Annotated in this window: 58 protein-coding genes and 1 other RNA gene (1 of these 59 running past the window's edge); 30 read left to right on the forward strand and 29 right to left on the reverse strand. The window is 40.5% G+C overall.

The features are described from left to right. Window positions 1–9 precede the first annotated feature (9 nt). Window positions 10–381, reverse strand: an RNA gene (rnpB, locus tag QQK05_RS18140) — RNase P RNA component class A. 132 nt (window positions 382–513) lie between these two features. On the opposite strand from rnpB, the gene QQK05_RS18145 reads away from it, so the two are divergent. From QQK05_RS18145 to QQK05_RS18170, 6 genes are all read left to right on the forward strand, one after another. After that, complete coding sequence (locus QQK05_RS18145) at window positions 514–1,383, forward strand: TolB family protein (protein WP_284301327.1); 870 nt, start codon at window positions 514–516, stop codon at window positions 1,381–1,383. A 180-nt stretch (window positions 1,384–1,563) separates the two neighbouring features. Continuing rightward, complete coding sequence (locus tag QQK05_RS18150) at window positions 1,564–2,244, forward strand: tetratricopeptide repeat protein (RefSeq protein WP_284301329.1); 681 nt, start codon at window positions 1,564–1,566, stop codon at window positions 2,242–2,244. Window positions 2,245–2,298: 54 nt separating this feature from the next. Further along, a complete protein-coding gene (locus tag QQK05_RS18155) occupies window positions 2,299–2,871 on the forward strand; it encodes a DUF7010 family protein (protein ID WP_284301331.1) in 573 nt (190 codons plus the stop codon). Window positions 2,872–2,888: 17 nt separating this feature from the next. Then, window positions 2,889–3,218, forward strand: a complete 330-nt coding sequence (locus tag QQK05_RS18160) for a DMT family transporter (protein ID WP_284301332.1) — start codon at window positions 2,889–2,891, stop codon at window positions 3,216–3,218. A gap of 62 nt (window positions 3,219–3,280) precedes the next feature. After that, window positions 3,281–4,375 carry a sensor histidine kinase gene (locus tag QQK05_RS18165; protein WP_284301335.1) on the forward strand — a complete coding sequence of 365 codons (1,095 nt, stop codon included), beginning with the start codon at window positions 3,281–3,283 and terminating at the stop codon, window positions 4,373–4,375. Continuing rightward, on the forward strand, window positions 4,368–4,970 hold the full coding sequence (locus tag QQK05_RS18170; protein ID WP_284301337.1) for a response regulator transcription factor: 603 nt from the start codon (window positions 4,368–4,370) through the stop codon (window positions 4,968–4,970). Before QQK05_RS18165 ends, QQK05_RS18170 begins: the two co-directional genes overlap by 8 nt. A 23-nt stretch (window positions 4,971–4,993) precedes the next feature. On the opposite strand, the gene rsmI is transcribed toward QQK05_RS18170, so the two are convergent. Further along, a complete protein-coding gene (rsmI, locus tag QQK05_RS18175) occupies window positions 4,994–5,845 on the reverse strand; it encodes a 16S rRNA (cytidine(1402)-2'-O)-methyltransferase (protein WP_284301339.1) in 852 nt (283 codons plus the stop codon). Window positions 5,846–6,001: 156 nt separating this feature from the next. Here rsmI and QQK05_RS18180 point away from each other — a divergent pair, with 156 nt between their 5' ends. From QQK05_RS18180 to dolP, 4 genes are read left to right on the forward strand one after another with little or no spacing between them, the layout of a single operon-like run. Continuing rightward, a complete protein-coding gene (locus tag QQK05_RS18180; RefSeq protein WP_284301341.1) occupies window positions 6,002–7,822 on the forward strand; it encodes a penicillin-binding protein activator in 1,821 nt (606 codons plus the stop codon). Window positions 7,823–7,825: 3 nt separating this feature from the next. Then, entirely contained in the window at window positions 7,826–8,248 is a 423-nt protein-coding gene (locus QQK05_RS18185; protein WP_284301345.1) for a YraN family protein, read from the forward strand. A gap of 11 nt (window positions 8,249–8,259) precedes the next feature. Next, window positions 8,260–8,850, forward strand: coding sequence for a phosphoheptose isomerase (locus tag QQK05_RS18190; protein WP_284301347.1), 591 nt, complete (start codon window positions 8,260–8,262; stop codon window positions 8,848–8,850). After that, window positions 8,851–9,423 carry a division/outer membrane stress-associated lipid-binding lipoprotein gene (gene dolP, locus QQK05_RS18195; RefSeq protein ID WP_284301349.1) on the forward strand — a complete coding sequence of 191 codons (573 nt, stop codon included), beginning with the start codon at window positions 8,851–8,853 and terminating at the stop codon, window positions 9,421–9,423. Between the two features lie 50 nt (window positions 9,424–9,473). Here the strand turns inward: dolP and QQK05_RS18200 are convergent, their stop codons facing one another. Then, complete coding sequence (locus QQK05_RS18200) at window positions 9,474–11,699, reverse strand: bifunctional diguanylate cyclase/phosphodiesterase (protein ID WP_284301351.1); 2,226 nt, start codon at window positions 11,697–11,699, stop codon at window positions 9,474–9,476. Between the two features lie 210 nt (window positions 11,700–11,909). Between QQK05_RS18200 and QQK05_RS18205 the strand changes: the two genes are divergently transcribed. Further along, entirely contained in the window at window positions 11,910–12,809 is a 900-nt protein-coding gene (locus QQK05_RS18205) for a TIGR03899 family protein (protein ID WP_284301353.1), read from the forward strand. A gap of 10 nt (window positions 12,810–12,819) precedes the next feature. Here QQK05_RS18205 and cysH read toward each other — a convergent pair whose 3' ends face one another. Genes cysH through QQK05_RS18220 form a run of 3 tightly spaced genes read right to left on the reverse strand, consistent with a single transcriptional unit; the run spans window position 12,820 to window position 17,094 of the window. Further along, window positions 12,820–13,560 (reverse strand): phosphoadenosine phosphosulfate reductase, encoded by a 741-nt coding sequence (cysH, locus tag QQK05_RS18210; protein ID WP_284301355.1) that lies wholly within the window; start codon window positions 13,558–13,560, stop codon window positions 12,820–12,822. Beyond that, window positions 13,553–15,286 (reverse strand): assimilatory sulfite reductase (NADPH) hemoprotein subunit, encoded by a 1,734-nt coding sequence (gene cysI / locus QQK05_RS18215; RefSeq protein ID WP_284301357.1) that lies wholly within the window; start codon window positions 15,284–15,286, stop codon window positions 13,553–13,555. Before cysI ends, cysH begins: the two co-directional genes overlap by 8 nt. Then, a complete protein-coding gene (locus QQK05_RS18220) occupies window positions 15,286–17,094 on the reverse strand; it encodes an assimilatory sulfite reductase (NADPH) flavoprotein subunit (protein WP_284301441.1) in 1,809 nt (602 codons plus the stop codon). The genes cysI and QQK05_RS18220 overlap by 1 nt, the downstream gene beginning before the upstream one ends. A gap of 164 nt (window positions 17,095–17,258) precedes the next feature. On the opposite strand from QQK05_RS18220, the gene QQK05_RS18225 reads away from it, so the two are divergent. After that, the gene (locus QQK05_RS18225; RefSeq protein WP_284301359.1) at window positions 17,259–17,684 is read left to right on the forward strand and encodes a hypothetical protein; all 426 of its coding nucleotides are present in this window, start codon (window positions 17,259–17,261) and stop codon (window positions 17,682–17,684) included. Window positions 17,685–17,726: 42 nt separating this feature from the next. Here QQK05_RS18225 and QQK05_RS18230 read toward each other — a convergent pair whose 3' ends face one another. The 3 genes from QQK05_RS18230 to QQK05_RS18240 are packed head-to-tail and all read right to left on the reverse strand — an operon-like array spanning window position 17,727 to window position 20,611. After that, window positions 17,727–18,098, reverse strand: a complete 372-nt coding sequence (locus QQK05_RS18230; protein WP_284301361.1) for a SpoIIAA family protein — start codon at window positions 18,096–18,098, stop codon at window positions 17,727–17,729. 15 nt (window positions 18,099–18,113) lie between these two features. Then, window positions 18,114–20,033 carry an alkaline phosphatase D family protein gene (locus QQK05_RS18235; protein ID WP_284301363.1) on the reverse strand — a complete coding sequence of 640 codons (1,920 nt, stop codon included), beginning with the start codon at window positions 20,031–20,033 and terminating at the stop codon, window positions 18,114–18,116. 5 nt (window positions 20,034–20,038) lie between these two features. Beyond that, the gene (locus QQK05_RS18240) at window positions 20,039–20,611 is read right to left on the reverse strand and encodes a glutathione S-transferase family protein (RefSeq protein WP_284301365.1); all 573 of its coding nucleotides are present in this window, start codon (window positions 20,609–20,611) and stop codon (window positions 20,039–20,041) included. Window positions 20,612–20,785: 174 nt separating this feature from the next. Here QQK05_RS18240 and QQK05_RS18245 point away from each other — a divergent pair, with 174 nt between their 5' ends. Beyond that, the gene (locus QQK05_RS18245; protein WP_284301367.1) at window positions 20,786–22,354 is read left to right on the forward strand and encodes an arylsulfatase; all 1,569 of its coding nucleotides are present in this window, start codon (window positions 20,786–20,788) and stop codon (window positions 22,352–22,354) included. A gap of 70 nt (window positions 22,355–22,424) precedes the next feature. Here QQK05_RS18245 and alr read toward each other — a convergent pair whose 3' ends face one another. The 6 genes from alr to rpmE all read right to left on the reverse strand — a co-directional run bounded on the left by alr (window position 22,425) and on the right by rpmE (window position 27,530). Beyond that, on the reverse strand, window positions 22,425–23,492 hold the full coding sequence (alr, locus tag QQK05_RS18250; protein WP_407704908.1) for an alanine racemase: 1,068 nt from the start codon (window positions 23,490–23,492) through the stop codon (window positions 22,425–22,427). Window positions 23,493–23,506: 14 nt separating this feature from the next. Continuing rightward, window positions 23,507–24,925: a replicative DNA helicase gene (gene dnaB / locus QQK05_RS18255; RefSeq protein ID WP_284301371.1), complete on the reverse strand. Its 1,419-nt coding sequence runs from the start codon at window positions 24,923–24,925 to the stop codon at window positions 23,507–23,509. A gap of 163 nt (window positions 24,926–25,088) precedes the next feature. Further along, window positions 25,089–26,033, reverse strand: coding sequence for a DUF4097 family beta strand repeat-containing protein (locus QQK05_RS18260; RefSeq protein WP_284301373.1), 945 nt, complete (start codon window positions 26,031–26,033; stop codon window positions 25,089–25,091). An 11-nt stretch (window positions 26,034–26,044) separates the two neighbouring features. Beyond that, window positions 26,045–26,554, reverse strand: a complete 510-nt coding sequence (locus QQK05_RS18265; RefSeq protein WP_284301375.1) for a hypothetical protein — start codon at window positions 26,552–26,554, stop codon at window positions 26,045–26,047. Then, window positions 26,547–27,104 carry an RNA polymerase sigma factor gene (locus QQK05_RS18270; RefSeq protein ID WP_284301377.1) on the reverse strand — a complete coding sequence of 186 codons (558 nt, stop codon included), beginning with the start codon at window positions 27,102–27,104 and terminating at the stop codon, window positions 26,547–26,549. Before QQK05_RS18270 ends, QQK05_RS18265 begins: the two co-directional genes overlap by 8 nt. 213 nt (window positions 27,105–27,317) lie before the next feature. Further along, on the reverse strand, window positions 27,318–27,530 hold the full coding sequence (rpmE, locus tag QQK05_RS18275) for a 50S ribosomal protein L31 (protein WP_193022322.1): 213 nt from the start codon (window positions 27,528–27,530) through the stop codon (window positions 27,318–27,320). Between the two features lie 325 nt (window positions 27,531–27,855). Here rpmE and priA point away from each other — a divergent pair, with 325 nt between their 5' ends. The 4 genes from priA (at window position 27,856) to hslU (ending at window position 32,738) form a co-directional block, all read left to right on the forward strand. After that, window positions 27,856–30,048 (forward strand): primosomal protein N', encoded by a 2,193-nt coding sequence (gene priA, locus QQK05_RS18280; protein ID WP_284301380.1) that lies wholly within the window; start codon window positions 27,856–27,858, stop codon window positions 30,046–30,048. Between the two features lie 153 nt (window positions 30,049–30,201). After that, the gene (locus tag QQK05_RS18285) at window positions 30,202–30,759 is read left to right on the forward strand and encodes an SPOR domain-containing protein (protein ID WP_284301381.1); all 558 of its coding nucleotides are present in this window, start codon (window positions 30,202–30,204) and stop codon (window positions 30,757–30,759) included. A 100-nt stretch (window positions 30,760–30,859) separates the two neighbouring features. Then, window positions 30,860–31,378: an ATP-dependent protease subunit HslV gene (hslV, locus tag QQK05_RS18290; protein WP_284301382.1), complete on the forward strand. Its 519-nt coding sequence runs from the start codon at window positions 30,860–30,862 to the stop codon at window positions 31,376–31,378. Window positions 31,379–31,409: 31 nt separating this feature from the next. Then, a complete protein-coding gene (hslU, locus tag QQK05_RS18295) occupies window positions 31,410–32,738 on the forward strand; it encodes an HslU--HslV peptidase ATPase subunit (protein ID WP_284301383.1) in 1,329 nt (442 codons plus the stop codon). 69 nt (window positions 32,739–32,807) lie between these two features. Here the strand turns inward: hslU and QQK05_RS18300 are convergent, their stop codons facing one another. After that, the gene (locus QQK05_RS18300; protein WP_284301384.1) at window positions 32,808–34,667 is read right to left on the reverse strand and encodes a methyl-accepting chemotaxis protein; all 1,860 of its coding nucleotides are present in this window, start codon (window positions 34,665–34,667) and stop codon (window positions 32,808–32,810) included. An 85-nt stretch (window positions 34,668–34,752) separates the two neighbouring features. After that, window positions 34,753–36,750, reverse strand: coding sequence for a putative bifunctional diguanylate cyclase/phosphodiesterase (locus QQK05_RS18305; protein ID WP_284301385.1), 1,998 nt, complete (start codon window positions 36,748–36,750; stop codon window positions 34,753–34,755). A gap of 148 nt (window positions 36,751–36,898) precedes the next feature. Here QQK05_RS18305 and rraA point away from each other — a divergent pair, with 148 nt between their 5' ends. Beyond that, window positions 36,899–37,384 (forward strand): ribonuclease E activity regulator RraA, encoded by a 486-nt coding sequence (gene rraA / locus QQK05_RS18310; RefSeq protein WP_284301387.1) that lies wholly within the window; start codon window positions 36,899–36,901, stop codon window positions 37,382–37,384. Between the two features lie 4 nt (window positions 37,385–37,388). Here rraA and QQK05_RS18315 read toward each other — a convergent pair whose 3' ends face one another. Together QQK05_RS18315 and hutI are read right to left on the reverse strand one after the other, a co-directional pair. Further along, a complete protein-coding gene (locus QQK05_RS18315; RefSeq protein WP_284301389.1) occupies window positions 37,389–39,470 on the reverse strand; it encodes an EAL domain-containing protein in 2,082 nt (693 codons plus the stop codon). Between the two features lie 94 nt (window positions 39,471–39,564). Continuing rightward, a complete protein-coding gene (gene hutI, locus QQK05_RS18320; protein WP_284301391.1) occupies window positions 39,565–40,809 on the reverse strand; it encodes an imidazolonepropionase in 1,245 nt (414 codons plus the stop codon). 225 nt (window positions 40,810–41,034) lie between these two features. On the opposite strand from hutI, the gene QQK05_RS18325 reads away from it, so the two are divergent. The 4 genes from QQK05_RS18325 to QQK05_RS18340 are packed head-to-tail and all read left to right on the forward strand — an operon-like array spanning window position 41,035 to window position 43,597. Beyond that, window positions 41,035–41,241: a hypothetical protein gene (locus tag QQK05_RS18325; protein ID WP_284301393.1), complete on the forward strand. Its 207-nt coding sequence runs from the start codon at window positions 41,035–41,037 to the stop codon at window positions 41,239–41,241. A 12-nt stretch (window positions 41,242–41,253) separates the two neighbouring features. Then, complete coding sequence (locus tag QQK05_RS18330; protein WP_284301395.1) at window positions 41,254–41,709, forward strand: NfeD family protein; 456 nt, start codon at window positions 41,254–41,256, stop codon at window positions 41,707–41,709. A gap of 29 nt (window positions 41,710–41,738) precedes the next feature. Further along, a complete protein-coding gene (locus QQK05_RS18335) occupies window positions 41,739–42,659 on the forward strand; it encodes an SPFH domain-containing protein (protein WP_284301397.1) in 921 nt (306 codons plus the stop codon). Next, the gene (locus QQK05_RS18340; RefSeq protein WP_284301399.1) at window positions 42,659–43,597 is read left to right on the forward strand and encodes an SPFH domain-containing protein; all 939 of its coding nucleotides are present in this window, start codon (window positions 42,659–42,661) and stop codon (window positions 43,595–43,597) included. The genes QQK05_RS18335 and QQK05_RS18340 overlap by 1 nt, the downstream gene beginning before the upstream one ends. A gap of 56 nt (window positions 43,598–43,653) precedes the next feature. Here QQK05_RS18340 and QQK05_RS18345 read toward each other — a convergent pair whose 3' ends face one another. Further along, window positions 43,654–43,887, reverse strand: a complete 234-nt coding sequence (locus QQK05_RS18345; protein WP_284301401.1) for a hypothetical protein — start codon at window positions 43,885–43,887, stop codon at window positions 43,654–43,656. A 243-nt stretch (window positions 43,888–44,130) separates the two neighbouring features. Between QQK05_RS18345 and QQK05_RS18350 the strand changes: the two genes are divergently transcribed. Beyond that, a complete protein-coding gene (locus tag QQK05_RS18350) occupies window positions 44,131–44,892 on the forward strand; it encodes a type 2 periplasmic-binding domain-containing protein (RefSeq protein WP_284301403.1) in 762 nt (253 codons plus the stop codon). A 24-nt stretch (window positions 44,893–44,916) separates the two neighbouring features. Here QQK05_RS18350 and QQK05_RS18355 read toward each other — a convergent pair whose 3' ends face one another. From QQK05_RS18355 to QQK05_RS18365, 3 genes are read right to left on the reverse strand one after another with little or no spacing between them, the layout of a single operon-like run. Next, the gene (locus QQK05_RS18355) at window positions 44,917–45,747 is read right to left on the reverse strand and encodes a Rossmann-fold NAD(P)-binding domain-containing protein (protein WP_284301405.1); all 831 of its coding nucleotides are present in this window, start codon (window positions 45,745–45,747) and stop codon (window positions 44,917–44,919) included. A gap of 1 nt (window position 45,748) precedes the next feature. Continuing rightward, a complete protein-coding gene (locus tag QQK05_RS18360) occupies window positions 45,749–46,225 on the reverse strand; it encodes a nuclear transport factor 2 family protein (protein WP_284301407.1) in 477 nt (158 codons plus the stop codon). Beyond that, window positions 46,225–47,118, reverse strand: a complete 894-nt coding sequence (locus QQK05_RS18365; protein ID WP_284301409.1) for a bifunctional GNAT family N-acetyltransferase/hotdog fold thioesterase — start codon at window positions 47,116–47,118, stop codon at window positions 46,225–46,227. Before QQK05_RS18365 ends, QQK05_RS18360 begins: the two co-directional genes overlap by 1 nt. 37 nt (window positions 47,119–47,155) lie before the next feature. On the opposite strand from QQK05_RS18365, the gene QQK05_RS18370 reads away from it, so the two are divergent. Further along, window positions 47,156–47,932, forward strand: a complete 777-nt coding sequence (locus QQK05_RS18370) for a spermidine synthase (RefSeq protein ID WP_284301411.1) — start codon at window positions 47,156–47,158, stop codon at window positions 47,930–47,932. On the opposite strand, the gene dtd is transcribed toward QQK05_RS18370, so the two are convergent. The 3 genes from dtd to QQK05_RS18385 are packed head-to-tail and all read right to left on the reverse strand — an operon-like array spanning window position 47,913 to window position 50,208. Beyond that, window positions 47,913–48,350, reverse strand: a complete 438-nt coding sequence (gene dtd, locus QQK05_RS18375) for a D-aminoacyl-tRNA deacylase (protein ID WP_284301413.1) — start codon at window positions 48,348–48,350, stop codon at window positions 47,913–47,915. The genes QQK05_RS18370 and dtd overlap by 20 nt on opposite strands. A gap of 9 nt (window positions 48,351–48,359) precedes the next feature. Next, complete coding sequence (gene pip / locus QQK05_RS18380; protein ID WP_284301415.1) at window positions 48,360–49,319, reverse strand: prolyl aminopeptidase; 960 nt, start codon at window positions 49,317–49,319, stop codon at window positions 48,360–48,362. A gap of 40 nt (window positions 49,320–49,359) precedes the next feature. After that, window positions 49,360–50,208: a virulence factor BrkB family protein gene (locus QQK05_RS18385; RefSeq protein ID WP_284301417.1), complete on the reverse strand. Its 849-nt coding sequence runs from the start codon at window positions 50,206–50,208 to the stop codon at window positions 49,360–49,362. 86 nt (window positions 50,209–50,294) lie between these two features. Here QQK05_RS18385 and QQK05_RS18390 point away from each other — a divergent pair, with 86 nt between their 5' ends. Both QQK05_RS18390 and QQK05_RS18395 read left to right on the forward strand, forming a co-directional pair. Beyond that, on the forward strand, window positions 50,295–50,525 hold the full coding sequence (locus QQK05_RS18390; protein WP_284301419.1) for a hypothetical protein: 231 nt from the start codon (window positions 50,295–50,297) through the stop codon (window positions 50,523–50,525). 6 nt (window positions 50,526–50,531) lie between these two features. Then, the gene (locus QQK05_RS18395; protein ID WP_284301421.1) at window positions 50,532–51,182 is read left to right on the forward strand and encodes a DUF2959 domain-containing protein; all 651 of its coding nucleotides are present in this window, start codon (window positions 50,532–50,534) and stop codon (window positions 51,180–51,182) included. Window positions 51,183–51,206: 24 nt separating this feature from the next. Here the strand turns inward: QQK05_RS18395 and QQK05_RS18400 are convergent, their stop codons facing one another. From QQK05_RS18400 to typA, 3 genes are all read right to left on the reverse strand, one after another. After that, window positions 51,207–51,362: a hypothetical protein gene (locus QQK05_RS18400; protein ID WP_284301423.1), complete on the reverse strand. Its 156-nt coding sequence runs from the start codon at window positions 51,360–51,362 to the stop codon at window positions 51,207–51,209. Window positions 51,363–51,382: 20 nt separating this feature from the next. Further along, window positions 51,383–51,565, reverse strand: a complete 183-nt coding sequence (locus tag QQK05_RS18405) for a hypothetical protein (RefSeq protein ID WP_284301425.1) — start codon at window positions 51,563–51,565, stop codon at window positions 51,383–51,385. Window positions 51,566–51,922: 357 nt separating this feature from the next. After that, entirely contained in the window at window positions 51,923–53,743 is a 1,821-nt protein-coding gene (gene typA, locus QQK05_RS18410; protein WP_284301427.1) for a translational GTPase TypA, read from the reverse strand. 293 nt (window positions 53,744–54,036) lie between these two features. Between typA and glnA the strand changes: the two genes are divergently transcribed. The 4 genes from glnA to glnG form a co-directional block, all read left to right on the forward strand. Next, window positions 54,037–55,443, forward strand: a complete 1,407-nt coding sequence (glnA, locus tag QQK05_RS18415) for a glutamate--ammonia ligase (RefSeq protein ID WP_284301429.1) — start codon at window positions 54,037–54,039, stop codon at window positions 55,441–55,443. A 115-nt stretch (window positions 55,444–55,558) separates the two neighbouring features. Next, entirely contained in the window at window positions 55,559–56,089 is a 531-nt protein-coding gene (locus QQK05_RS18420) for a DUF4124 domain-containing protein (protein WP_284301431.1), read from the forward strand. A gap of 77 nt (window positions 56,090–56,166) precedes the next feature. Beyond that, complete coding sequence (gene glnL, locus QQK05_RS18425) at window positions 56,167–57,249, forward strand: nitrogen regulation protein NR(II) (RefSeq protein ID WP_284301433.1); 1,083 nt, start codon at window positions 56,167–56,169, stop codon at window positions 57,247–57,249. Window position 57,250: 1 nt separating this feature from the next. Beyond that, a protein-coding gene (glnG, locus tag QQK05_RS18430) for a nitrogen regulation protein NR(I) (RefSeq protein WP_284301436.1) crosses the window boundary here: on the forward strand, window positions 57,251–57,671 show its 5' portion. It continues 980 nt past the right edge of the window; only the first 421 of its 1,401 coding nucleotides appear in the window; it begins with the start codon at window positions 57,251–57,253; its stop codon lies beyond the right edge, outside the window.

Raw genomic sequence — 57,671 nt, forward strand, 5'->3', positions numbered from 1 at the left:
TTTATAGAATAAGTGAGTTGGTCGATAAGCCGGGTTCTGTCTAGGACAATCATTCGTCTAGGCCTTAAATCGCTCTAAGGCTCAAGCAACCTACCCGGTTTCAACGCGAGCCACGCCATACGAAACCCTATTTGGTCTTGCTCCGAGTGGAGTTTACCTTGCAACCAACTGTTACCAGTGGCCCGGTGCGCTCTTACCGCACCCTTTCACCCTTACCAATAAAAATACTGGCGGTCTTCTCTCTGCTGCACTTGTCGTAGGCTTTCGCCCCCCAGACGTTATCTGGCACTCTGCTCTTTGGAGCCCGGACTTTCCTCCCCTTTATCTGTCTACTTGATGAATCAAATACAACGATAAAGCAGCGATTGTCTAACCAACTCGGCGCGTATTCTACACTAATTATGAGTCTGTTCAAAAATAACTTATTATATTTGCGAATCAAGATTCGCTTTAGTTTGTATTTTGAACAATGTAGAATGAGCACTTATTCATTACGATAAAAGTACGCAAAAAATGAAAACCTTAATTTTATGTTTAACCTCAGTCGTGAGCTTTATCACTCACGCAACTTCTGTTTCATATCACAACAGCGCCGCAAATCATGAGGCAGTTCAATTTGCTCCGGGCATAATCTCAACAAATGCCTTTGAAATTAATGCAGTTTTTAACAAAGCTGGAGATAAAGTCTTATTCGCACGTTGTAGTAATGACTTTAAAAAATGCACAATGATGTCTTCAGAATATAAAAGTGGGAAGTGGCAGGAACCTATCGCTTTTCCATTTTCTGGTGATTACCTAGAAGCTGATCCTTACTATGATGAAAACGAAGAATTTGTATATTTTGTATCAAAACGACCAATCACTGAGGGCAGTGAAGCCGCTAAGAGTGTTAACCTTTGGCGAACAAAATATACTAAGAATGGCTGGCAAGCTCCTGAATATTTGCCTGAATTGAGCTCTGATGCAGACGATCTTTATCCTTCAATTACCAATAATGGCGATTTATACTTTCCGTCGTTTAGAAATCAGCAACGTAAACTCTACGTCGCTAAGAAAACTTCAAATGGCTTCAAACCACCAGTTGCGTTGCCAGCAGAAATGTTTGGCAAAGATGGGAAAATTGGTGACTCGGTTGTCTTACCTGATGGCAACACGATTATCTTTAGTATGCGAAGAGCTGACAGCGTTGGCCGTGGAGATTTATACATTTCGCAATTGATCGATAATCAATGGACAGTTGCCAGGTCACTTGGTGAAAAAGTAAATACACCAAATCATGAGTTCACACCTATTGTGACGCCTGATGGTAAATACCTCTTTTTTACTCGCGTAGAAAATGGCGTTGGCAATATCTATCAAATTGCCCTTTCATCATTAATATAACCACATTTACCTTAGCGTCGTTTGATCAATAATTGCAAACGGCGCATATAACCCTCTATTTTATATAAGAAAGTTTACTTTATGACATTTGTCATATGACATTGATGACTTTCGTCTCTAATTAAAATTTGCATCATGAGTAACAATTAATTCCGTAATCAACACAACAAGGAATTACGTATGAAAAAGTTACTACTAGCAAGTTTCATCATTACATCAACATCAGCCATCGCTGACCAGTCGCAAATCAATGCTATTGAAAACGCTTCAATGCAGCTGAACACTCAACAGCTTATTGCCTTAACAGAACAAAATGAAAGCTATGATCAAGGTTTAGCACTTTATCGATTAGCTATTGCACAAAACCTTACAGTGGATGCCGATAGCGCAATTGACTCTCTCAATAAAGCGATGAAAGTTATGGAAGCACATGTTGAGACAACACCAAATGATGGTGAAGCCTGGGCACTACTTGCACAAATATACGGTTTAAAGATTGGTTACGAGCCAATGAAGGGTGCCTTTTACGGCCCAAAATCAGGTAAAGCATTGAACCATGCATTCAAATACGCTCCACAAAGCCCTAGAACACACCTCGTCAAAGCGGTTAGTGAATACAACACACCTGCCATGTTTGGCGGTAGCAAAGCTGCAGCACTCAAGTCATTAGATCAAGCGATTGGACTATTCAAATCAGACACGAGCAACAACCAATGGGGTGAGCCAGAAGCTTATGTATGGCGCGGATTAACACACTTATCACAAAACAATTTAGAAAAAGCGATGCAAGATTGGCAGCACGCGCTTGATATTGCACCCGATTATGGTTGGGCAAAGATGTTAATCAATCAAAACAAATAAAAAACAAATGAATAAAGCCGCGAGCTTTCGCGGCTTTCCATGGAGGATATAACAATGACAAAATCACTTGAACAATACCGCGAAGAATACAAACAGAAATCACTTATAACCATGCCAATTGCTGGCACAATAGTTTGGTTTTTATTAGGCATAACTGCCCTTTTTATCCCAGCAAACCAAATGGTACTCCCTGTCTATATTGGCACAGGATCAATTTTCTACTTGGCTTTATTTATATCGCGTTTTACTGGTGAAAAGTTGTTAGTCAAGAAGGAAGAGCGCAACCCATTCGACTCACTATTTCTCTATACCTTAGTCATGAGTTGGTGTGCTTTTGCTATTGCCATTCCTTTTGGCATTGAAGACCATACTGCTGTGCCAATGGCAGTGGGTATTGTTGCTGGCTTAATGTGGGTGCCAATTTCATGGACACTTGAGCACAATGTGGGAGTAGTGCACACATTAATGAGAACAGCGCTAATTTTATTAGCTTGGATCACCTTTCCTGAGCATAGTTATGTGTTAATACCCTTTATCATTGTATTCGTTTATATCATTAGCCTGTATCAATTAATTACTCGCCACAAGCGTGTTGTTAGAGATACGCAACAACCGCAAGTTGCCTAGCCATTGAGGAGATTATCATGGCTTATTTATGTTTAATTTTGGCAATCATTAGTGAGGTTATCGCCACTTTATGCTTGAAAGCATCTAATGGCTGGCAACACACAGGATATGGAATGGCATCGGTAGCACTTTACACCGTCGCGGGCATCTTTCTATCTTACACACTCAAGTCGATGAGTGTCGGTATCACTTATGCTATTTGGTCTGGTGTTGGAATAGCCCTAGTGTGCATTGCATCAGTGTATTTATGGCAACAAAAATTTGATTCCTTCGCCTATGCCGGTATTGCAATGATTGGTTTGGGCACATTGCTAATAACAGCTAAATCGAGTGTTGTCATTCAGTAGTCAGGTTATTGCTTGCAAATCGAAAAAACCAAGGTAACGTATTAAATATTAAGGAGAAAGTAATGAGCAACACATTTGACATAGCACTCGCTGATAACCGCAAGCCATATTGGATATGGGGGCCGTTAGCATTTTCTATCTTTTACTTTCTTCCATTAATTTTCAGTTTCGAAAAATTTACGGCCGTACGGTTATTAGGTATGGCGGGTATTTTTGCCATTTTTATCCTGCTTTATATAAAAGCAACATTTGCTCATGGTCGTAAAACTCTCATTGCTATAGTCGCTATCGTATTGCTCTCAACATTCGGCACGTATGTAACGCCTGGCACTCAAGCCCTATTTGGCTATGCTGCGTTTTTTACAGGCTTCTATTACACCATGAATCGAGGTATTTGGGGCCTAGCCTTGATCGTTCTTTCAATCTTGTTGGCTGCAAAGCTTTTTGGCTTTACCGATGCGTATTTTCTTGCTCCTGCATTAATTGTGTCGATTGGGATGTTCTTTTTTGGTCATGCCGAACGCAGAGATCGTATACATTCCAAAAAAGAAGAGAAAAGCCAGGCACAAATTGAGCAACTCGCAACAATCGCTGAGCGTGAGAGAATTGCTCGAGACTTACATGACCTTGTAGGTCACTCTTTATCTTCAATTGCATTAAAGGCTGAATTAGCGCAAAAGCTAATGGACAAAGAATACACTGAGCAAGCTAGAGTACAAATTAACGAAGTCGCAGATCTTTCTCGTCGTACCTTAGCTGAAATACGACATGCCGTTTCAGGTTTGAAACAAGTCAATTTAACAGGTCAAATTGCCAAATTAACAAAAGAGCTATCTGCTCAGGGCTTTAACGTTGAAGAACAAGTAAGTATAAAGCAACTTTCGCCTCAAATTGAGTCCCAATTAATGTTAATAATTACTGAGTTGGTGACGAATATCTTACGGCACAGTAATGGTAACCAAGTGGAGCTGTCTTTGGTTCAAAAAGATGGAATATCATTGCGTGTATTTGATAATGGAACCGGTTCAATCAGTGACAAAGGGAATGGGCTGACAGGCATCAAAGAGCGATGTCAGCAACTGGGCACTATGCCCAATATAAGTTACGGCAATGGATTTAGTGTTTCGATATTTATTCAGGAAGAAACAAATGATTAATGTTTTAGTTGTTGAAGATCAAGCGATGGTGCGTGGTGCAATCTGCGCATTGTTATCGTTGGAAGACAATATTCATGTGGCTGCAGAAGCAGAGAATGGCGAGCAAGCAAAAAAACTTCTACAAGCGCATCAAGTCGATATCGTCTTAACGGATATAGAAATGCCACAAACAACTGGTATTGAATTAGCCGAGTACATTGCCGAAACGCAACCAGATATAAAAACCATCATTATGACAACCTTTAGCAAAGTTGGCTACATCAAACGCTCAATGCAAGCGGGAGTTAAGGGATTCATATTAAAAGAAGCGCCATCTGATGATTTAGTCGATGCCGTTAATCAAGTATACAATGGGCGTAAGATTATCGATCCAGAGCTCGCAATTAGTGCTCTTGACGACAACGATCCGTTAACCGACAAAGAACGCAAAGCCCTCAGGCTGGCGAGTGAAGGTTTAAAAACAGGAGAAATAGCAGAAAAGCTGTTTCTCTCAGAGGGCACCGTCAGAAATTATTTATCGGAGTGCATTGCCAAACTCAATGCTAGCAACCGTGTTGAGGCTGCACGTATAGCAAAACAAAAAGGTTGGCTCTAAAGCCAACCTTCCTCAGCGTGACATTATTGCTTTAATGTAAGCGCAAAGTCATACAACGTGTTTTTCTTCACACCATAAATTTTTGCGGCAACAGCACACGCTTTTTTAGGCGGTAACTCTTCTAATAGAATCTCAAGCGTTTTAGCTATTTCAGGCGAAATTCCAGTATTATCTTTGGGTTTACCAGCAATAATTAAGACCATCTCGCCTTTGAGCTGATTCGGGTCTTCATTTAACCAATCGAGTAAGTTTTGTGCACTATCACTGTAAACCGTTTCAAACGTTTTTGTCAGCTCTCTTGCCATGACAACTCGCCGCTCTCCACCAAGCACCTCCACGATATCAGCGACGGTATCAATCGCTCTTCTAGGTGCATCATAAAAAACCATCGTTCGTTCTTCATTTGCCAGTGCTGCCAGCGTTTTTTGCCGAGCACCTGATTTAGAAGGTAAGAAGCCTTCAAAGGTAAACCTATCGGTTGGTAGACCCGCAACACTTAATGCGCTGATCGCGGCACAGGCACCAGGAACAGGTACAATACGTATATCGTGTTCTCTTAAGAAGCTAACAATATGGAAGCCTGGATCGCTAATCAAAGGAGTACCAGCATCAGACACCAACGCTATTGATTTTCCTTCTTGCAGTAACTGTAAAAAATAGTCTTGTCGCTGGCGTTCGTTATGATCATGCAACGAAATAGTCTTGTTAGAAATTGCAAAATGATTCAGTAATCGTTGCGTATGTCTTGTATCCTCACAAGCTATGATATCGACTTGGGCAAGAACGCCAATTGCACGTTCGGTCATATCGGCAAGATTACCAATTGGCGTTGAAACAACATACAACTGACCAGCTTCAACAAAAATTTGTGACATAATACCTTCTTCCTCGTCACAAATGTTGTGACTACTTGCTTTGGCGTTTATTATAAACCGACTACTGTAAATACGGATATATAACTCGTGCTTTTCAATCGCTTTTTTTCAAAAAAACACCAACTCGCGCTGTTTTCTGTCGTGAGCCTTACGCTAATGAGCTGTTCTTCTAGTCCCAAAAAGACGCAGCCTAGCGTTAACCAAACACCCGTTGAAGTAGAAAAAAGTACGACTGTCGAAAACAATGCACAATCTATTCTTGAACAAGCGGAGCTTTCCCTTGCTTCAGCTCCGGATCAAGCGAGTCATTTATTGATCCAAGCAGCGCAAGCATATATCCAAGAAGGTAAGCCGAATAATGCCTTATGGTTAGCGAAACAATTAGCGAAGACCCCAGAGTTGCAAACGAACCAACAACAATATCAAGTTGTAGTTATTACAGCTCAGGCATACCAACAATTAGCGCCAGAAAAAGATTTATCAGAATTATTATTTCAGGCAGATGAGTTAGCTGAACAATCCAACATTGCTCATACGATCGAATATTATCAGCTTAAAGCGCTTCAGGCTAAACAAAGCAATCAACTTGTCAGTGAACTTGACGCCCTATTACGTGTTTTCTCGCTAGATTCAGATATTACTAACGGCGATATTGAGTATTTGTGGGTTAAATTTAGTGAATTAACTCAATGGCAGCAGCAACAGTTGAATCAACTAAGTGCTCCACTAGTAACGCCGTGGCTAACACTAACGAGTATAGCCAATAATTACGGCCACGAAGCAAGTGAGTTCTCTCGTCACTTAACTCAGTGGCAGACGAGAAATGGCACCCACCCTGCTAGTGTCATTGCCCAACAGTTGTTACAAGAACAAAGCATAGCTGAAAACAACCTCAATGAAGGCTCTCCTGCAGAGCCCGAAGTTATTGCCGTTATTCTCCCATTATCGGGTAAACAAGTTAAAGCGGGACAAGTAGCTCAAGAGGGAATTCTAGCTGCTTACCAAAATAATCAAGCGTTGACGCTAAAGTTTATCGATGCCAATCAACTCGACTTCACTACCTTAGCTGACGACTTGTCTCAAATGAAGGCAACACGTGTTATCGGGCCACTGTTAAAACAAAATGTTGAGCAGTTCCTTGCGCAAAGTATTCAATTACCAACCTTGTTACTCAACATACCTAATCAAACCCAACTGCAAGAATACCAAATCGCTATTTCAATGCGCCCTGAGGATGAAGCAATCCAAGCTGCTGCTCAGCTAAGTGACAAGCGATACAAGAAGCCACTTATCCTGAGTCACAAAGATGGCGTAAGCCAGCGCATCGCACAAACGTTTGCAAGCCAATGGCAATCAATCACAGGTGAGACAATTGAAAGCATGACTTACAGTCAGGGTAAAGACATGCAAACACAATTGAAAGCGAGCCTTGGTGTTGATGCAAGCCAAAAGCGAATTGCCGATTTACGTTTGCGTTTAGACCAAATAATCAAAATCGAAGAGCGAAATCGCCGAGATATAGACATGATTTATATTGTCGGCAACAATTCACAAACACGTTTGATTAAACCTTATATCGATGTAAATATCGCCACATTTGCCAATATTATTCCTGTTTATGCTAGCTCCAGAAGTCACAGCTTGATTCATGATGACAGTGCACTTGTGGATTTAAACGGTATGACTTTTACTGAGATGCCTTGGATGTTGAGCTCTGAGCAACAAAACACGCCATTGGCCAAACAAGCTAAAAGTTTATGGCCAAACCGCAGCGACTCACTTCAACGAATTTTTGCAATGGGTTATGACGCAATTTCGTTAGTCAACAAGATCGATGCATTTCAAACGAAGCCCTATGTCCGCCACTTTGGTCAAACAGGGGTATTAAAATTAAATGACCAAAATGTGCTCACTCGCTCTTTGTTATGGGGGCAGTACAATCGAAACAACGTTAAGCAACTTGCTCAAATAAACTAAACGATGTCATGGAAAAAAGCGCTAATGGACTTGCGTGATAAAATGAAGCCAAATGATATTCGTGGAGCACTGACGACAAAAGAAGTTGGTCAATCAATGGAACTTGTCGCTGCAGAATACCTCAAACAACAGGGGCTAACACTAATTGCAACTAACTTTAGTTGTAAGTTTGGCGAAATTGATTTGATTTTGCAGGAGCAACAAAGCTTAGTTTTTGTCGAGGTCAAATACCGCCAATCAGCGGCCTTTGGCGGTGCTATTAATGCAATTTCACCGACAAAGCGGGAAAAAATTATTAAAACCGCACAAATTTACATGCAACAAGCAAAGTTAAATGAATATAATACTTGCTGCAGATTTGATGTAGTGGCGATCCAAGGTACAGCCTCACATCCTGATATTTCATGGCTAAAAAATGCCTTTTAACGGAGTCTTACATGCTAGACCTTATCAACAGTAACTTTACCGAAAGCATCCAAACCAAAATTGCCGCCAGCGAAGCAATTGCTGGTTCAATAGAACAAGCAGGTATGATTCTTGTGCAAAGCCTTCTGGCAGGAAATAAAATTTTATCTTGTGGTAATGGCGGCAGTGCTGGTGATGCACAACACTTTTCGTCAGAGCTTTTAAACCGTTTTGAGATTGACCGTCCGAGTCTTCCTGCTATCGCTTTAACAACAGACAGTTCAACGTTAACGTCGATTGCAAATGACTACAGTTATGATGAAATCTTCTCAAAACAAGTACGTGCACTTGGCGCAAAAGGTGATGTACTACTGGCAATATCAACAAGCGGTAACTCACGCAATGTTATCAAAGCAATTGAAGCTGCTGTAGCTCGTGATATGCCAATTATTGCACTTACAGGTAAAGATGGCGGTGATATCGCAGGGTTATTAGGTGAGAATGATGTTGAGATTCGCGTTCCTTCATCTCGTACAGCGCGTATTCAAGAAGTGCACCTATTAGTCATTCACTGTCTATGTGAAATTATCGATACTACACTATTTCCTCAAGGCGATAACTAGATGAAAAATTCAAGCAAACTACTGATTATCGCTGCAACGTTAACAATGCTCCAAGGCTGTGTTACTGCAGCGGTAGTAGGTGTTGTCGGAGGTGCAGTTGTTGCCAATGACAATCGAAGTGTTGGTCAACAAATTGATGATCAAAATATCGAAATTAAAGCAATGGCTGAAATTGCAAAGCAAGATGCCTTAACAGAAGGTAGTCGTATTAAAGTTGTTAGCCTAAACGGCAGAATATTAGTCGTTGGCCAAGCAAAAAATGAATACGTTCGAGACCTTGCTATCAAAACCGTTAACAATATTGAAGGTGTCAGCCAGGTTTATAATCAATTACGTATCGGTAATGAAACCTCTGTTACAACGCAGTCAAATGATGTTTGGCTAACCTCAAAGGTTAAAACAGCACTATTTGCCGATGAAAATATTGACGCGACAAATATTAAAGTCGTTACGGAGAACGGCGAAGTTTTCTTAATGGGGCTTGTTGCACAAACTCAAGCAAACGCAGCGGTAGACGTCGCACGAAATATAAGCGGTGTAAATCGCGTATTTAAAGCGTTTGAGTATTTATAAAAACGTTTGAATAATAAAAAAGCCGCTATTTAGCGGCTTTTTTGTTTAGATTACTTTTGATTTTTCAAGTATTCGATAAACTCTTCACTTGGCATCGGCTTCGCGTAATAAAAGCCTTGAACTTCATCACAGCCATGCTTGATTAAATGTTCTTGCTGCTCAAGTTCCTCAATACCCTCAGCAATTACTTTCAAATCGAGTTGCTTACCAAGATTAATAATCGTTTCTGCAATAAATGAATGTTCTTTGTCAGCAATACTTTTAACAAATGAACGATCAACCTTTAAACGGTCCAATGGCAGTTTTTGAAGGTAACTCATTGACGAGTAGCCAGTACCAAAGTCATCGAGGGCAATGCTAATTTGCTCTTGCTTTAATCGAATTAAAGAGTCGACGACTACTTGAGGATCGTCCATTAAGATATTTTCAGTGATCTCAAGCTCTAACTTACTCGTTTTTACTTGGTGTGCTTTGGTTGCATCAATGATCGAATCAACAAAATCACTGCGCTTGAATTGCGGTATTGAAACATTGACAGAAATACCAACATCATCAAAACCATGCTTCTCAAGCTCTTTGATTTGCAAGCATGCTTGGTTAATAACCCAATCACCAATATCTAAAATAAGTCCTGAATATTCTGCTAGTGGTACAAAAACAGCAGGAGAAATAAATTGACCATCTTCTGTTTGCCAACGCAATAACGCTTCTGCGCCAATGACACGACCTGATGTAAGCTCTAGTTGTGGTTGATACCACAAGGCAAGTCGATTTGCTTTAAAATCATGACGTAATTGACGAATCATGCCGAAGCGCCATAAGGTCTGCTCTTCCATCTCCTTGGCATAATACATGTAATGCACGTTGCGGTCTTTCTTCGCCAGATTAAGCGCAATGTTTATTTGGTTTAACACTTCAACGCCACGGCCGCCTGCATCTCCTTGACCACAAAAGCCAAAGCATGCACTAACAGGCAAGAATTGATCGCCTGCTGAGAATGGATCAACAAATGTCTGCGTTAGCTTCTCAGGTGTCAATACCGCACTAGGGCCAATCAAGCCAAACACGTCGGCACCGACACGTGCTATTTTACAGTTGTTACCATACCCCGATAAACGGGCAGCAACAGCTTTCAATAGCTGATTACCAATATCTTGACCTAAGCCATCATTAATATCACTAAAGTGGCTAATATCAATAAGTACGGCTACTGAATCTTCTTGGTCATGACGACTAAAATGCTCAAGTTCATTAACAAAAGCCAATCGATTCGGTAAATCTGTCAACCAATCTTTATATGCCGCATTATTTAGCTTTTGGAACAAGTGAACATTTTCGTAACCCGTTACAACGTTTGTTAAGAAGACTTCAAGTAACGGCTTAACTTGCTCAGAAAGAGGTTCGTCAATGGCCAAATACACGACGGTTCTGAAATCTCCACGTGCTAGATAAAGCACGACAAATTGGTCATCAAAAAAGTGTTTCTTTTGAGTAAAGCAGCGATTAAGCGCTTCAGTCACGTCATTATCAAGGACTTGGCTACATTTTTGATTAACAAGACTTGCTTCCAAATTATTCTGTGCCAGCACATATAAACTCAAATCATCTGCGTCATCGATAACGCCCTGACCTCGAGCACAAAAAACGCTTGAGGTAACGTTACCAAGCATATTATGGAATTGCTCGAGCACACCATGGGCATAATCGGTAATATTGTGTAATTCAAGCAACTCAGATGTCGCACCAATGACTTTCTCTAGTCCTTGTTGACTCTGATTAATGGTGTGAATTTGCTGGTAAGAACGAATCGCAGCATAAACCGTTGTTACAAGTTTACGTCGGGTTAATTCGGTTTTCGTTTTATAATCGTTAATATCATAATCTTTGATGACACTCTCTTCTGGCGCATAGCCAGGTTGACCTATTCTCAAGACAATTCGAATATCTTGACGGTCTAATTCATCACGAATGTATTTAACAACATTTAGGCCCGCATCATCGGTTTCCATCACGACATCAAGAAGTACGAGAACAATATCGTCTCTTGACTCGATCAACTGACATGCATCTTGTCCGGAATAGGCGTGTAAATATTCTAAAGAACGACCTAACACAATGACGTCAGACAGGGCGAGTTGAGTCACTGAATGGATTTCAGGATCATCGTCTACTATCAATACTTTCCATGTATCTTCGCTTTTTTCATCTACGACATCATCTTCGTAGAAGTCATCAGAAAATAAGAATTCTTCTTCGGCTCGCTCAGTTACTTGCATATGCCCCTCAAAAAGCTGAATATGGAACCCAGCTTAGATACTACAATAAAAAATATATCTAGTTCCCTTCTTTACATTCTAGTACATAATAAAAGTCGGGATCATATTATTCAACAAATTATAGATCGAATAATTTAACTTATAACAATTGTAAACGTCTAATTAACAATACCAACTTTGTGCTTACAAACCTAATTTGCAGAGTAAAACATGACAAAAAAAACACACGCTAAAGAAGGTACTTTAATCGTTAATGAATCTAACGGTAATGTTACGCAGTCTACTACAGAAGAAAAAGTAACAGAAACTAAGTCGGCAAGTGGTCAGTCATCTGCAAAACAATTGCTTACATTAGCAAAAGCCTTTGCTATTGATGGTAGTTTGCTACCGCCAGAAAAACAAATGCCGTTACAAGAAAGAGTTGATCGCAGAGCGCTAAGCCAAAAGCAAAGACAACAATTGAATTTGGAGTCTATCATAGTAAAAGCAGTAAGTTATTGTTCTACGACAACAATTGCGGAGCAGGTTGATGCGGACTGGTTTTCTCAGTTCATGAAGTTGTCGAAAGATGTCAGTAATAAAACAATGCAAGAGTTGTGGGCGAAAATACTGTCAAAAGAAATTAACCACCCAGGCGCATTCGCGATAAAAACACTGAAGATATTTAAGGATTTAAGCATTCATGATGCGAAGCTTTTCGCCAAGGCAACCGCGATAGCGATGAGAGATAAAACCAGTAAACAATATCGAATTTTATCAGGTTGTTATCAGGTGCCAAGTTTATGGAATAGTTTTGATAAACAAAGAGAGGTTAGCATTGACTTAACTAAGTTTGGGTTGAGTTATAGTGACCTACTAACATTAGCCAATAACGCCTTACTCTTTATTCAAGAAACTGAAACCGCCAGTTTTGCAAAACAACAAGAACTAGCACTGATATTTCAAGGCCAATCTGTTGTCTTCAAAAGTAAGAAGAAAAATAACGTGATCAAGTACTATAAATTCAGTGAAGCCGGATGTGAGTTGGCGCGACTCATTGCAGAAAAACCTGATAACGCAGCTAAACAATCGTTAACTGCGCAACTCAGTCATCATTTTAGTTGCAAGTAACACTTACAAGCTAGATGCCGTCACCATCAGTGTGCAAGCCACATTCTCGTGCACGGCCATTAAATCGCGTATCACTCTCGCTCATGCCAGCCGTTAGTGGTGAAGAGCTATGCGTATCACCAACGGAGACGTAACCTTCGTCCCACAGTGGATGGTAAGGTAAATTGTGCTTAGTTAAATATTGATGAACGTCTTTGTTTGACCAATCGATGATCGGATGAACTTTAAAGCGTCCACGTAAAATAGACACGACCGACAAGCCTTGTCGATGATCAGACTGTTGACGTCTGATACCTGAAAACCACGAGCTCGCTTCAAGCTCAGTCAACCCACGCTCTAACGGCTCAACCTTGTTACGTCGGTTATAACGCTTAAGTTCATCATCACCTAAACACCACTCTTCACCATATTTAGCTAACTGCCACGCTGTACTTTCTTTTGCACTATAAACTTTTAAATTTAAGTTCATACGGTCAGTTAGTTGATCGATGAATTGGTATGTTTCAGGAAACAAGTGCCCAGTATCCGTAAGTAATACAGGAATATCGGGATAAACCTGAGTAACTAAATGCAGCATTACCGCTGACTGAATACCAAAGCTAGATGATAGAACAAACTCACCTGGTAAATGCTCAAGAGCCCATTCAACTCGCTCTTGAGGCGTCATTTTTTCAAGTGTCGTATTCCATTGCGCTAACCAGGACTCAGGCAATGACGATGGAAAGCGACTATCTATTGCTCGACTAGGCATAAAAGTCCCTCGCACTTACAACAACTTCAGCCACTATGCCAGCACGGATAACATAGTCTCCGAAACATTCATTTTCTTGTTTTTCCGTCGCCCAGCGACCAACTAAGCTATCAATTTCAGATAAAATTGTTGCTTCATCAATACCGTCTTTGTAGAGCTTAGGAATACGTGTACCTTCAGTGTTGCCACCTAAGTACATGTTGTACTTACCCGGCCCCTTACCGACTAAACCAAGCTCGGCTAACATTGCACGGCCACAACCATTAGGACAACCCGTTACCCTAAGGATAATACTTTCATCAGCAACATTATGTTTTGCAAGGATAGCATCAACATCATCAATTAAGCCTGGAAGGTATCGCTCCGCCTCAGCCATAGCTAAAGGACAAGTCGGGAACGCAACACACGCCATAGAATCTTTGCGTTGCTTTGAAACACCATCGTCAATTAAACCATGGTTGCGAGCAATGTCTTCAATCAGCGTCTTATCAGCTTCAGCAACACCTGCAATAATCAAGTTCTGATTTGCAGTCATTCTAAAATCGCCTTTGTGGATTTCGGCAATTTTTGCAACGCCTGATTTAAGCGGCTTACCTGGGTAGTCAAGCAAGCGACCGTTTTCGATAAACACCGTTAAGTGATATTTTCCATCAACGCCTTCAACCCAACCAAAACGGTCACCACGACCAGTGAATTCATAGTCACGAGATGGTTCGAAGGTATGTTCAGCACGTTTTTCAACTTCCGCTTTGAACGTATCAATACCTACACGATCTAATGTGTATTTCGTTTTTGCATTTTTTCGATTTACGCGGTTACCCCAATCACGCTGTGTTGTCACAACTGCAGCGGCAACGTCTAACGTTTTATCTAGAGGTACAAAACCAAAGTCATCAGCACGACGAGGATAGGTCGAGGTGTCACCATGAGTCATAGCCAGACCACCGCCAACTAAGACATTAAAACCAACTAACTTGCCACCTTCGGCAATTGCCACAAAGTTTAAATCATTTGCGTGAACATCAACGTCGTTCTGTGGTGGTATAACAACCGTCGTTTTAAACTTACGAGGTAAATATTGGCTACCTAAAATTGGCTCTTCAGTCGATTCAACCTTTTCGCCATCTAGCCAAATTTCAGCGTATGCCTTCGTCTTAGGAAGTAAGTGCTCACTAATCTTTTTGGCCCACTCGTATGCTTCTTGATGCACTTCCGATTCAACTGGATTTGTCGTACACAATACGTTTCGGTTTACATCACCAGCCGTAGCGATAGAGTCAATGCCAATACTATTTAATGTTTGATGCATTAATTTAATATTTGGCTTCAATACACCGTGAAACTGAAACGTTTGGCGCGTGGTCAAACGAATTGAGCCATACGACGTATGATCTTGTGCAAACTTGTCAATCGCAAGCCATTGCGTTGGTGTAATAACGCCACCTGGCATACGTGCTCTTAGCATTACATTATGTAAAGGCTCAAGCTTTTGCTTTTGACGCTCTGCGCGAATATCACGGTCATCTTGTTGGTACATCCCGTGAAAACGAATTAACTGGAAATTGTCAGCAGTAAAACCACCAGTCATACGATCATTTAAATCATCTGCTATGGTTCCGCGCAAAAAGTTACTATCGCCTTTAATACGCTCATTTTCAGCTTTCTTACCTTCAACAATGATAGGGCCTTGGCCTAAAACTTGTTTATTTGAATCTGTGTTTGACATTAGTAGACATCTCTTTGGTAACGCTTATCTGTGCGTAATGCTTTTAAATAATCTTCAGCTTGCTCCGGCGTTTTACCACCTTGCTCTGCTACAACTTCGATTAGTGCTTGGTGCACATCTTTGGCCATGCGATTTGCATCGCCACAAATATATAAATGAGCGCCACTTTCAAGCCATTGATACACTTCTTGCGCGTTCTCTTTAATACGATGCTGAACATAAACTTTTTCAGCTTGATCACGTGAAAAAGCTACGTCCATTTTGGTCAACAAGCCAGATTTTAGATAGTTCTGCCATTCCACTTGATATAGAAAATCTTGTGTAAATGTTTGATCACCAAAGAACATCCAATTTCGACCATCTGCGTCACGAGCTTCACGCTCTTGCATGAATGCCCTAAAAGGTGCCACACCTGTACCAGGACCAATCATGATAACGTCTGTTGAATCATTTTCTGGTAGACGGAAGTTATTGTTATGTTCAACGAAAACTTTAACTTTTCCTCCCTCTTCCAAGCGATGAGATAAGAAGCCAGAAGCACCACCTAAACGTGCTTCACCATCCTTTTCAAACGCTACAACACCCAAGGTTAAATGTACTTCTTCATCGACTTCTGCCTGGCTCGAGGCAATAGAGTACAAACGAGGCGTTATCTTTCTTAAGCTATCAACGAGTACTTGTGCGTCGATTGCCTTTGGTGCAATTTTTACGATATCAATCACTTGATGCTCTAGTGCAAATTCACGCAGTGCATTTTTATCTTGGACGAGATCTGTAAGCTTCTCATTTGAAGTATGCTCCGCCCAAAATTCAATGAACTTACCATTCGACTGAGTTAACTCGAATTTTTCCACTAACGCTTGTTTAATAGGTAGTTGCTCACTAGATAGTGAAACCTGCTCGTCACCTGATAATTCAACTAATGTTAATAACTCTGCTACTAAACTTTCATCATTTTCAAACCATACGCCAAGTGCATCTCCAACCTGGTAAGTTAAGCCTGAATCTGACAAATCAATTTCAATGTGGCGAACATCTTTATTTGAATCTCGGCCAGTGATTTTTTGATTAACTAATAGTTCAGCTTCATATGGTGACTCTTTTGAATACTGACTTGCTGTAGTTACTTCAGTCACGGGTAAAGCAACAACATCAGCGCCTGATTGCGCAGTTAGCTCATCTTTTAATTGTTCAACGATGGTTTGTGACCAAGCTTTCGCTTCGTCTTGATAATCAACATCACAATCAACACGATCAGCAACACGCTTAGCGCCCAATGCTTCTAGTTGAAGATCGAAATCTTTACCTGTTTGACAGAAAAATTCATAACTACTGTCACCTAGTGATAGTACGCTGAACTTTAACTGATCTAATTTTGGCGCTTTTTTAGAATATAAAAACTCATGGAAAGCTAACGCATCATCTGGCGGCTCGCCCTCACCATTGGTACTCGCAACAATTAATAGGTGGCTTTCTGACTTAAGCGATTTCGCTTTGTAATCAGCAACATTTTTTAAGTTAACACTTATTCCTGCGGCCGTTGCTTGTTCTGCGAGCTTACTAGCAACGCCCTTCGCGTTGCCCGTTTGTGATGCATATAAAATCGTTAATGTAGCACTTACTTGAGCTTGAGGGGCTACTGCTTGAACTGCACCTGGTTGCTCACTTTTAGCTGCTAAATAACCACTTGCCCACGCAAGTTGTAGTGGCGTAAAACCACTTGTTACTTGTTGTAAGCCTGCAAGTTGATTCGCATCAAGAGATGCTAAACCTGAATTATTCGATTGATTTTGTTGTTTAGACAACATAACTGTCATTTCGCCTATTACAATAATTAGGCAAATGATAGCGCCACTCAAGCAACATTAAAAAGAATAGAAAACGATTTTTTATTCCAAATATGAATATTGTTTTTAAAGCATTTAAAATTAACTACTTGGTAATGAACGCAAGTCATGGGAATATATGAGCATTGTTATTTAACAATGCTCAAAGAGTATCAGCAGAACAGTTAAGCCAACTGTCTTTAAACAATGCGCCATACATAACGAGCTTATCGGCACTTCCACCAATAAATGAGATGGACTCTATAAACCTGCATGAGATGCATGGTTTAAGTAATTTAAGTGGATTTGAAAGTTTACAAACTGCTCACACGATCAATATTGTCGGTAACGACAACCTCAATTCATTAGCGCATCTAAGTTCACTCAGTGAAGTTACAGAGTTATCCATCCATCACAATGCATTACTTGAGGGGCTCGGTTTGGAAAATTTATCGGTAATTTACGGTCTTGCAATACATGACAACCCAGAACTATGTAATAGTTTAGCTGCACCTTTGGCTGAAAAAGCACAATATATCCGCACCGACATTTCGTCCAATAAAGATTATTAACACGATAGTAGACACAGTTAAGAAAACAGCGAATCGCCTTATCTATTCGCTGTTTTTTAGCCATGCCCAAGCGTTGTCAATTTCACTTGTTGGAAAATGCCTTTCATCAATATTCATCAGCGCTGCAAAAAAGCTATCTATCGTAATCAGCCAATGCCACGTACTGCTCGATGATACGATCGCAATTTTATCAAAATGACGCATATGGGCAAAAATCCATTTGATGTCTCTCCACGCAGCATCAACTCCCCAATGGACCCCTTCCGACAACACAATTAGCATACTGATCTTATTATGCTCTTTTATCGCCTGCTCAATCGTCTCATTCCAAGCTTGTTCTTCCGCTAAGCCCGATTTTCCTGAAACAGAAAAGCCAATATTAGCGCCTGAACTCTCCGTTAGCTTTTTGATCATAAAACACCTTCTTCATTATTCGGTACGCTCCGAATCCGTTCGAGGTGGAAAATCAACAACATCACCTTTTGCCGTCAATAATTGCGTACCAACTTGGCTATCGTTCGCTATATTCAACAAGCCGATACCGCTTTGATTGACTAAACGACCATCACATTTTACTGAAGGTTTTCTTGCACGAATTTTCATACGGCGTCTTTTGGTAAACCAGTTCAGTGGTGAATACGTTGCATATAGCACTGTATTAAGTTTAGCCAAAATTGACAAAGGTCTAGCTGGAAATTCATTTTTTATTCCACTGCAGGTAATTTGCAAGATACTTGATTGAGATTTTATAAAGCGATGCTCGACCTCATAAACAAAAGAATAGTGAACATCTCCGGATAAAATAATGAAGTTTGGAGGGGTTTTGTAATGTCTAAAAATATTCAACATGACGTTTGCCGTTCCAGAATGCGCCATCCAGTTTTCAGCATCAACCATTAACGGCTTACCAAAGAAGGTAAACACTCGTTGAATGGTTTCAATCAACTTAACGCCATAGATAGGGGCAGCTGAAACTAAAATGACACTCGGCTGATGAATTAACTCTTGCTGCATTTCACATAGCGACTCCCAGTCCATCAAGCCCGATGGCTTACCGGCAAAACTCTCTGATCGCCATCGACGCGTTCGAGTATCAAGCACAACCATTTTAGGCGATGTATCCAGATGATAATGCCATTCATCAAAATCGAGTAAATTGTCAATCAGCACATCATGTGCCTTAATTTCATTATCAAAATGTTCAGTCAAACTGTCGATAAGCGGCTTAACTTTATCAGGAGCATTACCCCACCCTTGGAACAATAAATATCCAAGTAAAGCATTACCGATGATGCGTTTAGAAAATGGGTTTTGATACGCTGACTCTTCCCAGGCACGTGTTAGGTTCCAATCATCTGTCACATCATGATCGTCAAAAATCATATAGGTTGGAATATGTGCCAATGCTCGTTGAACCTTGTCTAACCCCCCAACAAACCGTTCGATTACTTTTTGTTCTGCTCGGTAAACCGTTCTAAAACTCTCAGGCACTCGGTCAACATTGTCTAGATCAACACTCTGCCAAAGCGCTGGAGACCACGTTAATAAGTAAAGTGCAAAAACTTCTGATGCAGTGACTAAATGATTTTTAGCATTAACAGATGTAAATATTGGCTGTTTTGATGCGCCAAATATTTTGTTAATGAAGCCATGATTAATTTTATCATGAGGAAGAAATAAATGGCGTTGATAATACCCTTGCGGCGTTTCAAAGAGCTGTTTCGAGTTATCAATTTCTTGGTGGTTTGCTTCTGTGGTGTGCTGACAGACCTGCCAAGACTCCTCATAGAGCCCTAATAACTCTATTACCTGGTGTATCGCGTTTAACATTGGACCGCAAACATCGTCGCAATAGACTTGGTCACCCGACATCATCAGTAAAGCTGGGCGTTCTAAAGATGTACTTAGTGTTGAGTCAATTTGCTGGTCAACCTGAAGAAGCGCATCTTCACTGTCATAATGAGGCTTACGGCATGATCCATGCAGTACTTTATTAAGCTTTTGTTTAACAACAAAACTAGGCTTTTCACCTCGGTACATCAAAGATTCAATATCTGCCAAAGAGAACTGTTTATCTTCACCAAGATAAAAACTCATGTCATATGACAATTTTACTTCTTGAGGTATATTTTGTTCCGGTATTGTGATTAATTGAATAAACGCTCTTTCACCAATCCTGATTGTGGTCTGGTGTTGGCTATCTAATCGTTGATGAAGGACAAATGAACCGTCTTCACTGCTCAACTGCAATACGATCTGATACTGACAATCTGTCACCAACCAAAAATTGACTTGATTTTGTGTACAGCGTCTAATTATTGGGCCAGCAAGGAGTTTAGAGAGTGTCACGTCAGTTATACCCTAGGATCGGTTTCTTCAACGTAAGGTTTCTTCAACGCGTGTTGATAAAATCGCAATAAGCCTGGAAAATGCTGCCATTGCACTAAATCTCGAAATAGCGCCCAATCAAGTAATGTAAACAAACAAATACTTGGGTAATGCCAATCGTCAAAATCACCTTGTTCAACATATTCCTCCAATGCTGGGAGGATAGTGTCTAATCGTTGATGTTGCAGGTTGAAAAACATTTTATCTTCGTCGGTATTAAAGCCTGACCGTTTGCAAAGCAACACAGAAACAAGAGAATCAGATGCTGCATCAATGATCGTAAGTAAATTTTGTTGATGCCAATCGAGAGCTTCAATTCCCAACTTACTAGACAAGTAATTGTATATCACTCGAGAGTCGTAAATTGCTCTGTCTCCATCTAATAATACCGGCACTTTCTTGGCTGGATTATTCTGCTTCAGCGTTTCAGCGCCTTGCGCCGAAAAGATATCAATATTTTCAAACTCGACACTATCATCTTGAATCAACAGTCTAATTCTTCTAACAAATGGTGAGGTCGTAGAGCCTATTAATTTCATATTTACTCGCAAATTCGTTGTTTGGTTCAGAGGAAAAAGTTAACCAGAAATCGATATAACAATCGGTAATTTACACTGAAAATAACATATTAAAAAAAAGTTAACAGCATTTGGCGACAATTGATTTCGTTAACTATATTTGGAATGGAACACTTCAATAACAAGGACAAAATAATGAAACTCAACATGGGCCTTGGGATTATCTTCTCAAGCATAGTGATGTTCTCAAGCTTTTCGCACGCAACAACAGACAAGTCTCGACCTAATATTCTGGCTATTTGGGGGGATGATATTGGCGTTCACAATATCAGCGCGTATAACCATGGCATTATGGGGTACCAAACTCCTAATATTGACCGAATTGCAAACGAAGGCGCACTTTTTACGGACGCTTATGCTCAACAAAGTTGTACTGCAGGTCGCGCCGCATTCATGATGGGTCAGCACCCATTCAGGACAGGGATGTTAACGATTGGTATGCCTGGCTCGACACACGGTATACCGGATTGGACGCCAACCATTGCCGATGTAATGAAGTCCAAGGGGTACATTACCGCACAACATGGTAAAAACCATTTTGGCGATCAAGATAATCACCTTCCAACCGCACATGGCTTTGATCAGTTCTTTGGTAACCTCTATCACCTTAATGCAGAAGAAGAGCCTGAAACATACTACTACCCAAAAGACCCTGAGTTTCGAAAAAAATTCGGCCCTCGAGGCGTTATTCGTTCATTTGCGGACGGTCGCATTGAAGACACTGGCCCAATGACGCGTAAGCGCATGGAAACAGCCGATGAAGAATTCCTGTCAGCGACGTTAAAGTTTATTGATAAAGCACACAAAGAGAAGAAGCCATTCTTCATTTGGCACAATTCAACTCGTATGCATGTTTGGACTCGGCTAAAACCAGAATCTGTAGGCCGAACAGGTATCGGACTGTACCCAGACGGCATGGTAGAACATGACGATCAAGTTGGGGTTTTACTGGACAAATTAGATGAGCTTGGCATCGCTGACAATACAATCGTGATGTATTCAACCGACAATGGAGCTGAAACATTTAGTTGGCCTGACGGTGGCATTACACCATTTCATGGCGAAAAAGGTACCACATGGGAGGGCGGATTCCGTGTACCACTACTTGTAAGGTGGCCAGGCAAAATAAAGCCTGGGAAGAAAATCAATGAAATCGTCTCACATGAAGACTGGATGCCAACCTTCGCTGCTGCGGCTGGTATTAGTAATCTGCAAGAGAAAATGAAAAAAGGATTTAAAGCCAGTGGGAAAAATTTTAAAGTCCACTTAGATGGCTATAATCTATCGGATTTACTGTCAGGTAAAACCAATGAATCCCCTCGTACTCAAATCTTCTATTTTGCAGCAACAGGAGAATTAAACGCGGTTCGTTGGAACGATTGGAAAGCGCATTTCGCAAAACAAGAAGGCCCAATCAATGAGGCTATCCGAACAGTTCCTGCATGGCCCGTCATCATTCATTTAAAAGCTGATCCATATGAAAAAATGTGGGAAGAATCTGCGCTATATACCCGTTGGTATGGAGATAATATGTGGTTATTTGTACCGATTCAGCAGGAAGTCGGAAAATTCTTGTCGACTATCGAGGGATACCCATTTCAGCCAGGTTCGACACTATCTGCTGCAGGAATCGATTACAAATTCTTAGCAGAACAACAGATGAAGAAGAAAATAGCAGAGCTTGAAAGAGCAGCGAGTCGATAATAAGTCGTGTAAAAATAAAAACGCCCTCGTATGGGCGTTTTTTTCGTGGTCTATTCTTCGTATAACGCGTTTATATGTATTTTACACGACGCGTAATGTTACACAGCAATTCATAAGGGATTGTCGTCGAGTGCTGAGCAATTTCTTCTACTGGCAGTTCATCACCCCATAAGGTCGCAATATCTCCGATTTTATCCTTGGCGTTATTACCTAGGTCAACGGTAATCATATCCATTGAAACTCGACCGGCAAGCGGTACTCGCCGGCCGTTTAACCAAATAGGAGTCCCATTATTCGCGTGCCTTGGATAGCCATCGCCGTAGCCAATCGCAATCACCCCAATGTTAGTATCCTCTTTTGCTTGCCATGCATTGCCATAACCGACCGTGTCTCCAGACTTTACTCGTTGTATTGCGATGACGCTTGATTGCAATGTCATAACAGGTTTCAAGCCTAAATTTGCTGATGTTTTATCAAGTAATGGAGATACACCGTAAAGCATTAAACCGGGGCGAATCCAATCACAGTGAGTACTTTCCCAGCCACAAACCCCCGCTGAATTGGCAATTGAGCGAGGATTCGGTAAACCTTTAGTTAATTCATTAAACAACGTAAACTGCTCGCTTGTTGATGAATTATTAACATCATCGGCGCAGCTAAAATGACTCATCAGAACAAGATCTGAATGGACATTTTCAGACTCTGTAAGTGGAAAATAAAAATCCTTAAACTGATTAGGTTCAATACCTAGTCGATGCATTCCTGTATCGATTTTCAACCAAACTTTCAGTGGTCTATCGATATCAGCTTGTAAAATTGCATGTAATTGCTCTTTAGTATGAACAATGGTTTGCAAATTATTAGCAGCAAGAATGGCCAAATCACCCGGGTTGAAAACGCCTTCGAGTAAAACAATAGGTTTAATAACACCCGCTGTTCTAAGTTCTAATGCTTCTTCAATTCTCGCAACGCCAAATGCATCTGCTTGTGGTAATGCTTTAGCGATCGTCACTAAACCGTGGCCGTAACCATTTGCCTTTAACACAGCAAGAACTTTAGACTCCGGCGCCATTGACTTAATAACGTTATAATTACCAATGAGCGCGGGCAAATTAATATGAACAGTGGCTGTTCTAATCGACATAGGCCTGCTTAATCTTCTTCTAATACGTGTGGGCCAGCGTAATTATCAAAACGCGAAAACTGACCTTGGAAGGTAAGAGGAACACGACCAATTGGACCATTACGTTGTTTACCAATAATAATTTCAGCCATGCCTTTAAATTCGGAATTATCGTGATAAACCTCATCACGATAAATAAACATAATTAAATCGGCATCCTGCTCAATCGAACCTGATTCACGTAAATCCGAGTTAACAGGACGTTTATCTGCACGTTGCTCCAAGCTACGGTTTAGCTGAGAAAGGGCCACAACGGGTACTTCCAACTCTTTTGCCAGAGCCTTTAATGAGCGAGAAATTTCCGCAATTTCTAGTGTACGGTTATCCGCAAATTGAGGAGCCCTCATTAACTGAAGGTAATCGACCATGATAAGACTCAATCCACCGTGATCTCGCGCAATACGACGAGCTCTCGAACGCACTTCTGTAGGTGTCAGTCCGGCAGCATCATCAATGTACATTTTGCCTTTTTCTATCAGCAACCCCATGGTTGACGATAAACGAGCCCAATCTTCATCACCTAGCTGACCTGTACGAATTTTTGTTTGGTCGATACGACCTAATGAGGCAAGCATCCTCATCATGATTTGTTCTGAAGGCATTTCCAGTGAGAAAATTAACGCGGGCTTGTCCTCAGTCATCGCAGCACTTTCAACCAAGTTCATCGCAAATGTCGTTTTACCCATTGATGGACGTGCTGCAACAATAATTAGATCTGAGGGTTGTAGACCTGCTGTCATTTTATCTAGATCAGAAAACCCTGTGGTTACGCCAGTAACACCATCATGTGGTTGTTGGTATAATTTCTCAATTCTATCAACTGTTTTTTCTAACACAGAATTTATGTTTTCAGGGCCTTCGGATTTATTTGCACGTGCTTCGGCAATCTGAAAAACTTTAGTTTCAGCAAAATCCAGTAATTCCGCACTTGAACGCCCTTGGGTATCAAAACCTGCTTCAGCTATCTCATTGGCAACGCTAATCATTTCGCGGGTTACCGCTCGCTCTCGAACAATTTCAGCATAGGCGACAATGTTTGCAGCGCTTGGAGTGTTTTTGATTAGTTCTGCAAGATATGCAAATCCGCCAGCATCTTCTAACTGTTGAGCATTCTCAAGCGCTTCGGTAAGGGTAACCAAATCAACTGGCTCACCTTTTTCGATCATTTCACCAATCGTCTCAAATACGATGCGGTGAGCACGCGAATAAAAATCTTGAGCAACTACCGCTTCACCAACGCGGTCAAAGGTCTCATTATCAAGCAATAAGCCGCCGATTACCGACTGCTCAGCTTCTAACGAATGTGGAGGAACGCGCAGCTGCTCTACTTGCTGGTCTTTTTCTTTAAAAGACTTTTTATTTGAATTTGAGAATTTTTGCTCTGCCATTAAGACTTCCTACCACACTTAAACGATCTAACTCACCGAAGATAAACACACCGATAAGCGAACATAAGGAGAGTAATTTAACAGAAATTCTAGATATAAAAAACGAAAAAAGCGCAGTTGAAGGTTCAATCTGCGCCTAACAAGGAGTATTTGTTAAATTTAACTATTTTCGCTTCAAGACAACATTACCGCTTACTGTGCTTCCGCTTACCCGTGCACCAGCTTTACCGGTCTCGAACCCAAGTCGTGAGCTCGGACCATACTTGTCCTTGATAGCACGTTCATTTGTTAAACGGTTGATTAAGTCACCACCTGCACTCGCTCGTAGTCGAAAAATAGCTTGAACATCATTAAGGAAGTTAATGTCAAAGTCACCGCTTACACTCGACAACCTCAGTTGGCCATCGTCTTTTAAACCAACATCAGCTTCCACATCACCACTCACCGTTGACATCATAAGGTCGTCAACATTAGGTAATATAAGCTCCATTTCACCAGACACATTCTTAACTTCTACGGTTGTCGCATCTGATGCAACATCTAAATCACCACTGACAGATTTAACATAGAGATTGCCTGTAGAGTCTTCAGTAAACACATTGCCGCTGACGCTTGACAGATGAGTCGATTTTCCTAGTTGTTTAGCGGAAATATCTCCACTGACGCTACTCACCTCAACTCTATTCCCGATATTCTCTAATTTAACGTTTCCACTTACACTACCTGCAGTAACATCTGCCTCAATATCTGTGATAGAAACGTCTGTTGAAACGCCTGAGAAACTAACATTTAAGCTTTTCGGTAACGTAATCTCTAAATTGGTCTTTTGCTGCGCCCAACTATTTTCTAGGTGACGAGGCATTTCAACTTTAATTAAGACAACACTACCAGATTGTTTGAATGTCAACCCCTTAGCCTGGTCATCTAATTCACCAACAACCGATATATCATTTGTTGATTGACCTATAATCTTAATTTTTCCGCGCACATTCTCTATTTCAACACTACGTGCGCCATCATTCGGCATTGACTGATTAACACTTTCGCCCGCAAACACTGCAAAACTTGTTGAAGCTAATACTAAGGCGCAATTCTTTAAAATATTCATTTTATTTATCCTTAAATTGTTTGCCACTTAGGGCGGTAAATATGGTCTAACAAAGCGAGCTCTTGCTGCTGTGTGAATTTCAATAAATGGATCAAGTCGGCGTTTTGAGGGTCTTTCTCTAACGCAGAAACAATGCTTTTTCTTGCTTTAATCAACTCGTCAAGTTGCTTTTGCAAATCAGCAGGCACGCTGCGCTCTGCTTTGCTCGTACCGAAACTAACCAACATAGCTTGACGTTCAGCCTCAAACGCTTGATTCATCGTCGTCAAGAAATCGTTATTCGGTGCTTGGCTTGGTACGCCATTTACGTTAATTAAAGTGATCACCACGGCAAAAACAGACGCTGCTAAAGCAATATTGGCTCGCCAACCTTGTCGTTGTGGTTGTTCAATTTGCTGCGGCTGTTGAGATATTGCCTTCTCAATACCTGGCCATAAATCGCGAGTCGGCGCAATTTCACGTTCCAATGCTTCCGCTCTTTCATCAAGTGTTGCTTGGTTTAACTTCGATGACTTATTCATTTTCCAAGCTCTCCTGTAATAGTTGTCTTGCTCTATGGTACTGAGCCTTGCTCGAGCCCACGGCCATTTTTAACATGCTGGCTATTTCCTCATGGCGATAGCCTTCAATTGCGAATAAAATAAACACCATACGTGCACGCTCGGGTAATTGCATAATATGCTTGTCTAAGGTGCTTAGTTCAGGCATTTCTGCGCTGTCTTCTTTTACGCCTTGATCTTCAATACTGAATACTTTTTGCAACCAAGTTTTGTGCTTGCGGATATGGCTCAATACGATGTGCGTTGCCACACTGTGGAGCCAAGTAGAGAACTTACTTTCACCCCTAAAATTTATGATTTTTTGCCATACTTGAACAAACACTTCTTGGCAGACATCTTCAGCGCTTGATGCATCTGCAAGCATACGCAAACATAAAGCGAATACTTTTTTGTGATGCAGCAAATAAAGCTGATGAAAGGCTTGTTGATCGCCTTGCTGAGCTTTTGCTATCCATACTGATTCATCAAGACCAAATTTATCTTCAGCTTGAATCACGGGGTTGTTCTGCACTTATCCATTCTCACAAAGGTTTTGTTACTAGGTTAGATGCAGTATGTCTGAAAAGGGTTTAAACGAGGAAGGAATTTTTTTTAAATAATTGAATTTTATCTACATGTTATTAGGACACTCACCATATTTGAGGGAGATTAGTGCCTACCTAAAGGACAAAATACAGACACAAAAAAAGCGCCAAAAGGCGCTTTTTCAAATAAGCTTAAAAGCTTATTTTTTGCCAAGCATACCGAAACGCTTGTTGAATTTGTCAACACGACCACCAGTTTCAGCAGCTTTTTGCTTACCAGTGTAGAATGGGTGACATTCTGAACATACGTCTAAGTGTAAGTCTTTTGCTACAGTTGAACGTGTGTTGATAACATTACCACAAGAACAAGTTGCCTTGATCTCAACGTAATTTGGGTGAATACCTTCTTTCATGGGATAACCTCTGTTAAGGCCGCATCGCCACTTGATCTATTGCCAAGCACCATACGAGTTAAAAATAATGGTGGCGAATAATACTTGATCATTGCCTGATATACAACAATAAAACACGGTAATTTGAATATTTTTTCAACATAACTTGTCAGTGTTGATATGAACACGTGTCGGCCAATAGAAAATTTAAGATTCCTTTAAAATTAAAGTGTGCAAATGGAATGCTAAACGACGTTATCCTTCTGAGCGCTATAGATAAAATAAAATTGCTTGGCACACATTATTTATCGCGTCACAATATAAAAAAACAATAATGAGAGTTGATGTGGCAGATATATATGTACAGGTAGCGATTCCAGTTCCATTAAGGCAATTGTTTACCTATATCGTACCTGACGCATTACACAGTGACGATGTAACACCGGGCGAGCGAGTAATTGTGCCATTTGGCCCGCGCAAAGTTGTCGGTGTTGTATTGAGTACATTATCAGAAACAAAGGTAGAGAAACTAAAGCCTATACTCTCGCGTGTCAGTGATAAATACGTCTTTGACAAATCTCTTTTAAAATTATTAACGACGGCCGCTAATTACTATCACCACCCCATCGGGGACGTGATGCAACAAGCTCTACCTGTGCCTTTAAGGGATATTAATCAAGCGACAATAGAGCCCGAGTTAGAATACCACGCTAGTCGCACATCTAATGACATTAAAGAAACGCTTACGAAAAAATCACCAAAACAAGCGTCCCTTTACGAAACCATTGAACAAAGCCAAGGGATCAGTTGGCCGGAGCTACGTACTCTGGGATTCGAAAAAAGCACGCTTAACGCACTACTTAAAAAAGAACTCATCAACGCAAGCGCGAGACCAGATAAACGATTTACGTGGCACGAATCAAAGTTGAATAAAGAAAACAAGCTTCAACTTAATCATGAACAGGCAGTTATTGTCTCAGCGATTAACCAGCATCAAGGGTTTGCCTGCCATTTAATCGAAGGAATCACAGGTAGCGGTAAAACCGAAGTCTACTTGCAGGCAATTGAAACGATCTTAAGTCAACATCAACAAGTATTAGTGTTGGTGCCAGAAATCGGTCTGACCCCGCAAACACTCTCTCGCTTTGAAAAGCGCTTTAATGTGCCTATTTACCTACACCATAGTGCGTTAAACAATTCTGAAAAGTTAGCAACATGGCTAGCTGCGCAAAATGGTAGTGCTGCCATTATCATTGGTACGCGAAGTGCGATATTTACGCCCTTAAAAAAGCTTGGTTTAATCGTTATTGATGAAGAGCATGACAGCTCTCTAAAACAGCAGGATAGTTTCAGATATCATGGAAGAGATATTGCTATTCTTAGAGCCAAACAACTCAACATCCCGATAGTTTTAGGTACTGCGACCCCGAGTTTAGAAACATTACAAAACGCGCTGACAGGGAAATATCATCATCACCGTTTGACCAAACGTGCTGGCAATAGTGCTTTAGCGCCGATAAAGCTAATAGACATAGCTCAACAGCAAGTTGACAAAGGTCTTTCTGGAACACTTATCCACGAAATAAAAGCAACGATTTCGCGCGGTGAACAAGTTCTTGTGTTTATAAACCGACGAGGGTTTGCCCAAGCGCTTACCTGTAAAGAGTGCCATTGGGTAGCCACCTGTGAACGATGCTCAAAGCCTTTTACATTGCATAAAAATGATCAACAGCTTGTGTGTCACCACTGCTCCAATCAACACCCTACTCCGCAACAATGTCACAATTGTGGCAGTGTCCGATTAGAAGGTATTGGACTAGGTACAGAACAAGTTGAAGATAATCTTGCTACCTTATTTGATGACGCTAGTATTCTTCGAATAGACAGGGACAGCACTCGAAAAAAAGGAGAGCTGACGAGGATGCTCGACGCTATAAGCAACAATGAGCACAACATCTTAGTCGGTACGCAAATGCTGGCAAAAGGTCATCATTTCCCAAACGTTACACTTGTTGCCATTATTGGCGCTGATGGCGCTCTATTCAGTCATGATTACCGAGCACCAGAGCATCTTGCGCAATTGCTTGTTCAAGTTTCTGGGCGAGCCGGAAGAGCAAGTAAACCAGGCAAGGTATTGGTACAAACTAATTTTCCACAACACCCGTTATTACAAGATTTAGTCAACAATGGTTATGCTCATTTCGCTGAGTATGCGTTGATTGAACGACAACAAGCTTTACTTCCACCATTTACGTTTCAGGCACTTATCAGGGCAGAAGCAAACTATCCAAGCTACCCACAACAATTTCTTGCTGAACTACTACCGATAGCATCAGGAGCATGCATGGTTGCAGGCCCAATGCCAGCCCCAATGGAAAAGCGTGCTGGAAAATACCGTTTTCACTTGATGGTACAAAGCAAGGATAGAAAAGCTTTGCATCAAACCTTACAACAACTAATTGCTAATATTTCAAACTTAGAAAGTAGTAAAAGAGTTCGGTGGTCAATTGACATCGACCCACAAGACTTAACTTGGTAACGTCAGTTTCTCTAATCGCTTTCATCACGTCACATCACGAGTCCACGTACTGAATATCTGTTACATGGCTTTAATGGTTCATAGATAAGTAAAAGAGCTTTTTTTTTATAGCGACTTGGTTAAAATAACGATTTTAAGATCTAGGTATTTTCGATGGCTCCCCAAGATTACGTTTCGCGTAAACCAAATAAAAAAAATAATTCCCCGTATAAAAGTGATGCTCCTCAAGCACCAGCTATGTCATTAAAAAACAAAGTTATCTTAGCTATCACCGTATTTTTTGCTGCCGCATTTGGATATGGCCTATGGAAATTGAACCAAACACCGGCACAAGCACCAATAATTATCGAGCAACCTAAAGCCACCACAAAACAAAATGAAGTATCGTTGCCAGAGCCACCAAAAGAAAAGTGGGATTACATGAAGGAGCTGGAAACGAAGGAAGTTGAAGTTGGCGAATACGAAGTCACCAATAAGGGGCCTTATCAAATGCAGTGTGGCTCATTTAGAACGCGTGAACAAGCTGAGGTTTTAAAAGCCAAAATAGCTTTTGCAGGAATCACTTCTCAAGTGAGAGAAACGAAAGGTAAAAATGGCACCTGGCACAAAGTAATTCTCGGCCCATATGAACGTAAGCGCTTGGCAGAAAAGGACAAGCATTTATTAAAAAACAATAATGTCAATTATTGTCAAATTTGGTTGTGGCGATAAACCTTAGCTTTCCCCTTGAAAAAATAAAATCACCCCTCATTTAATTCTCATAGCATTAGCCGAGCAGTCATGTGCTCGGCCACAATTATAGAGGTTAAATGTGACTACTATTGTTTCAGTAAGACGTAACGGCAAAGTTGCCATTGGTGGCGACGGTCAGGTTTCATTGGGTAATACCGTAATGAAAGGCAATGCCAAAAAAGTACGTCGTTTATATCACGATAAAGTATTAGCTGGCTTTGCTGGTGGTACTGCTGATGCCTTCACTCTTTTTGAACGTTTTGAAAGTAAGCTTGAAATGCACCAGGGTCATTTGACGAAAGCAGCGGTAGAGCTTGCTAAAGACTGGAGAAGTGATCGTGCACTTCGCAAACTAGAAGCGTTGTTAGCCGTTGCTGATGAGGAAACGTCATTAATCATTACCGGTAATGGTGACGTTGTGCAACCAGAGCATGATTTGATCGCCATCGGTAGTGGTGGAAATTATGCGCAAGCATCGGCACTCGCCTTATTAGAGAATACCGACTTAAGTGCCAAAGATATCGTAGAAAAATCGTTAAAAATTGCAGGCGACATTTGTGTTTTCACCAACCAGCATCACACTGTTGATGAGCTGTAACTTCCTGCGTATTAGTAAATAAGGATTCCCCATGTCGAATATGACTCCAAGAGAAATTGTTAGTGAACTTGACCGCCATATTATTGGCCAAGATTCAGCTAAACGAGCAGTTGCAATTGCCTTACGTAATCGCTGGCGCCGTATGCAGTTAAACGAAGAATTACGCACCGAAGTCACACCAAAAAATATCTTAATGATTGGTCCAACAGGTGTTGGTAAAACAGAGATTGCTCGTCGTTTGGCAAAACTTGCTAATGCACCATTTATCAAAGTTGAAGCGACTAAATTCACTGAGGTGGGTTACGTTGGTAAAGAAGTGGAAACGATTATTCGCGACCTTGCTGATATGTCGATTAAGATGACCAAAGAGCAAGAAGTTGAGCGTGTAAAACACTTAGCTCAAGAGGCTGCAGAAGAGCGCATTTTAGATATTTTGCTTCCACCTCCTCGTGACACATTTGGCAATGAAGAGAAACCAGAAAATAGTTCAACTCGACAAGTGTTCCGTAAAAAGCTGCGTGAAGGCCAATTAGATGATAAAGAGATTGAGCTGGACTTAGCTGCTCAACCTATGGGCGTTGAAATCATGGCTCCTCCAGGTATGGAAGACATGACGTCACAGCTGCAAAGCATGTTTCAAAACTTGTCTAATGAAAAAACGCAAAAGCGTAAATTAAAAATTAAAGATGCTTTTAAAGCGCTTCAAGAAGAAGAAGCCGCAAAAATGGTTAACCCTGATGAAGTGAAGCAAAAAGCTATTGAAGCGGTTGAGCAAAATGGCATTGTTTTTATTGATGAAATTGACAAGATTTGTAAACGTGGCGAAAGTTCAGGTCCTGATGTTTCGCGAGAAGGTGTCCAACGTGATTTATTACCACTCGTTGAAGGCTCGACGGTGAGCACAAAACACGGCATGGTAAAAACAGATCACATATTGTTCATCGCCTCTGGTGCATTCCAAATGGCAAAACCATCAGATCTCATTCCTGAGTTACAAGGTCGTCTACCAATTCGTGTCGAGTTAGAAGCATTACGCACACAAGACTTCGAACGTATTTTAACAGAGCCTAACGCGAGCTTAACTGAACAATATCAAGCATTAATGGCAACGGAAGGACTAAACTTAAGCTTTAGTGACTCTGGTGTTAAAGCGATAGCTAATGCCGCTTGGCAGGTCAATGAAAGTACTGAAAATATCGGTGCTCGTCGCTTACATACGATGATGGAGCGATTAGTCGAAGAGATATCATTTCATGCAAATGATAAATCAGGTCAATCAATTGAAATTGATGAGGCGTACGTCAATACAACATTAAATGATGTAGTACAAGATGAAGACTTGAGTCGTTTTATTCTGTAGTCAACTCATCAAACTAAAAATAAAAAAGGCAGCCTATTAACCGGCTGCCTTTTTTGTTGGCTCAAAAACTTAAACTTTAAAACGACTCACTTCAGAATGAAGCACTTTAGCTTGTTGTGAAAGTTCTTCACTCATATGCTCATTTTGCTTCGCTGAATCAGCCGCTTGCTCCGTAACATCCCTGATCATAACCACATGTTCATTGACTTCAGACGCCACTGAACTCTGCTCTTGTATCGCGGTTGCAATCGCCGTATTCATATCCATGATTAAGGAGACATCTGAAGTTATCTCTTCTAACATCTTACCTGCTGAACTCGCTTGCTCCGCACTATCGTCACCTTGTTTGCGACATGTCCCCATGTGATCAACAATTTCTTTAGTACGGGTTTGTAATGAACTAATAATACCTTCGATTTCTTGCGTCGAATCTTGCGTTCTTGATGCTAACGTTCTGACTTCATCAGCAACAACAGCAAAGCCTCGACCTTGTTCACCCGCCCTCGCAGCTTCAATTGCGGCATTTAGCGCCAGCAAGTTAGTTTGCTCGGCAATCCCACGAATCACATCTAGTACAGAGCCGATCGTATGACTATCTTTTGCTAGCTCACTAACGATATGCTCCGACTCTTCTAACGTAGAAGATAACACGGAAATTTGTTCAATTGTGCTACTAACACCATCTTTACCACGCTCTGCATTTTCAGTTGTTAACTGAGCTTTATTAGCCGCGTCTTCAGTATTCTTGGCAATTTCATCGACCGTAGCCACCATTTCAGTGACTGCTGTTGCAACAAGATCAGTTTGCTGCATTTGGGTATCTACCCCTTCGTTGGCAACGCTGATGTTCTCAGCAAGTGATTGTGTAGCAACATTGACGGTTTCTACTGACTGATTACATTCAACAATCAAGTGACGGAACGTTGCTAGCATCTCATTGAAAACTTTAGCCATTTCTGTAAGTTCATCATTACCTTTTAATTCAGCACTAAGTGTTAAATCATTGGTAGAGGATACTTTCTTCATCAAGTCACGCATTTCAGTAACCGTATTGATAATTCCGCGACTGATGTAAGTACTCAAAAATACGGTTCCACCGATAATAATAATCAGCACAACGTACGCCATTTGTTTTACGGAGGCGATACTTTCAGCAACATATTTCTTCGAATCAGCCAATATAGCTGCCGTTCTTTTTTGCATATCGTCAACAGCTGTATTCATTTCCCCCAACATTCCCTGTGTTGGATCGTAGCCAAGCTTGCGTTGTGCATTGACTAAATTAAGGAAATCATCTTGATAGGCTGACAGCAAATTGACTAAGTCAGCTTTTACTGCTGATGGCTGGCTACTTGCTTGAACTTTGTCTTTCAATACTTGTGTATTGTTCTCTAGTCGAGTGACGTATTTATCGTCTAAACGCAGCATGAAGTCTTTCTCGTTGCGTCTCAACTGTAACATGCCAGAGAGCAATTCATAGTCACTTGAACCCAACATCTCTTCTACCGCATGAACACTTGCGCGTAAGCTACCATAGAGACCATCTTTAGGGTGTAAACCTATTAGTTTTTGCTGTTCCACAACACCGTTAAACAGAGCCTCATAATCTTTCAATTTCTGGTTAATCGCACTGATAGAACTGGTGTCCGCGCCGAAACTGTCTACTCCATCCTTGAGGGCAGATAAATATGATTGTGTTTTCTTAATGCTTTTGAAAAACTCTGCCGCGTGTGTTTCATCTTTCAACGTTAGAAAGTTTTTTTGGTGATGCTCTAACTGCGAGACTTCAGATTCAACAGCAGCCAGATTACGAGTGATGTCTACTTCTAGCGACATTTTATACAAAGCATACAACAAGATACCGAGCATAATAACCAAAGCACCAATAAAGTTGGCTATGTTCAGTAATAATTTTTGTTTAATCGTCATCAATAAAAGCCTCAATTAGACCAATGGCATTGTTTAAAGTATAGACCTAAATTTCAAATGCACTTGGTAAATTAAACTTTATTTTTTAACGATTTAAATACTTTGATAAATCCTGTTCAGACAATGGCTTGGCGATGTAATATCCTTGAACTGCATCACACCCTAACTTCCTCAATAACTCAAGCTGATTTGCGTCTTCTACCCCTTCAGCCAAGACCCTTTTACCCAAGCCATGAGATAGTTTAATCATCGATTTAACAATCGTAACATCCGAGTCATTATTAGCGACTTCGCTGACAAAACTACGATCAATCTTAATTTTATCAATCGGTAATTTTCGCAAATATGCAAGAGACGAATAGCCCGTACCAAAATCATCGATAGACACTCTAATACCTAAGTTTTGTAACTTAACAATGGTATCCATCACACTTTCAATATCTGTAATGACGACATTTTCTGTGATTTCGAGTTCCAAACAGCTAGATGGTATTTGATATTGATATAGTAAAGACTGAACATAACCAACAAACTGTGGATCTTGGAACTCTACTGAAGTTACATTGACGGCAATCGTGACCCTACGTTTGAACTCTTTTTGCCATTGCTGAACTTTTTGAGCAGATAACTCTAGAACATAATGATCTAGCTCCCTGCTCATTGATAATTGCTCTATTTTATCTAGAAATTGACCAGGGGCTAACAAACCTTTTTCAGGGTGTTGCCAACGAACTAGGGCCTCAACCCCTTCTAATTTATTGGTGTATAAGTTGAGTTGAGGTTGGAAATATAGAACAAACTCTCTATTTTCAAAGGCGTGGTTCAGCTCCTTTTCAACCGCCATTAATTCACAGCCCTTTGATTGCATACCTTCAATATACTGAACACTGTGAATATTTTCTGTTTCGGCGTGAAATAGCGCTAAATTAGCCTTTTTAAGCAACTCTTCTTCATCATCACCATGATCAGGAAACAAGCTATACCCCACACTAGCCTTAAGTTCTATACTATGCTCTTGATAGTGGTAAGGTGCAGACAATAAGTCATGAATATGATCGGCACCTTTGTTTAGTTGGGATAAATTGTGTATTTCCAAAGCAAAGACAAAGGAGTCTCCGCTAAGTCGTCCAACAACGGACGGGACTAAAACACTTTGTGATAAACGGATTGCTACTTGAGCCAAGATATAGTCACCGGCACTAAGACCATAGGTATCATTAATAAATTTAAACCGCTTTATATCAATCAAATAAATAGCCAAGCGTGCACCGCTTTGTTGGCATAGCTCCATTGCCGATGGCAGTTTTTCTAATACTTGCTCTCGATTCAAAGCGCCTGTTAATTGGTCATGTTTACCTAAATACTGCGCACGGTTGATGGCGGTTACGGCCAAATTGCGTTCAGCACCTTGCATCCAAATGAGCATCGCGTAACCCAATACCGCATTAGCACCACTATCAAAGACAAGTATTGCTCTGACTATTTCGCCAAAGTAGTCTGTCCCGAGTAACATGACCGATGCTAAAGAATAGGATACAAACCTGACTCCCATGGCGATGAAAAGCCACATAAAAATACGACTAGCGAAGAATGTCTTCTGCTGATTGAACAACCAAAAGCTAGATGCGAGGAAGCCACAGCCGATAATAAAAGACGTCAGGCTTTCTCTAAGATATAAACGGTTGTAGGTTGCGAAGTCGTCAAACGCAAACAAAATAACAGAAAAGAACGTGTACAGTGTGACAACAAAAAGGCTACCCCATAGTCGCCGCAAATCAATATTTTTGCTGCTTGCTGCTCGGTATATAGCCCAAAATAGCATTAAGGCAAAAAGGTTGAACGTCAATTTGTTCAAAAAGGTTAATAAGATAAGTAATGGCTCTGTTGCCTTGGCAATATCCAAGACCATCATCGTTAACATCATACCTCGATTAACGATTAACAAGCTCAATGCAATGACCCACAACTTAACATAAGTGCGACCAAAGCCTCGGTAGAACATCAACAAGAAAAACGTCAAGACCATTAAGACGATGCATTCAACGAGATAGAGTATTGGACTTGTAAAAAATTGTTCTGCCATTCAATTGATTCTTATAATTTTATGAAAAATTAGAATATCTTATTGTTATTGTAATACAAATTGATTTATCAGGGTATCTGACTATTGTACAAGCAATTTAACTCGCTATACTGATAACGATCAATCCTAGCCCTAAAGAGCAGTTTTTATGGAATACAATACCTCAGAACTTTGTGATATTTATGCCGATTTAGTTGACGTTGTCGAACCTATTTTTAGTAATTATGGTGGCCGCTTCTCTTTTGGTGGGAAAGTGGTAACTTTAAAATGCTTTGAAAACAATGGACTAATAAAAGAACTCCTGTCCCAAGATGGCAGCGGCCAAGTGCTCGTTATCGATGGAGGAGGTTCGACACGTCGAGCATTATTAGACGCATCTATTGTCGCACTTGCCCAAGAAAACCAATGGGAAGGTATTATTTGTTACGGAAGTGTTCGAGACGTAGATGCGTTAGAAGACTTTGATATCGGTATTCAATCACTCGTCTCTATACCTGTTGGTGCTAATGATGATTCAACGGGTGAAGCTGATGTTGCGATTAATTTTGGTGGCGTGACTTTCTTACCAGATGATCATGTCTATGCCGACAATACAGGTATTATTCTTTCACCTGATCCGTTAGATATTGAGTAGCTTATTACGAACTAACGTTTTCACGATATGCGAGCCATTTAGCTAGCCATTTTGTTGCCTCAGCGCAGTTAACCGCAGGGGCAATAATTTGTCCTTGCGCATTTTCGCCATCTAACTCTCTAAACAATAGCTCGATCGCCGCACTGTTTACATTTGTACCCACGATAGGTAAATCAATCACACTGGCCAAATGAATCAACGCCTGAGTAATTGCTTTTTCAGGCTCTCTATCATCTTTATATGTCAGCGCAGCACAACTAATCCTTACCTGATCAACGGCTAAGCGTCGAACATACCTTAACGCTTCGTAGCTACCTGAGAATTCGTTGATTGATATTTTCACACCTATTTGACGAAGTTGATCAAACGCCAGCTTCACTCTATCACCAGCAGATAACAACAAGTGCTCAGAAATCGAGATCATTAAAAAGTTTGCGGGCAAATCAGCAGCTTTTAGTTCACTTTCAATATATTCCACCGTTACCTCATCAAGTAACTCTAGACTTTCGAGGTTGATTGAAACAGGCTTTAATGCCTTGCTATTTTCCAAATCAGCCAACCAGGTTAGCGCTCTTTTTAACAATAATTGAAATACCGTAAACGCGTCGCCACTTTGAGCAGCCAGTGACTGAATATCACTTTGCTCTAGCGTTGTATCATGATCATACGGCCAGTGCATCAACACTTCATAGCCGATGACATCTTTTGATTTCAAGTTCAATTGAGGTTGAATAAAGTAGTCGAACTGATCACTATCAATCGTCGATTTAAGACGCTCCATTTTGACGAGCTGTGCTTGTGAAATCTGACTTAGCGATTGATCAAAGAAGTATATTGTTTGATTTAATTGTTCAGCTTTCAATAAAGCATCTTCGGCAAGCGCAACAGCTTGTTTAACAGAGGAATCCCCTTTTGCCAATAGAGAAACACCAAAGGCTAGTTCGAAATTCATGGTATAGCTTTTAAACGTCATCGCCTGTGGTAATGCTGCTGTGAGCTGTTGACACACATGCTCAACGACTTGCTTGTCTTCATACTTATTGTTAGTTAGGTCGAGTACGATCAAAAAGTGAAGGCTATGAAGGCGCGCGACATGAAATGGAATGTTAGCAAACGATAAGTTCATCAATCCGTCTATGTTCAGGGATTGTTTCTGCATACTGTAAGCCAACTGCAATAGCAAGGCGTCTGAATTTTCATAGCCAAGAATTTTATTCGCCTGTGCAAAATTAACAGGCTTGAATGCTATTGCCGCAAACCGTTTTTGTTCACCAGCAAGTAAAGCATATTCAAGTTTTTTTATCGCCTGTCCTTGTAAGGGAAAATTCGTTACGGCGTCTCGAGCATACATTTGCCAATCATCTTGATTAAAACTAGATGCCTGCTCTCCGTTTTTACGCGACTCAAACGTAAACAATGACCAACCTATATGAGCTAAGACAATGCAATAACCTAGGCCAACGACTTGATACACAAGGACATCATTAATCAATTGGTTTATCCACAACCAAAATACAGCACCGCTTAACAAGGTAACGAGAAATGACACCATTAACCACAAGTAGCTACTTTGTTGTGCTTTAATCAGCATGTAACCGCGCCAATAAGCCAAAATACTTGCAATGATAAACCATGCTAACCATGTCAATTTGTGATCAAGCGCAGGAATAAAAAATAGACTTAATTCAAATAATGCAAACAACAACAATAGCGTTACGGTTAAGTACTTTATTTTGTCTAACTTCAGTTCAGCTAGCCAGTCAGCTCTATTTGGCATTAATAACAATAAACCAACGTAAACATTTGCCGCAGAACACAACCATAAGTGATTTTCGCTCCATCCTTGGCCATGAGCATTTTGACTGATACAGCCAATCAAAAACAGTAATGAAATGAAAAGTAAACTTGGAAAAACAAATACGGTGGGTTGACTTAACGAACGATAAACAGCAAAGAAGAGCACAGGTAATGAGATACCGATAATGAAGCTTATCGACAGTTGTGAAAGAGAGTAGCTCAACTCAGCCGCATTGGCCGAGCACGCAAAAAACAAGCTAAATAACGAAAAAATACGTATATATGTCATGCAGTACAGCAAAGCCCTAAGTTAAACATCACGATTTCGTGCTCGATGTCTAACTTAGCCTATGCAATAAAGCTGATTTTGTACAGTTTTTCGTTTAGTGATTACTTACTGATTTTCCTGATTTAAATAACCTTGATAGTGGGTTCACACCAAATTGATAACAAAGCTCTGCAGGTTGAGTTATGTCCCACATGGCAATATCGGCATCCATTCCGACTTTGAGCTGGCCCTTTTCATTTGAAAGGCCAAGCGCTTTAGCACCAAAACAGGTGACGCCAGCAAGTGCCTCATTAGGAGTCAGTCGGAATAAAGTACACGCCATATTCAACATCAATTGCAAAGAATTAAGTGGTGAAGATCCCGGATTCGCATCACTTGCAATGGCCATTGGCACATTATATTTTCTTAACAGCTCAATTGGCGGTAATTGGGTTTCTCTCAAAAAATAAAACGCTCCAGGTAATAGAACGGCTGTCATGCCAGCATCGGCCATGGCTTGCACACCAGCTTCATCAAGAAACTCGATGTGGTCAGATGACAATGCATTATATTTTGCCGCCAACGCTGTACCACCAATGTTAGACAATTGCTCAGCATGGATTTTAACAGGAATATTTAACTTGCTAGCAGCCTGGAAAACCTGCTCGGTTTGGTCTGCATCAAACGCTATCCCTTCACAAAATACATCTACGGCGTCGACAAGGTCAGATGCCTGTGCTTGCGAGAGCATTTCATTACACACTAGGTCAATGTAGCCTTGGCTATTCTCTTTAAACTCAGGTGGTAATGCATGGGCGCCTAAAAATGTGCGCCTTACTGTTAGCGGTAAAACATGACTTACTTGACTAGCAACCCTCAACATTTTTAATTCATTTTCAATATCAAGTCCGTATCCTGACTTTATTTCCAGCGTTGTTACGCCCTGACTATTGAGTGCTTTAGCTCTTTTTAATGCCCCTTCAAGCAACTCAGCTTCGGTTGCTTCTCGAGTAGCATTTACCGTTGAGATAATGCCACCGCCTGCTTTGGCAATTTCTTCATAGCTTTTGCCCTGAAGGCGCATTTCAAACTCATTCGCTCGATTACCACCAAAAACGATATGCGTATGACAGTCGATTAACCCTGGTGTTAGCCACTGGCCTTCGCCATCGATAATTTCATCAGCGTCATACTTAGGTAATTCATTTTGCTTTCCTAACCATGCAATCTTGCCATTTTCAATCGCCAAGGCACCATCAAGAATCTCGCCATAATCACTAGCGCCATTAGACATAGTTGCGATATTGACGTTAAGCAAAACAGTTTGCCAGCGAAAGCGTGAAGTAGATTGGTCGTTCATGATGGAGTCTCGAAAAAAGCACGTGCTTTAGTAATAGATGCGGGGATTATAAGGCAAAAGTAAATGGTATTCAGTAATTAAAATCGACACAAAAAGAGAGACAGATAGGGATAGTGTACGCGCTAATTAACACTATCGACTCATCTGTATTTTTAACAAAACTTTTACATTGACATATTATGTCAATAGGTATATGGTTATTTAACGGTCATAACAGGAGAGTTAATGATGAATAAAACCATACGATATATTGTTATTCTATCGTTGTTAGTTTTGGCTATCGTATTTTACAGCTTAGGAAGCATTCACGAACTGTTTATTTTACTCATTTTAGGTTTCTGCTTTGAGGCAGCCTTCTGGATAGTCGCTTTTAGAGACCATAAACGAGAGAAGAGAAAAGCCGCTAAACAGTATTTGCAAAACTTACAATAGATGGGAGGAACAATGGAAATTCTACTGTCATTCGAAACTTGGATCGTATTAGCTATTTTGCTTGCTAGTGCTGAAATATTTGTTCCTGGTGGCATCTTACTTAATCTAGGTATCGCCTCATTGATTGTCGCTATAGGTATAAAAACCGCATTATTGACTAACGGTGTAGCCATTTTCACCACATGGTTTATCAGTGCCACATTTTTACTATTTATCGGTTATTACTTCACAAACAAATTATTTCCATCCAAGCAACGAGTCGATAATACCGACGAGGAATTGGACGTCTTTGGTCATGAAGTTGTAGTAACGGAGACAATTGGCCCTGGTCAACATAAAGGACGCGTTGAATTTCAAGGTACTTCATGGACAGCGTTAGGCGACGGTTCAACAATCTCACAAGGCACAAAAGCTGTCGTGATCTGTAAAGAAAACATTTCATTAGTTGTTGAGCCAAAAACAAACTAATTAATACAAACATAGCAAAGGAGTTATCTATGTTAGCAACTTTGACCTTTGGTCTTCTCTTTTTAATCTTTATATTGCTTAAACTCATACTAATCGTAGAAATGCGTGAGGTTTGCATTATCGAACGACTGGGTAAATTTAGAGCAGTAATGCAACCTGGAGTGCATTTTCTTATCCCGTTCATTGATCGTGTTGCATACCGCCACGAAACACGTGAGCAGGTTTTAGACATTCCAGCCCAAAGCTGTATTTCGAAAGATAACATCCAAATTAATGTCGATGGCTTAGTTTACATTAAAGTGATGGATGGAATGAAAGCAAGTTATGGTATCGAAGACTATCGTACTGCCAGTGTCAATTTGGCACAAACGACGATGCGAAGTGAAATCGGTAAATTAAACCTCAGTGAGACATTCTCCGAAAGAGATAAATTGAATGAAACAATCGTCACTGAAATTGATAAAGCGTCAGATCCATGGGGAATTAAAGTACTGCGCTACGAAGTGAGAAACATCACACCGTCACCTAATGTTATTCACACGTTAGAGAAGCAAATGGAAGCAGAACGTGAGAAACGAGCGGAAATTACATTAGCAGAGGCAGAGCGTGAATCGACGATTAACCTTTCTGAGGGCGAGCGCCAAGAGGCCATAAACCTCTCGGAAGGCGATAAGCAACGCCAAATAAATGAAGCAGAAGGTAGAGCGCGAGAAATCGAAATACTTACTCAAGCATCGGCTGAAGGTGTCAATATGATCGCTAAAGCAGCGTTGAAAAAAGGTGGCAACGAAGCAATTAAAATGCGCTTAATGGAACAATACATCGGGCAAACTGGTGACATATTAGCAACAGCAGATGTCTCTGTATTACCGACAGAAATAGCAAAACTTGAAGGTTTCTTTGATGGAATGGAGAAAGTGACTGCGACAACTCAAGGAGGTAAAGCCTAATGCCATTTTCACAAGATCAATTAGATATATTTATTTTAGTCGTTTGGGGCGCAATATTTTTCTTTGTTGCATTTAAGTTTGTCCAATCAATCTGCTTAGTTCCAACAAAAAAGGCTTACGTTGTTGAACGTTTAGGTAAATATCGTTCAACGTTAGAAGCAGGCTTTCATTTGTTGTTACCTTTTATTGACCGAGTAGCCTATGTACATGACTTAAAGGAAGAAACAATTAACGTTCCACCACAAGAGTGTTTTTCTCGCGACGAGGTTAACGTCGAAGTCGATGGTGTGATCTATATCCAAGTGGTTGACCCAATAAAGGCAAGTTACGGCATCACCGACTATCGTTTTGCGGCAACTCAACTAGCCCAGACGACAACTCGTTCAGTTATTGGTACGTTGGACTTAGACAGAACCTTTGAAGAACGTGACGTTATTAGTGCGAAAGTTGTCGAGGTGTTAGATAAAGCAGGTGAAAGCTGGGGTATTCGAGTACACCGATATGAAATAAAGAATATTTCACCTCCACTAACTGTAAAGAATGCGATGGAAATGCAAGTAAATGCAGAGCGAGAAAGAAGAGCTATATTAGCCAAATCACTGGGTGATAAAACAAGTAGAATTAATCGCTCAGAAGGTCTAAAGCGTGAAATGATTAATATTTCTGAAGGTGAAAAACAACGCAGAATTAACTCTGCAGAAGGTAAGGCTGCCGAAATCTTTGCTATCGCCAAGGCAACAGGCGATGCGATAGAGAAAATGGCGGATGTTATTACTCAAGATGGCGGACAACAAGCAATTGAAATGCAATTATCTGAACAATATTTGCAGAAAATGAAGGGATTAAGCCAAGAAAATAGAAAAGTAATTTTACCTGCAAATTTATTAAACTTTGATCAATGGTTAAGCACCATGGGGTTAAATAAGTCAAAGCAATAAAAACAAAAAGGCTAGCTTAAACGCTAGCCTTTTGATTATTTACGCCTGTTAATTTATTACATTGAAATAGTAAAAATGATGGAAAACATCAGCGCAGCCGAACAAATAATTAATACTTTATCTGACAAGAATAATTTGCCTTTTCGGGCATCACGTCGAATAAAGCCAAACAATTTATAACTCAGTGCTGAAATCAATGCTATTAATAGATGCACTACGATAGTTTTTAATTGCAAGTTCTCATCCCATAAAAACACTGGGCCAGAGTAACTAACAAAAAACAAATCCATAATTGAGACGTGGGCAAACAAAGCGATAAATAAGAGGATTATTGGATATTTAGTGCGAAATGACATGGGAATAGCGATAGTTAGTTAAGTTGTGTCATCTTACTTAAGTTAAGAATAACAAGCAAAACTATTGTTTTTAAACATACAACAGGGTCAAAAATATTCCTGTTTAAAAAACAGTCCCCTCTCCAAACCTTTGTAGTATGATGAACATGTCCTGATGATAAGAGTAGAGTGGTGCTAATGAATGACACAAAGGTTTTCATTTTAATTGCCAAAACATTGCTGCTTGTGATGTCATTACTTTCGGCTCCTACAAACGCTAAAGCCCTAGTCTATTTATACACGTACCATAACAAGCCTCCTTTTGTGATCAATCAAGCAAAAGAAGAAGGACTCTATTTCGATTTAGCGGCATCACTTTCTGAACATAGTTCCCAATACAATTTTAAGACGGTTTACATACCAAGAAAAAGGCTCGATCATATTATTTCGAGACAACAGCTAGACGGGATTGTACTTGACGCAGCCCCTCGATGGTTTAATGACCCAGATGAAACAGTATTTCGCTGGAGCGTTGGTTTTTATCAAGACAGAGATGAGTTTGTCTCGCTCAAATCAGCACCTTTTAACTATAAAAAACCGTCATCGTTTGAAAATAAATCATTAGCAACTGTCGCAGGTTACTACTATTTTGGTATTAATGAGGCAGTGCTAGAAAACAAACTTTCTCGCGTAGATACCGTGGGCGAACTTCAAGTTTTAGAGCTGATTGCTAAGCAACGAGTGGATTTTGGCATTGTTAGCTATTCTGTTTTTAAGTATTTGATCAAAAATGGCGATGTTATAGACATCTATCATACATCGCCTATCCCTCACGATGAATTTCAGCGAAGAGCTTTTGGCCCACAAGAGTTAACGCCAGCACTCGAAGAATTTAATAGGCTTATTCAGCGTTTCAAAAATCAGGGACACTTAGCCTCCTTAATCGGCCAATATCAATGACGCAAAGCTCATCTGTTTTCACTATCAACTATGCTCTAGCCAATGCATTAGGTCAGGAAGTTGATACTGGTAATTGAGTCTTTTTCGAGTATCCTCGCCAAAGATTCTTTTAGCCTGTGCACTATCTTTTGCCAAATCAAACCTTGGCTCTTTTAAGCCAATGGCCCGAGCAGCTTCACGGTAAAATTCATGTTTACTCGCTTTCGTCATGCTCACGCCATGATACACACCGCTAATTTCCTCACATTGAATCATGTTAACTAGTAAGCCCACTGCATCTTTTTGATGAATAAGGTTTACGGGCGCAAGTCCATCGCTATACAGTTTATCTAATTTGAAAAAACGCCCTGGATGACGATCTTCACCCACCAAACCAGATAACCTTAACACCGCTGACTGAAGGTGTTCATTGGTTGCCGTGATTACCGTCATTTCTGCACGGGATAAGATGTCAACTTTGGGTGCTGCCAGGTTTAGTGAAGCAGATTCATCAATATCATTGTGTAGGCCATTTAACACAGCCGTAGAGCTTACAAGAATAACTCTTGCGACTTGGCAGCTTGTCGCCAGCGACATAATGTCTTGAATTTTTTCAGGATAGTTTGTCTCACCTTTTCTTAGTTGAGGTGTAATGGCAATAACCCAAACATTATATTGAGACAACGTGGTTAAACTTAGTGGTGATAGCGCCTCAGTCAAAGGCAACGATAATTGTAGAGCATCTATATTAAGGGCGTTAAGGGCTGAAACTGATGCTTCACTTTGTCCTGTGCCTAGAACGTCGATAGACTGAGCTTTGAGAGCATGAGCCAATGCTTTACCTAACCAACCACACCCTATTATTGCAACCTTCATATTAATGCTTCTCTGACTTTTTGTAGCTTTCAACTTGCTTTACGATGTCTTTTGCAATGTCGTTTGGTAAAGGAATAGATAAATTATATTGGCTTAGCAACCATTGTTCTCCAACTTTAATTAACACACCAGAGCCTCTGCACTGACCGTAGGATTTGTGTACAAGTAACTCGTCAAAAAACAATACGTCCTCTGATATTTGAGAGATATTTTGTTGTGTAGGTGTATATCGCCAGCCAATTCCTCTAGAAAAATAAGGTTTAACAAAACTCGCGAAGCTATCCTTTGTCCAGCGCTCAGTTGCATCTGTACCTAAAAAGATAAAATCACGATGCATTAAAGAAAAGTACGCCTTGGTATCAGCAGTAGCGGCTGCTTCGTGAAATTGATTAAGGACATTTTTTGCTTCAACTTCTATTGACTGAGCAAAGCTCAATTGATGAACAAATAAAAACGCAATAAAAATCAATCTGTACATTAGGAATCCTTCTTTGGTATGACGACATAAGTACCAGTAAAAACAGCCGCAACCATACTACCGCTGTATACGTTGCAAACAATTTCGGCTTTGGCCTTTTTATTCATGGTTAACCTGTCATAACTCTCAACAGTATCAGCCTTAATCACCTGAGCATGAGCATAACTTGGAATAGGTGCTAGGTATTTAATATTTCCTTGTGCCAAGACGATATCGCCCGAAAGCGCTTGCTCTTCTAGTTGCAAATGGACCCACCCCCAACCTGTAAGCGTCGCTAAGGTATTAATACTGCCAGCAAACATGGTGTTATGAAGGTTTTTATTAAACGCTAAATTACATCGAGTAATCAACGCCTGATGATCGTAACTAGCAACAAAAATTCCCATCGCCTTACTTAACGGGATAGTTGAATGCCATGTTTCAACAAGATGCTTAACCGACTCCGATGGATCTTTATCATGAAAATCTTTTTGCATTTTATAGTGCTGAATTTTCTCATATAGCACATGAGATTCACCTAGATTTTGATAGCCAAGAGATAAATAGAAGGCCAGTGCAACATCTCGAGCATTGAGTTCGATCGTTTTCAAACCGATAGCTTTTGCTTGAACTTCACAAACAGCCATTAATTGTTTCCCGAGACCTTGGCCCTGGTGTTCACTGGATACTGCAACGTACCTAACTTGGCCTACGTTGTCATTCACTTGATGTAATCTGGCAACACCAATGATATTGTTATTATCGTCGGAAAGCATAAAGTGAAAACTACGTTCTTCTATATCATCAACTTCACTACCTTTGGGTTGCCCCCATGGTTCGCGTAATTGTTGATATCGAAATTCGTAATACTTTTCAAAGTCTTGCTTTGTTGAAGGTGAGCTTAAATGGGTCATTCTAAGAATAATTTAGGAAAATGATTAGATAATTGTTATGCGCTTATTAAACCACATAAATAGAGGAAAGGTTATCCGATTAGTCAATCAACCGACACAACGTATCGCAGTCATTGAGGATCCCCATTATTTGTGGCTTACCTTCGACAATATTATTCAAAGTGTCATGTTGAAGCGCAAACCCGAACGCCTATTAATGCCGCACCAACAAGCTCTATTGATTCCTTTACTTTTTTCATCTCCAAAGAACATTTTAGAATTAGGGTTAGGTGGTGGTAGCTTTACACGTGCGATAACCCACTTGCTACCTGAGGCTAACTTAATAACAGCGGAATACGATAGCGACGTAATTACGTTATTCCGGGCACACTTTAATCCAACGTCAAGAAAGTACTGTATTAATCACCAAACCGGCGAGTCACTATTGCAGCAACAGCATGGTAAATACGATTGGGTTGTTTGTGATATTTATGCCCAACACAACCATCAATTTTTGGAACAAGTAAAAGAGAGTATCGCCAACATGCGAAACCCAGCATGTTGGACAATAAATTTACCCGATCTGGATGAAAGACAACTCAACGCATTATTAGCTGAGTTAAAACAAACCGCATTTAATCTTTATCAAACCACAGGGACTAAATACCAAGTAAGTTATTTAGAAATTCCTCGATTCAAAAACGTTATTGTATATATATTACCAGAGCCTTGTATTGAACGAGATTCTACACATTCATCTTTACCCGCACATTTGCGACTGCGGCTAAGTACGGCTTGGAGGTTTCGACAAAAGGTTACCCTTTCAGATAAATAGTCACAGGTCCATCGTTAGTTAGCGAGACTTTCATATCCGCACCGAACTCTCCTGTTGGCACCTGAAAGCCAAGCTCTCGTAAGCACTGACAAAAATATTGGTAATACTTGTTTCCCATTTCAGGAGACGCAGCGGACGTAAAACTAGGGCGTAACCCTCTGCTTGTATCTGCGGCTAACGTGAATTGAGAAACAACAAGAATGTCACCATCTACTTGGGCAACATTTAAATTCATTTTTCCATTTTCATCTTCAAAAATACGATATTTAGCGACTTTTTCTGCAAGTCGTTTTACGTTAGCTTCGTTATCTTCTGGTTCAACAGCTAATAACACTAACAAGCCATTACCGATTTCACCAATGACCTTTTTATCAACACTAACATTCGCCTGAGTCACACGTTGAAGTAATGCGATCACTTCATACTCCTAAATTCCTTGAATAAACTCAGCCATTTTATCTGCTGCTTTACAAAATGCATCAATTGTTTGTCGTTCAAAACCACTGTGCCCTGCAACAGGCAACACTTGTAACTGTGCACTTGGCCAGCTATTAAACAACTGATAAGCAATATCAAGCTGGCAAATCATGTCATAGCGACCATGGAGGATAAACGCTGGCAAATGATTAATCTTTTCCATGTTTCCTAATAATTGCCCTTCCCTAAGGAAGCTATTGTGATAGAAAAAATACGCTGACTGCATAGCTAAACAGTGTGCTATATGAGGATCATCAATTTCATGTTTACAATCGCCTTGATGTTCAATTGATGACATTCGATCTTCATATAAAAACCAAGCTTTACAAGCTGCTATGGCTGCCACCTCATTATCACTTTGAACTAAATGATAATAAGCTGATAATGGATCCTGGCGCTGCTCAGGGGTCAACGGTGATGTAAAGTCTCGGTAATATTCAGGGAAAAATTTTGCAACCCCATTGGGTTGATATAACCAGTCATACTCTGGTTTCGTGGCCAGAAACACACCACGTAAGATGAAACCCAAACAGCGCTTGGGATAAGATTGACCATAAGCCAAAGATAACGTTGTGCCCCATGAACCACCGGTCACGAGCCAGCGGTCGATTGAAAAATACTCCCTTATCTTTTCCATATCAGCGATTAATGCCGCAAGATCAAGGTGCTTTATGCTTGGAGAAGGAAGACTGCGTCCACAGCCGCGTTGGTCGAACAGGATAATATGATACTTTTCGGGATCAAAGTAGCGCCTAAAGTCGCTACTGGCTCCAGCACCTGGTCCTCCATGACAATAAATGACAGGAATGCCTTGTCGATTACCCGAGTCTTCAACATATATCTGATGCTCATCACTTACATTAAGAAAATGCGTACCGTTAGCTGATATTTTAGGATAGAGACTTTTCAAGAGCATACCTTATTCATCGCCGTAGGCTAAGTTTAGCCAATTATTCGATTATCTGAGAACTTCCTGTCGAACGATGCTCTACCGTCACGGTAAACAAAGCACCAAGTAAAACGATTAACCAAGACAAATACACCCATGCAAACAGGATAGGGATGGTCGCTAGCGCTCCATAGATTGCTTCATAGGAGGGTAGCAATGTGATGTACAGAGCAAACCCTTTCTTTGCAAGTTCAAAAAACACGGCAGCAAAGACGGCGCCTTTAATCGCATGTTTAAATCGAACTTCCTTATTCGGTACTACCATGTATAAAAACAAAAACGCTAGCGTTGACGCGACAAGCGGTAATAATCGAACAAATATATTTTGGACACCTGATAATGCTGTATCACCAAAATTAACCAAAGAAATTAAATAAGAAGTAGCCGCCAAACTTGCACCTGCTAATAATGGTCCAAGCGTTAGCACCATCCAGTAAGTTGAAAATGCGGTAATCACCCGGCGTTTTTTACTGACCCCCCAGATCTTATTTAATGTCCGGTCGATAGCTGAAATCAACAACAGAGCAAACAAAAATAAAAAACCAACCGCTACAGCCGACATTTTAGATGCATTTTGGACAAAGCCAGATAAGTGCTCTTGAACAACATCCCCTGCAGTAGGCACCAAGTTCTGATATACAAAGTTTTCGATAGCCACTTGAATATCGCTAAAAATTGGAAATGCAGTCATCATTGAAAACATCACCAGCACCAGCGGTACTAATGACATCAATGTAACGTATGAGAGATAACCCGCGTTAACATGTGCTTCCGTTTTTACAACATTTGTCACAAATTCTTTCGAAAAAGCCTGACACTGTTTTAGCCAAACTTTTATACTAAAATCCATAATATTACTTAATTTTTCCAATAATCACTGTATATTAAGATACTTACTTATTATTGAGAATACCAACTAAAGCTTAAGGAGAGTTTATGTCGGGACAAGGTTCTGGTGGTAATGTATTAGCTGCCATTTGTAGTTTTTTCATTTCAGGTTTAGGTCAGTTAGTGCAAGGAAGAATTGGTGCTGCTGTTATGTTTTTCTTGTTGACCTGGGTTTGTTACGGTCTTGCCGCTACTGGCATATTATTTTTTATGGCGTTACCAGGTTTTATCTTCCATGTTTGGTCAATCATAGACGCCGCTAAATTTAAGGGCGGGTAATTAATTATGAACATAAACACCGCAATGCTTGCTATAGGACTTGCGGCAGGCTCATTATTTATTTCCGGCTGTGAATCGACATATTATGCAGCAATGGAAAAAGTCGGCTCTCATAAGCGTGATATTTTAGTTTCACGTGTTGAAGATGCCAATGAATCTCAACTTGAGGCACAAGAAGAGTTTCAAGATGCCTTAACGCACTTAACTAGCCTGATTAATTTTGATGGTGCAGAGTTAGCGCAACAGTACGAGGTGAGCAAAGATCATTATGACGCAAGCCAAGCCGCTGCAGATGATGTTTCTGAACGTATTGAATCGATTGAAAGCGTAGCAGATGCACTGTTTGAGGAGTGGCAAGAGGAAATAGAGCTATACTCAAATGCTTCCCTTAAATCTCAAAGCCAAAAGCAATTGAGAAGTACACAACGCCAATACAATAGTGTTATTCGTGCGATGCGAAAGGCTGAGTCAAGAATGTTTCCCGTGCTAGAGAAGCTGCAAGATAATGTATTGTTTCTCAAACATAATCTAAATGCAAAAGCGATTGGAGCCTTGCAGGGTGAATACAAGAATATTCAACGTGATGTTCAAGTACTCATTGATGACATGAATACTGCGATTGAACAATCCAATCAATTTATTGAACAGATCAAATAGTCGTTGAGAGGCTTAATATAACTTTTAAGCCTCTGTTTCCTTCTTGATTAGCATTGTCGAAAGCAACTCTTCAAGTTCGCCAAGTTGATTTTTATCGCCTTTGCCTTGCTCAAACTTTTCAGTAAGTGCTCGTAAAAGCTCCAACTTTTCTTTATCCAAGTTGTATGGGTAAATAACCATTACTCGTCCATGTTTTCTTATTAATGATGTACTCTTAATGTCGGCTCTTGATGATGCTCATCAATCACAGACTGGTCGTCGCGACCAAAATTAATGTATTGTCGATATAATTGCTTCAATTCCATTTGTTCTTCATTAGACGCAAGTCCTGAAAGCACCTTTTCAAACAATGAATTCATGCGGGAAAGTCTTTGCTGATTCATTTCTATCTCCTTTAGAACAAATATTCTTACTCTAAAGTGTAATCGAAGATTTGAGTTTGTCTGTTGGCATATTATGTAAATTTATATGACAAATCCCACTTAAACTGGAAGTAAGAATTAATTCTACAAAAGAAACAATAGGTTAAAGACCACATATGAATCATGGGATAATATTTCTTACATGTTTTTGAGACATGTCTTACAAATTAAACATGTTTTCATCACCAGATTCTGCATCCTACTATTAGCTCATAGCTGAAGCTAAAGCTTAACTAGCCCCGCATGTAGCATAAAATACAGATAGCCAGAAACAAAAAAAGCGCTCTACTGAGCGCTTTTTTATTCGTTAATCACTAATTATTTTTTAGCGTTACGACTTTCACGTTTACGATCTGATTCTTTCAAGAACTTCTTACGAATACGGATATTCTCAGGCGTTACTTCTACTAATTCATCATCATCAATAAACTCTAACGCTTGCTCTAACGTCATTTGAATCGGCGGCGTTAACACTTGCGCGTCATCAGTACCTGATGCACGAACGTTAGTTAACTGCTTACCTTTAAGAGCATTTACCGTTAAGTCATTGTCACGGCTATGAATACCGATGATCATGCCTTCGTATACTTCTACACCGTGACCAATCATTAAGCGACCACGCTCTTGTAAGTTAAATAATGCATTCGTTAACGCTTTACCTTGAGCATTAGCAATCAATACACCATTTAAGCGTTGACCAATCTCACCACCTTTGTGCGGACCGTATTGCAAGAATGTGTGGTAAATCAAACCAGAACCAGACGTTAATGTCATGAACTCCGTTTGGAAACCAATTAAACCACGGCTAGGCATGATGAAGTCCATACGGATACGGCCTTTACCATCTGGTGCCATGTCAGTAAGTTCAGCCTTACGTAAGCCCATTTTCTCCATGATAGAACCTTGATGCTCTTCTTCAACATCAATTGTTACTGTTTCATATGGCTCTTCAAGTTGACCGTCAACTTCGCGCATAATTACTTCAGGGCGAGATACTGCTAATTCGTAACCTTCACGACGCATGTTCTCAATTAAAATACCTAAGTGAAGCTCACCACGACCAGATACCTTAAATTTATCTGGATCGTCTAACTGTTGAACGCGTAGCGCTACGTTATGAATAAGCTCTTTGTCTAAACGGTCTTTAATATTACGTGAAGTAACATATTTACCTTCTTGACCAGAAAATGGTGAGGTATTTACTTGGAAGGTCATTGTAACTGTTGGCTCATCAACAGATAATGCCGGTAATGGAGCAACTTCATTTGGACAACAAATCGTGTCTGAAATTTTCAGCTCACCTAAACCAGTAATCGCGATAATGTCACCAGCATTAGCTTCTTCAACTTCATTACGTTCAAGCCCCAAGTAACCAAATACTTTACCTACTTTACCGTTATGCACAGGACCCGCAGCTGTTTGAATCGTTACTTGTTGGTTTGGCTTGACGCTACCACGAGTAATACGACCAACACCAATTACACCCAAGTAAGAGCTGTAATCAAGTTGTGAGATTTGCATTTGGAATGCGCCTTCCGGATCGGCATCTGGTGCAGGTACTTGATCAACGATAGTTTGGAAAAGAGGTGTCATATCGCTACCTTCTTCACCTTCATCCAACGAAGCCCAACCGTTAATTGCAGAAGCATAAACAACTTGGAAATCTAACTGATCGTCAGTTGCGCCTAAGTTATCAAATAGGTCGAATACTTGATCCATTACCCATTCAGGGCGAGCACCTGGCTTATCAATTTTGTTGATAACAACAATTGGCTTTAAGCCTTGAGCGAAAGCTTTTTGAGTTACGAAACGCGTTTGAGGCATAGGACCTTCCTGCGCATCAACGATAAGCAATACTGAGTCAACCATTGACATAACACGTTCAACTTCACCACCAAAGTCGGCGTGACCTGGGGTATCTACGATGTTAACGCGGTAATCTTGCCACGTGATCGCAGTATTTTTCGCTAAAATCGTAATACCACGTTCTTTTTCAATATCATTTGAATCCATCACGCGATCTTCAAGTTCAGTGCGTGAATCTAACGTTCCAGATTGCTCTAATAATTTGTCAACTAGGGTTGTTTTACCGTGGTCAACGTGCGCAATAATCGCGACATTTCTTAATTTATCTAACACAGGCATATGCTCATAGGGCTACAATTGGGCGCGAATTATACAGGAGTACGATAGACAAATAAAACAGTTAGTGATTTTATTCATCTTGCACTACTATAAAGCAAACATATTCAAAACAGCACGGTGCACCATCATTGTGCAGAGATAGCACCAAAAACGTGCATACCGAGTTAAGTCAAACATAAAAGCGCTTGATATATAAGGCTTTTATCTTTGGCACACTTTTGGCTATTGGTAGAACAAGCAAAAATGTCCAACATTTAAAAATTACATAACTTCACTGGAGACTGAGAATGTCACAAGCTGTTTTAGACCTAATCAAAGAAAACGACGTTAAGTTCGTTGATTTACGTTTCACTGACTCAAAAGGTAAAGAGCAACACGTATCGCTTCCTTACCACCAAGTAGACGAAGACTTTTTCGAAGAAGGTAAAATGTTCGATGGTTCTTCAATCGCTGGTTGGAAAGGTATTAACGAATCAGACATGGTATTAATGCCTGACGCGACAACTGCTGTTTTAGACCCGTTCACAGAAGAAGTTACTTTAAACATCCGTTGTGACATCGTTGAACCTGCAACTATGCAAGGTTACAGCCGTGACCCTCGTTCAGTAGCTAAACGCGCTGAAGAATACATGCGTTCAACAGGTATCGCTGATACTGTTTTATTTGGTCCTGAGCCAGAGTTCTTCGTATTTGACGACGTAAAATTCCACGCTGACATGTCAGGTGCTTCATACTCAATCGACGACAAAGAAGCTGAGTGGAACTCAAACGCAGATTATGAAGATGGTAACCACGGTCACCGTCCAGGTGTTAAAGGCGGTTACTTCCCAGTTGCACCAGTTGACTCTTCACAAGACTTACGTTCAGCAATGTGTTTAGTTATGGAAGAAATGGGCTTAGTTGTTGAAGCGCATCACCATGAAGTTGCTACATGTGGCCAAAACGAAATCGCTTGTCGTTTTAACACAATGGTTAACAAAGCTGATGAAGTTCAAATCTATAAGTATGTTGTTCACAACGTAGCTCACGCTTACGGTAAAACAGCGACTTTCATGCCTAAGCCATTAGTTGGTGATAACGGTACTGGTATGCACTGTCACCAATCTTTAGCAAAAGATGGTGTTAACTTATTCGCTGGTGACAAGTACGGCGGATTATCAGAAACTGCTTTATACTACATCGGTGGTATTATCAAGCACGCTAAAGCATTGAACGCATTCACTAACGCTTCAACGAACTCGTACAAGCGTTTAGTTCCAGGTTTCGAAGCACCAGTAATGCTTGCTTACTCAGCTCGTAACCGTTCAGCTTCAATCCGTATTCCAGTAGTACCTTCACCAAAAGCTCGTCGTATCGAAGTTCGCTTCCCTGATCCAACAGCTAACCCATACTTAGCATTCTCTGCAATGTTAATGGCTGGCCTTGACGGTATCAAAAACAAGATCCACCCTGGCGATGCAATGGATAAAGACTTATACGACTTACCAGCAGAAGAAGCAGCAGCAATTCCACAAGTTGCATCATCTTTCGAAGAAGCTCTTGATGCATTAGAAGCAGACAAAGAGTTCTTAATGGCAGGCGGCGTAATGGATTCAGACATGATTGATGCTTACATCGGTCTTAAGCGTGATGAAGTTGAAACATTAAACTCAACGACTCACCCAGTTGAATTCAAAATGTACTACAGCTGTTAATTATTGATTAACCTGTATATTTAGTAAAAAAGCTCACTTCGGTGAGCTTTTTTTGTAGCTAAATTTAAATATTTTGGATAAATTAGTAGTACATCTTAAGGATTGGGATATTAATATGAGGCTGGGCACTTTCGGGTTACTACTAACAAGCACTTTGTTAATAGGTGATGCACAGGCTCAAGCTAAATCTGCGAAAATCTACGTATGGACAGATGAATCAGGTACTTTAGTATTCTCTGATAGCCCAAAACCAGGGGCGGAAGAAGTTAAAGTTTCGAAGAGCAAAAATGTCCTACCATCTGTAGATACGTCAATTCTTGATATTAAACCACAAGAACTCCCTGAAGAATTCTCAATTGACGTAATGCAACCGGAAGACAACGCAACCGTGCGAGACAACACCGGCTCAGTTCACGTCATTGGGCGCATCAAGCCTATCTTTAAACAAGGTTATAAAATTCAGTTATTACTGGATAATAAACCTTATGAAAAACCACAAAGTCATTCAATGTTTGTTCTTAGAAACGTTGACCGTGGCGAACACCAAATTCAATTACAATTACTGAATCAGAAAGGCAAGGTAATTGCATCATCTAAATCAGTAACGTTTTATATGCATCGAGCATCGATTAATTCTGCGAAATAACTGCTTTTTCGTGCATATTTAACGAATATTCATTACACTGAAATTTTGTACGCACCAACTTGGTGCATTGGTGATTTATGTATTCGAATTCCCAGTCTATGCGCGAATTAAAACAATCTTATCAACAGCAGTTAGGCGGACAACTTGCGACCGCCGTCATTGTGCTAGACCGTTCATTCATCATCCAATATGTAAATTTATCTGCTGAATCTATCTTAGTTAAAAGCTTTGATAAGCTTGTCGGTAAATCGTTTAATGATATCTTTTTCACCACGTCAATTAATGATATTCAACTACAACAACTGCTAGATTCTGGCCAAGAATTTACTGATAGTGATGTAACACTGCAGTTTATTGATCATCATAGAATCACTGTTGAGCTTACCGCTTCATCAGTTGAATTTAATCAAAAACCACACATTTTGATTGAGTTTAATCAAATAGATAAACAAAAGCAGATCAGTGAAGAGGCATTCCAACATCAACAGTGGGAATCGGCTCGCGATTTAATTAAAGGGTTAGCACACGAGATAAAAAACCCACTAGGTGGTTTACGTGGAGCAGCACAATTATTGAGTCTTGAGCTCGATGATGACAAAAAAGAATACACGGAAATGATCATCGAGCAAGCAGACAGATTGACTAATCTTGTCGACCGCCTACTTGGGCCTAACCAGCTACCCAAAATGACACAGCAAAATATCCACTTAGTGTTAGAAAAGGTATTTAAGCTGGTGAGTTTTGATAGCAATACCCAAATTACCTTATTACGTGATTATGACCCTTCGATACCTGAAGTAACCTTCGATGAAGAAAAGCTACAACAAGCCGTATTGAACATTGTAAACAATGCAATTCAGGTGCTTGATGAAAATGGGGTTATTACATTGAAAACGCGGATCGCAAGCAATCAAACAATCAATGGTAAACGCATTAAGCTCGGGGTAAAGCTGTCCATTATAGACAATGGCCCTGGTATACCGGAAAACATCCAAGACACCCTTTTCTACCCTATGGTCTCAGGTCGAGCAAATGGCACTGGAATAGGTCTTTCTATCTCACAGACATTAGTTCATCAGCACAATGGGAAGCTCTCGTGTAATTCGCGCCCAGGGCACACTGAATTTACTATTTTATTACCTCTAGAGGAAGAAGGTTAATATGATCACAGAACAAGTATGGATTGTTGACGACGACAGCTCGATTAGGTGGGTGTTGGAAAAGGCCTTTAGCAACGCCAATATTTCAACGGCCTCCTTTGAAAGCGCAAATAACCTCCTAATTGCTTTAGATCATGCTCAACCTGAAGTCATTATCTCAGATATTCGTATGCCAGAGATTGATGGAATGGCACTACTGAATAAAATAAACTCACAATACCCTGACTTACCTGTCATTATAATGACCGCGCATTCAGACTTAGACAGTGCAGTAAATGCCTATCAAGGTGGCGCGTTCGAGTACTTACCTAAGCCGTTTGATATCGATGACGCGTTAACATTAGCAAAACGTGCATTAACTCACGCTAAAGAGCAACGGGCGCAACAAAAACAGAGTGAGAGCAATGAAACCAATGTTGGTA

It is taken from the genome of Thalassotalea loyana (genome assembly GCF_030161435.1).
GTDB lineage: Bacteria > Pseudomonadota > Gammaproteobacteria > Enterobacterales > Alteromonadaceae > Thalassotalea_G > Thalassotalea_G loyana.

Coding starts and splice junctions, on each gene's coding strand:
- cysH (WP_284301355.1), bottom strand. CDS start 13,560: ATGCCTAGTCGAGCAATAGATAGTCGCTTTCCATCGTCATTGCCTGAG.
- glnA (WP_284301429.1), top strand. CDS start 54,037: ATGTCACAAGCTGTTTTAGACCTAATCAAAGAAAACGACGTTAAGTTC.
- QQK05_RS18305 (WP_284301385.1), bottom strand. CDS start 36,750: ATGGCAGAACAATTTTTTACAAGTCCAATACTCTATCTCGTTGAATGC.
- QQK05_RS18170 (WP_284301337.1), top strand. CDS start 4,368: ATGATTAATGTTTTAGTTGTTGAAGATCAAGCGATGGTGCGTGGTGCA.
- dolP (WP_284301349.1), top strand. CDS start 8,851: ATGAAAAATTCAAGCAAACTACTGATTATCGCTGCAACGTTAACAATG.
- QQK05_RS18190 (WP_284301347.1), top strand. CDS start 8,260: ATGCTAGACCTTATCAACAGTAACTTTACCGAAAGCATCCAAACCAAA.
- QQK05_RS18285 (WP_284301381.1), top strand. CDS start 30,202: ATGGCTCCCCAAGATTACGTTTCGCGTAAACCAAATAAAAAAAATAAT.
- cysI (WP_284301357.1), bottom strand. CDS start 15,286: ATGTCAAACACAGATTCAAATAAACAAGTTTTAGGCCAAGGCCCTATC.
- QQK05_RS18300 (WP_284301384.1), bottom strand. CDS start 34,667: ATGACGATTAAACAAAAATTATTACTGAACATAGCCAACTTTATTGGT.
- QQK05_RS18240 (WP_284301365.1), bottom strand. CDS start 20,611: ATGAAATTAATAGGCTCTACGACCTCACCATTTGTTAGAAGAATTAGA.
- QQK05_RS18350 (WP_284301403.1), top strand. CDS start 44,131: ATGAATGACACAAAGGTTTTCATTTTAATTGCCAAAACATTGCTGCTT.
- QQK05_RS18165 (WP_284301335.1), top strand. CDS start 3,281: ATGAGCAACACATTTGACATAGCACTCGCTGATAACCGCAAGCCATAT.
- QQK05_RS18365 (WP_284301409.1), bottom strand. CDS start 47,118: ATGACCCATTTAAGCTCACCTTCAACAAAGCAAGACTTTGAAAAGTAT.
- QQK05_RS18370 (WP_284301411.1), top strand. CDS start 47,156: ATGCGCTTATTAAACCACATAAATAGAGGAAAGGTTATCCGATTAGTC.
- QQK05_RS18220 (WP_284301441.1), bottom strand. CDS start 17,094: ATGTTGTCTAAACAACAAAATCAATCGAATAATTCAGGTTTAGCATCT.
- rraA (WP_284301387.1), top strand. CDS start 36,899: ATGGAATACAATACCTCAGAACTTTGTGATATTTATGCCGATTTAGTT.
- QQK05_RS18265 (WP_284301375.1), bottom strand. CDS start 26,554: ATGAATAAGTCATCGAAGTTAAACCAAGCAACACTTGATGAAAGAGCG.
- QQK05_RS18200 (WP_284301351.1), bottom strand. CDS start 11,699: ATGCAAGTAACTGAGCGAGCCGAAGAAGAATTCTTATTTTCTGATGAC.
- QQK05_RS18385 (WP_284301417.1), bottom strand. CDS start 50,208: ATGGATTTTAGTATAAAAGTTTGGCTAAAACAGTGTCAGGCTTTTTCG.
- QQK05_RS18185 (WP_284301345.1), top strand. CDS start 7,826: ATGTCATGGAAAAAAGCGCTAATGGACTTGCGTGATAAAATGAAGCCA.
- QQK05_RS18405 (WP_284301425.1), bottom strand. CDS start 51,565: ATGAATCAGCAAAGACTTTCCCGCATGAATTCATTGTTTGAAAAGGTG.
- hutI (WP_284301391.1), bottom strand. CDS start 40,809: ATGAACGACCAATCTACTTCACGCTTTCGCTGGCAAACTGTTTTGCTT.
- dnaB (WP_284301371.1), bottom strand. CDS start 24,925: ATGGCAGAGCAAAAATTCTCAAATTCAAATAAAAAGTCTTTTAAAGAA.
- QQK05_RS18155 (WP_284301331.1), top strand. CDS start 2,299: ATGACAAAATCACTTGAACAATACCGCGAAGAATACAAACAGAAATCA.
- QQK05_RS18345 (WP_284301401.1), bottom strand. CDS start 43,887: ATGGATTTGTTTTTTGTTAGTTACTCTGGCCCAGTGTTTTTATGGGAT.
- QQK05_RS18180 (WP_284301341.1), top strand. CDS start 6,002: ATGAGCTGTTCTTCTAGTCCCAAAAAGACGCAGCCTAGCGTTAACCAA.
- QQK05_RS18355 (WP_284301405.1), bottom strand. CDS start 45,747: ATGAAGGTTGCAATAATAGGGTGTGGTTGGTTAGGTAAAGCATTGGCT.
- hslU (WP_284301383.1), top strand. CDS start 31,410: ATGTCGAATATGACTCCAAGAGAAATTGTTAGTGAACTTGACCGCCAT.
- QQK05_RS18360 (WP_284301407.1), bottom strand. CDS start 46,225: ATGTACAGATTGATTTTTATTGCGTTTTTATTTGTTCATCAATTGAGC.
- QQK05_RS18395 (WP_284301421.1), top strand. CDS start 50,532: ATGAACATAAACACCGCAATGCTTGCTATAGGACTTGCGGCAGGCTCA.
- rsmI (WP_284301339.1), bottom strand. CDS start 5,845: ATGTCACAAATTTTTGTTGAAGCTGGTCAGTTGTATGTTGTTTCAACG.
- glnL (WP_284301433.1), top strand. CDS start 56,167: ATGTATTCGAATTCCCAGTCTATGCGCGAATTAAAACAATCTTATCAA.
- QQK05_RS18335 (WP_284301397.1), top strand. CDS start 41,739: ATGTTAGCAACTTTGACCTTTGGTCTTCTCTTTTTAATCTTTATATTG.
- QQK05_RS18325 (WP_284301393.1), top strand. CDS start 41,035: ATGATGAATAAAACCATACGATATATTGTTATTCTATCGTTGTTAGTT.
- QQK05_RS18315 (WP_284301389.1), bottom strand. CDS start 39,470: ATGACATATATACGTATTTTTTCGTTATTTAGCTTGTTTTTTGCGTGC.
- QQK05_RS18420 (WP_284301431.1), top strand. CDS start 55,559: ATGAGGCTGGGCACTTTCGGGTTACTACTAACAAGCACTTTGTTAATA.
- rpmE (WP_193022322.1), bottom strand. CDS start 27,530: ATGAAAGAAGGTATTCACCCAAATTACGTTGAGATCAAGGCAACTTGT.
- QQK05_RS18400 (WP_284301423.1), bottom strand. CDS start 51,362: ATGGTTATTTACCCATACAACTTGGATAAAGAAAAGTTGGAGCTTTTA.
- QQK05_RS18205 (WP_284301353.1), top strand. CDS start 11,910: ATGACAAAAAAAACACACGCTAAAGAAGGTACTTTAATCGTTAATGAA.
- QQK05_RS18390 (WP_284301419.1), top strand. CDS start 50,295: ATGTCGGGACAAGGTTCTGGTGGTAATGTATTAGCTGCCATTTGTAGT.
- QQK05_RS18160 (WP_284301332.1), top strand. CDS start 2,889: ATGGCTTATTTATGTTTAATTTTGGCAATCATTAGTGAGGTTATCGCC.
- QQK05_RS18245 (WP_284301367.1), top strand. CDS start 20,786: ATGAAACTCAACATGGGCCTTGGGATTATCTTCTCAAGCATAGTGATG.
- QQK05_RS18145 (WP_284301327.1), top strand. CDS start 514: ATGAAAACCTTAATTTTATGTTTAACCTCAGTCGTGAGCTTTATCACT.
- QQK05_RS18230 (WP_284301361.1), bottom strand. CDS start 18,098: ATGATCAAAAAGCTAACGGAGAGTTCAGGCGCTAATATTGGCTTTTCT.
- QQK05_RS18330 (WP_284301395.1), top strand. CDS start 41,254: ATGGAAATTCTACTGTCATTCGAAACTTGGATCGTATTAGCTATTTTG.
- QQK05_RS18150 (WP_284301329.1), top strand. CDS start 1,564: ATGAAAAAGTTACTACTAGCAAGTTTCATCATTACATCAACATCAGCC.
- QQK05_RS18340 (WP_284301399.1), top strand. CDS start 42,659: ATGCCATTTTCACAAGATCAATTAGATATATTTATTTTAGTCGTTTGG.
- QQK05_RS18260 (WP_284301373.1), bottom strand. CDS start 26,033: ATGAATATTTTAAAGAATTGCGCCTTAGTATTAGCTTCAACAAGTTTT.